Genomic DNA, 57,671 nt, shown 5'->3' on the forward strand with positions numbered 1-57,671 from the left:
CTCCTTCGCCCAGCTGCGGCTGTGGTTCATCGACAAGATCGACGGCGGCTCGGGAACCTACAACATCCCGCTCGTCGTACGGCTGAACGGCTCGCTGGACCGGGAGGCGCTGCAGGCGGCGATCGGCGACGTGGTCGCCCGGCACGAGAGCCTGCGCACCGTCTTCCCCGACCACCGGGGCACCCCGCGCCAGCACATCCTGTCCCCGGCGCAGGCCACGCCCGTCATGGGGGTGACCGAGATCGCCGCCGACCGGCTCGCCGAGGCGATGACCGAACGCGCCGCCGTCGGCTTCGACCTCGCCACCGAGGCACCGATCCGCGCGCATCTGTTCGCCGTGTCCGAGCAGGAACACGCCCTTCTGATGCCGATGCACCACATCGCCGGTGACGGCTGGTCCCTGGTGCCGCTCACCCGCGACCTGCAGACCGCCTACACCGCGCGCTGCCACGGCCGGAGCCCCGAGTGGGCGCCGCTGCCGGTCCAGTACGCCGACTACACCCTGTGGCAGCGCGAGATCCTGGGGGACGAGGACACCCCGGGCTCGGCGATCTCAGGCCAGCTGGCCTTCTGGACGCGGTACCTGCGCGGACTGCCCGAGGAAGTCACCCTGCCCACCGACCGGCCGCGGCCGGCCGTCGCCTCCTACCGGGGCGAGACGCTCCGCTTCGACCTGACACCCGAGCTGCACCAGCAGCTGACACGCTGCTCGCGCGAGCACGACGTCAGCCCGTTCATGGTCGTGCAGACCGCCCTGGCGGCCCTGCTCGGCAAGCTCGGCGCCGGTGACGACATCCCGCTCGGCATCTCGATCGCCGGACGCACCGACGAGGCACTGGACGACCTGGTCGGCTTCCTCGTCAACACCCTCGTCATGCGGACCGACCTGTCCGGCGACCCGAGCTTCGCCGACCTGCTGGGACGGGCGCGCGCGGACGGCCTCGCCGCCTTCGCCAACCAGGACCTGCCCTTCGAGCGGCTCGTCGAGGCCGTCAACCCGGAGCGTTCGGCCGGCCGGCACCCGCTCATCCAGATCGGCCTCGGCTTCCAGAACAACGCGACCCCGAGTCTCGACCTGCCCGGTCTCGACGCCTGGATCGAGCCCGCCGTCACCCACACCGCCAAGCTGGACCTTCTGTTCGACTTCCGCGAGGTGCAGGGCGACGGGGACACCCCTGACCACACCACCTGCGCCGTCGAGTACGCCACCGACCTGTACGACGAAGCGACGATCGAGACGCTCACCAGGAGGCTGATGCGCCTGCTGGACCAGGCCACCGGCCGGCCGGAGAGCCGTCTGAGCGAACTGGACGTGCTGGCCGCCGACGAGCGCCGGCAACTCCTCGTCGACTTCAACGACACCGGGCGCACGGTCGCCGACGGCACGCTGGCCGAGCTCTTCGCCGCCCGCGCCGCGCTCACCCCGGACTCGCCCGCCGTGGTCGCGGGCGAGGAGGAACTGCGCTACGCCGAGCTGGGCCGCCGGGTCAACAAGCTGGCCCGGCACCTGGTCACGCGGGGGATCGGCGCCGAGGACCGGGTCCTGCTGGTCATGCCGAAGTCGCTGGACCTCCTGGTGGCCCAGCTCGCCGTGGTCACGGCCGGCGCCGCCTTCGTACCGGTCGACCCGGGCTACCCGCGGGAGAGGGTCGCCTTCATGGCCGGGGACTGCGCGCCCGCGCTGATGCTCACCACCTCCGCCGTCGCGGACACCGCCGGGGAGGTGGTGCCGGACGTGCCCGTGATCGTCGTGGACCGTCCGGCGGCCGCCGCCCGGATCGCCGCCCGCCCCGACGTGCCGCTGTCGGACGCGGACCGGCGCGAGCCGGCTTCCGCCGACCACCCGGCCTACGTCATCTACACCTCCGGCTCGACCGGCCGCCCCAAGGGCGTCGTGGTCACCCACCGGGGCATCGGCAACCTCGCCGCCGCGCAGAGCGAGCGGTTCGACGTCCGGCCCGGCAGCCGGGTCGTCCAGTACGCGGCCCCGAGCTTCGACGCCGCCGTGTCCGAGACCTGCATCGCCCTGCTGGGCGGCGCCACCCTGGTCCTGCCCGTCGGCGGCGGGCTGCTGCTCGGCGACGAGCTGGCCCGGTTCCTGACCGAGCGGCGCATCAGCCACGCGACGATCCCGCCCATCGCGCTGACCGGCCTCGACCCCGCCGCCGTCCCCGCCGGCATGGTGCTGACCGTGGCGGGCGAGGCGTGCTCGGCGGAGCTGGCCGGCATCTGGTCGGCGGGCCGGCGCATGATCAACGCGTACGGTCCCACCGAGACGACGGTCTGCGCCACGATGAGCGCCCCGCTGTCCGGGGCGGTCACCCCGCCCATCGGCACCCCGATCGCCAACGCCCGCGCCTACGTGCTGGACGCGCGGCTCGCCCCGGTCCCGGTCGGCGTGCTCGGTGAGCTGTACATCGCCGGGGTCAACCTGGCGCGCGGGTACCTCGGCCGCCCCGGACTCTCCTCGGAGCGGTTCGTCGCCGCGCCGTTCGGAGCTCCCGGCGAGCGCATGTACCGCACCGGCGACGTGGTGCGCAGGCGGGCCGACGGGCAGCTCGAGTTCGCCGGCCGGGCCGACGACCAGGTGAAGGTGCGCGGCTTCCGGGTGGAGCTGGGGGAGATCACCGAAGCGCTGACCGAACGGCCGGAGGTCGAGTCCGCCGCCGTCGTGGTCCGCGAGGACCGCCCCGGAGAGCGCAGGCTGGTCGGCTACGTGGTGCCCGCCGCCCAGGACGCCGCCGCCCGCGACACCGGCCTGGAGAGCGACCAGGTCGAGAAGTGGCAGGTCATCAACGACCAGGTGTACGGCGCCTCCGCCCAGGACGGTCCGCCGCTCGGCGAGAACTTCAGCGGCTGGCACAGCAGTTACGACGGGTCGGAGCTGCCCGAGACCGAGATGCGCGCCTGGCGCTCGGCGACCGTCGACCGGATCCTCGAACTGCGGCCCCGCCGGGTCCTGGAGATCGGGGTCGGCGCCGGACTGATCATGGTCCCGGTCGCCCCCCACGTGGACCTGTACTGGGGCACCGACCTGTCCGGCGAGGTGATCGACACGCTGGTCCGGCAGACGGCGCAGATCCCCGAGCTCGCGCAGCGCACCTGCTTCACCGCGACCCCGGCGCACCTGCTGGACGGTCTGCCGGAAGGGGACTTCGACACCGTCGTCATCAACTCGGTGGCGCAGTACTTCCCCGGCGTCGACTACCTGACCGACGTCATCAGGAAGGCGTTCGACCTGCTCGGTGACACCGGCGCGGTCTTCCTCGGCGACCTCCGCGACCTGCGGCTCCTGCGCCGCATGCGGGCGGCCGTCCACCGCACCGGCCACCCCGGCGACGACCCCGAGGCGACCCGGCACGCCGTGGACCGGGCCGTCGAGCGCGAGACCGAACTGCTCGTGGACCCGGCCCTGTTCGGCACTCTGGACGGCGTGCTGGAGGGCTTCGGCGGCGCGGACGTCCGTATCAAGCGCGGCGACTACGCCAACGAGCTCAGCCGCTACCGCTACGACGTCGTCCTGCACAAGCGGCCGGCCGCGCCCGTCCCGCTCGACTCGGTGCCCTCCCTCGCCTGGGAGCGGGCCGGCGGACTCGACGGGCTCGCGGACCGGCTGCGCGAGGAGCGCCCGGCCGCCGTGCGCGTCACCGGCGTCCCGAACGGCAGGCTCGACGCGGACCTGGCCGGCGCGGACGGCGCGGGCGGTACGCCGGTGCAGGCGGGCGTCGACGTGACGGCCCTGCACGAGGCGGGCACCCCGTACGGCTACCGGGCCCTGGTCACCTGGACGGCGGGGGCCGACGACGGCCGGCTGGACGCGGTGTACGTCCCCGCGGAGCCGCAGGACGGCACGGACGCGGTACCCGCCTACCGGGACCTCTACGTGCCGGACGGCCTCCCCGCCCGTTTCGCGAACGACCCGCTCGTCGCCCGCCGGAACGGCGCCCTGGTCGCCGGGCTCCGCTCGGCGCTCGCCGAGCGGCTCCCCGACCACATGGTGCCCGCCGCCCTGGTGCTGCTGGACGCCCTGCCGGTCTCGCTGAACGGCAAGCTCGACCAGAAGGCGCTGCCCGCGCCCGACGCGGCGGGACCCACCTCGGACGCCGCCCCCGCCACACCCGAGGAGCGCACGCTCGCCCGGCTGTTCGCCGAGGTGCTCGGGCTGCCCCGGGCCGGCGCGGACGACGACTTCTTCCGTCAGGGCGGCGACAGCATCGTCTCCATCCAGCTCGTCAGCCGGGCCCGCGCCGAGGGGCTGGCGTTCACCCCGCAGGACGTGTTCGCGCACCGCACCGTGCGGGCCCTGGCCGCGATGGCCGAGCCGGTGCCCGTGGGCGCGGACGCCGCGCCGGCCGCCGCGGGCGAATGGGACATGGACCTGGTCTCGCAGGACGAACTCGACGAGTTCGAGTCGAAGTGGAGCGTCTAGGAATGAGCACGAACGACACGTCGTCGCTGGAAGCCGTACTGCCGCTCACCCCGCTGCAGGAAGGCCTGCTCTTCCACGCCCAGTACGACGAGCAGTCGGGCCCGGACGTCTACGTCATGCAGCTCGGCCTGGACATCGACGGCCCGCTCGACGTGCCCGCCCTGCGCACCGCCGCCCGGTCCCTGCTGGAGCGGCACGGCAACCTGCGCGCCGGGTTCCGGCACGAGGGTCCGCGTGCCCTGCAGTTCGTACCCAAGGCGATCGAACTGCCGTGGCAGGAGGCCGACCTCACCGCCCTCACGGAGCGGGAGCGGGAGGCGGCCCTGCGCGAGGTCACCGAGCGGGACCGCGCCACCCGCTTCGACCTGCGCAACCCGCCCCTGCTGCGGTTCACCGTGATCCGTGCCGCACAGGACAGGCACCGGCTGCTGGTGACCAACCACCACATCCTGCTGGACGGCTGGTCCGCGCCCGTCCTCGTACGCGAGCTGTTCGAGCTGTACGGGGCCGGCGGGGACGCCTCGGCACTGCCGCCCGTGACCCCGTACCGCTACCACCTGGCCTGGCTCGCCAAGCAGGACCGCGAGGGCGCGGTCCGGGCCTGGCGGAGCGCGCTGGACGGGCTCGAAGAGCCGACCCTGCTCGCCGCGATGCCCGACGACCGGTCCACGACCGTGCTGCCCAGCAAGGTCGCTGTCATGCTCGGGCCGAGGACGACGGCCCGGCTGACCGAGCGGACCCGCGAACACGGCATCACGCTGAACACCGTGGTGCAGGCCGCGTGGGGGCTGGTGCTGGCGGGGCTCACCGACCGCCGGGACGTCACCTTCGGCATGACCCTCGCGGGCCGCTCGCCGGAGATCCCCGGTGTGCACACCATGGTCGGCCTCTTCCTCAACACGGTGCCCGTGCGGGTGCGCGTCGAACGCGAGGACACACTGCTCGGACTCTGCGCGCGGCTCCAGGAGGAGCAGCAGCGGCTGATGGCCCACCAGCACCTCGGCCTCGCGGAGATCCAGCGGACCGCCGGGCACGGCGAGCTGTTCGACACCCTCACGGTCCTCGAGAACTTCCCGGTCGACCCGGCCACGCTCACCCTGCCCGGCGGTCTCTCGGTCGCGGGCTTCTTCTCCACGGACGGCGCGCACTACCCGCTCGCCCTCATGGTCATTCCCGGTGACTCGCTCGAACTCCGCTTCACCTACCGGTCCGACGCCTTCGAGAAGGACCGGATCGACAGCTTCGGCAAGCAGCTCACCGCCGTGCTCGAGGCGTTCGCCGCCGAGCCCTCCCGGCGCACCGCGGCCGTCGAGCTGCTGGACCCCGACGAGCGTGCGCGGCTCCTCGGCGCGTGGAACCCGGTTCCCGTCCCGGCGCCCGCCCGCACCCTGCCCGAACTTCTGGCGCTGCGTGCCGCCGAGACACCGGACAAGGAGGCGCTGGTCCGCGGTGACCTGTCGCTGACCTACGCGGAGACGGTCCGCCGGGCGGAGGAGATCGCCGCCTGGCTGCTCGAGCGGGGCGTACGTCCCGAGGAGCCGGTCGGCATCGCGATGGAGCGCTCCGTCGAGTTCGTGCTCGCCGTCCTCGGCGTGCTGCGGGCCGGCGCAGTCTACGTCCCCGTCGACCACCGCTGGCCGGAGTCCCGGCGCGCTGACGTCCTGAAGGACAGCGGCATCTCCCTGCTCCTGGAGCAGGGAGACCTGCCCGGGTCCCACCCGGTGCCGGCCGGCGGGGTGCCGATGCCCCCCGGACCGGAGCGCCTCGCGTACGTCATGTACACCTCGGGCTCGACGGGCCGGCCGAAGGGCGTCGCCGTCACCCACCGGGGGATCGCGGACCTGGCCGCGGACAGCCTCTTCGCGGGCGGCGCACAGGACCGGGTGCTGATGCACTCCGCCCACGCCTTCGACGCGTCCACCTACGAGATGTGGACCCCGCTGCTGAGTGGCGGCACCCTGGTCGTCGGCCCGCCCGGCGAGCTGGACATGGCCACCATCGGGCGGACCGTCGCCGAGGGCCGCGTCACGGCGGCCCTGTTCACCACCGGGCTGTTCCGGCTCATCGCCGCCGAGGCGCCGGAGATCCTCCGGCCGATGCGCGAGGTGTGGGCCGGTGGCGAGGCGGTACCCGCCGCGTCGGTGCGCCAGGTGCTGGAGGCCTGCCCGGACATCACGGTGGTGGACGCCTACGGGCCGACCGAGGTCACCGTCATCGCGGCCGCGCACCCGCTCACCGCCGGCCGTCCCGTCCCGGACCCGGTGCCGATCGGCCGGCCGTTCGACGGCAAGCAGGTCTACGTGCTCGACAGCGCCCTGAACCTCTGTGCGGTGGGGGTCCCGGGTGAGCTGTACGTGTCGGGTGTGGGGCTGGCCCGTGGGTATCTGGGGCGTGCCGGTCTGACGTCGGAGCGGTTCGTGGCGAATCCCTTCGGTGCGCCGGGCTCACGGCTGTACCGGACGGGCGACGTGGTGCGGTGGCGTGCGGACGGCGTGCTGGAGTTCGTCGGCCGCCGCGACAACCAGGTGAAGCTGCGCGGCTTCCGCATCGAACTCGGCGAGATCGAGTCCGTGCTCGCCGGCCACGACGCGGTCGGCCAGGTCGCCGTCATGGTCCGGGAGGACCGGCCCGGCGTCCGGCAGCTCGTGGGCTACGCCGTGCCCGCCGCCGGTGCCGCGCTCGACACGGACGAGCTGCGCGCCTGGGCGGCCGAACGGCTCCCGGAGTACATGATCCCGCGGCCCGTCGTCGCCCTGGACGCCCTGCCGCTGACCACCAACGGCAAGCTCGACGCGAAGGCGCTGCCCGCCCCCGAGTACGTCGTGGAGGAGGCCCGGGGCCCGCGGACGCCGCACGAGGAACTGCTGTGCGGCCTGTTCCAGGAGGTGCTCGGCCTGCCCTCCGTCTCCGTCGACGACAACTTCTTCGAGCTCGGCGGCCACTCCCTCCTCGCCACCCGGCTCGTCAGCAGGGTGCGCGCGGTCCTCGGCGTCGAACTGTCCATCCGGCGCGTCTTCGAGGAACCGACCGTCGCCCGGCTCGCGCTCCGCCTCGTGGACAGCGCTGCCCCGGCCCGGACCCCGCTGCGCCCGGCCGACCGCCCCGAGCGGGTGCCGCTGTCGTTCGCCCAGCGGCGGCTGTGGTTCCTCAACCGGATGGAGGGGCCGAGCGCCACCTACAACATCCCCTTCGCCCTCCGCCTCTCGGGCGACCTGCGGGTGCCCGCCCTGACCCAGGCGCTCGGTGACGTGGTCGCCCGGCACGAGTCGCTGCGCACCGTGTTCCCGGACACCGACGGCGAGCCCTGGCAGCAGATCGTGCCCGTGGGCGTGGCGGCGGTGACCGTCGAGGTCACCGACGTGACGGAGGAGCAGCTGCCCGCCGCCCTCGACGCCGCCGGAGCCACCGGCTTCGACCTCGCCCGTGAACTGCCCCTGCGCGCCCGGCTCTTCCGGATCGCTCCGGACGAGCACGTGCTCTGCGTCGTCGTCCACCACATCGCGGGCGACGGCTGGTCGCAGGCCCCGCTCTCCCGCGACCTCGGCGAGGCCTACCGGGCCCGGCTGGCCGGCGGGGCCCCGGACTGGCGGCCCCTCCCGGTGCAGTACGCGGACTACACGCTGTGGCAGCGCCACCTGCTGGGCGACGACGACGACGAGGCCGGCCTCGCGGCCGGCCAGCGGGCCTACTGGGCCGGACAGCTGGCGGGCGCCCCGCAGGAGCTGGAGCTGCCCGCCGACCGGCCCCGCCCGCCCGTCGCGACCCACCGGGGCGCCCATGTCCCCGTCACCGTCGACACGGAGCTCGCGCAGCGCCTGCGCGGCCTCGCCGCCAAGACGGACACCACGCCGTTCATGGTCTTCCAGGCGGCCCTCGCGGCGCTCCTGTCCCGGCTGGGCGCCGGGACCGACATCCCGATCGGCACACCGGTCGCGGGCCGGACGGACGCGGCGGCCGACGACCTCGTCGGCTTCTTCGTCAACACCCTGGTGCTGCGCACCGACGTGTCCGGCGACCCCAGCTTCGTGGAACTGCTGCACCGGGCCCGCAGGACCGCCCTGGACGCCTACGCGCACCAGGACCTGCCGTTCGAGCGGCTCGTCGACCTCGTCGGCGCGGACCGCTCCCTGGCGCACAACCCGCTCTTCCAGGTGCTGATCGCATACCAGAACAACACCTCGGGCGAGCTGGAACTGCCCGGCCTGCGGGTCAGCGTCCAGGACATGATGCTGCCGGTCGCCAAGGTGGACCTGGAGCTGAGCCTCGCCGAGGGCGCCGACGGCGGCATCTCCGGCATGCTCGGCTACAGCACGGACCTGTTCGACCGGGACAGCGCGGAGCGCCTCGCCGGCCACCTGGTCACCCTGCTGCGCGCCGTCGTGACCGACCCGCGGGTGCCCGTACGCAGCCTGGAGATCCTGCCCGAGGCGCAGCGCGGGCAGTTGCTCACCGACTGGAACGACAGCGACCGGCCGGTGCCCGCCGGTACCGTCCCGGAGCTGTTCGCCCGGCAGGCCGAGGCGGTGCCCGGCCGGCCCGCCGTCGTCGCGGCCGGCGCCACCCTGGACTACGCGGAGCTGGCCCGCCGGGCCAACCGGCTCGCCAGGCTGCTGATCGAGCGGGGCGTCGGACCCGAGGACCGGATCGCGCTCGTCCTGCCCCGGTCGGCGGAACTCACCACCGCGCTGCTGGCCGTCATGACCAGCGGCGGAGCCTACGTACCGGTCGACCCGAACCATCCGGCCGACCGGATCGAGTACATGATCCGCGACAGCGCACCCGCGCTCGTCGTCACCCTCGCCGGCCCGGCGGGCCGGCTGCCGGCCGGGATCGGCGAGCCGCTGGTCCTCGACAGCCCCGGGACCGTCGCGGCACTCGCCGCGCTCTCCGGCGCCGAGGTCACGGACGCGGACCGCCGCTCACCGCTGTCGGCGGACCACCCGGCGTACGTCATCTACACCTCGGGTTCCACCGGGCAGCCCAAGGGCGTCTCGGTCACCCACCGGGGACTGGGCAGCCTCGCCGCATGGCAGGCCGAGTCGCTGGGCGTGACCGCGGAGAGCAGGGTCGGCCAGTTCGCGGCGCCCAGCTTCGACGCCTCCGCCTGGGAGACCGTCATGGCGCTCCTCAACGGCGCCGCGCTCGTCCTGACCCCGGCCGACGGCCCGGTCCTGGGCGAGGCGCTCACCGGCTTCCTGGCCGGGGAGCGGATCACCCACGCCACCCTCACCCCCACCGCCCTGTCCGGAGCGGACCCGCAGCAGGTCCCCGCGGGTCTGACGCTGGTCACGGCCGGCGAGGCCTGCCCCCGTGACCTGGCCGCCCGCTGGTCCCCGGACCACCGGGTGATCAACGCCTACGGGCCGACCGAGACCACCGTGTGCGCCACGGCGAGCGGTTCCGTGGACGGCACCGTCACCCCGCCCATCGGCGGCCCGATCGCCAACACCAGGGTGTACGTCCTGGACGCCGGGCTCGGCCTCTGTGCGGTGGGCGTTCCGGGTGAGCTGTACGTGTCGGGTGCGGGGTTGGCCCGTGGGTATCTGGGGCGTGCCGGTCTGACGTCGGAGCGGTTCGTGGCGAATCCGTTCGGTGCGCCGGGTTCCCGGCTGTACCGGACGGGCGATGTGGTGCGGTGGCGTGCGGACGGCGTGCTGGAGTTCGTCGGCCGCCGCGACGACCAGGTGAAGCTGCGCGGCTTCCGCATCGAACTCGGCGAGATCGAGTCCGTCCTCTCGGGCTGTGCGGGCGTGGACGGCGCGGCCGTCGTCGTACGCGAGGACCGGCCCGGCGTCCGGCAGCTCGTCGGCTACGTCGTCCCCGACGCGGGCACGGAGCTGGACACCGGCGCCGTGCGTGCGTCGGTGGCCGGGCTGCTTCCCGAGTACATGGTCCCGCAGGCGCTCGTCGTGATGGACGCCCTGCCGCTGACCGTGAACGGCAAGCTCGACGTGAAGGCGCTCCCCGCACCCGACGTGGCCCCCGCGGACGGTGGCCGGGGCCCGGCCACCGAGGCCGAACGGGTCGTCGCCGAGGCCTTCGCCTCCGTGCTCGGTCTTCCCGGGGTGGCCGCCGACGCCAACTTCTTCGAGCTGGGCGGCGACAGCATCGTCTCCATCAAGCTCGTCAGCCAGGTGCGCAAGGGCGGACTGGTCATCACGCCCCGGGACGTCTTCGAGCACCGGACGGCCGCCGCACTCGCGGCCGTGGCCCGCACCGTCGGCGAACTCCCGGCGCAGGACCCCGACGCCGGGATCGGCGAGGTGCCGCTCACCCCGATGACGCACTGGCTCCGCGACCACGGCGGCCGCATGGAGCGGTTCCACCAGTCCGTGCTGCTCCAGGTCCCCGCCCGGATGACCCTGCCGACCCTCACCACCGCCCTCGCCGCCGTGCTCGACCACCACGACGCCCTGCGCCTGCGGCTGACGGTGACCGGCGGCGACTGGTCCTACGAGGTCCGGGAGCGCGGCGCGGTGGACGCGGCCGACTGCGTGAGCCGGGCGGACATCACCGGCGCGGACGGCGCGAAGGTACGGGCCGTCATCGCCGAGGAGGCGGAGCGGGCCGTGGCGCAGCTCTCCCCGGTGGACGGCGCCGTGGTGCGGGCCGTGTGGTTCGACGCCGGCCCCGACGCGCCCGGACGCCTCCTGGTCCTCGCCCACCACCTGGCCGTCGACGGGGTGTCGTGGCGGATCCTCGTACCCGATCTCGCCGAGGCCTGGCAGGCGGTCGCCGACTCCGTGGAGCCCGCGCCGCAGCCCGTCGCCACCTCGTGGCGGAGCTGGTCGCAGTGGCTCACCGCCCGCGCGGCCGAGCCCGCCCGTGCCGCCCAGGTCACCTGGTGGGCCGAGCAGCTCGGCGACGGCGACGTGCCCGTGACCGTGGAGACGCGCGACCCGGCCCTGGACACCATGGGCACCCAGGACGCGCTCGTGCTGACCCTGCCCGAGTCGGTCACCGAGCCGCTCCTCACGAAGGTGCCCACCGCCGCGCGGGGCACGGTCGAGGACGTGCTCCTGACCGGATTCGCCCTGGCCGTCGCCGACTGGCGGCGGCGGCGCGGACTCGGTGCCGGCACCGAGGTGCTGGTCGACCTCGAGCGCCACGGCAGGCAGATCCCCGAGGGCGAGGAGCTCGACATCTCCCGCACCGTCGGCTGGTTCACCAGCCTCGCACCGGTGCGCCTGGACCTCGGACCGGTTCCGTGGGGCCGGGTCCTCACCGACCCGGCCGCCCTGCACAAGGCCCTCGACCGGGTCCGGGAGACGCTGCGGCGGATGCCGGACGAGGGCGTGGGGTACGGCCTGCTGCGCCACCTCAACCCGCACACCCGCGACACGCTGGCCGCCCTCGGCACCCCGCAGTTCGGCTTCAACTACCTGGGCCGCACCGAGGTCGCCGGGGGCGACGACGCGACCGCGCCGCAGGACCCCGCCGCCGGTGACTGGACCATGTCCGCCGACGGAGAGGTGCTCCGGCAGCTCGGCGGCGACCCGGAGATGCCGGCCACCCACGCGCTGTCCCTCAACGTCCTGGTCCAGGACGGCCCGGCCGGACCCCGGCTGGTGGCCAACTGGACCTGGCCGCGCCGCCTGCTGGGCGAGGAGGCCGTACGGACGCTGGCCGAGGGATGGTTCCGCGCCCTGACGGCACTCGCGGAGCACGCGGGCGAGGGCGGGCCGGCCGGCCTCGCCCCCTCGGACCTGTCACTGATCGACCTCGAACTCGACGATCTCGGGGTACTGGAAGCTGAGTGGAGGAAGACCCGGTGACCCGCAAGGATCTTTTTGAGGACGTCCTGCCCCTCGCACCGCTGCAGGAAGGCATGTTCTTCCACGCGACGTACGACGAGGACGCCCTGGACGTCTACACGGTGCGGCTGGCCGTCGACTTCGAGGGCCCCTTCGACCTGGACGTCTTCCGCGACGCGGTCACTGCCCTCCTGGTCCGGCGGAGCAACCTGCGGGCCGGCTTCCTGTCGGAGAACCTGAGCAGGCCGGTCCAGGTGGTGCCGCGCGAGTTCGAGACCCCCGTCCTCACGCACGACCTGTCCGGACTCGGTGAGGACGAGCGCCGGGCCCGGCTGGACGAGCTGTCCGCGGCCGAGGAGGCCGTGCGCTTCGACCTCGCCGTCCCGCCGCTGCTGCGGTTCACCGTGGTGCGCCTGGCCGACCGCACCTGGCGGCTGATGTTCAGCTGCCACCACATCCTGCTCGACGGCTGGTCCATGCCCCTCGTCCTCGGTGAGCTCTTCGAGCTGTACGGGCGCGGCGGCGACGCCGCGGGCATGGAGCCCGCGGTGCCGTTCAAGCGGTACCTCGCCTGGCTGCGGAAGCAGGACAAGGAGGAGGGGCTGGCGCGGTGGCGGGAGGCCCTCGACGGGGTCACCGGCCCCACCCTGGTGGCCCCGGGGGCCGGCGGCACGGTCGACGCCCTGCCCAGGCAGTTCACCCTGGACCTGTCGCAGGAGCGGAGCGCGGGGCTGACCGCGCTGGCCCGCCGCCTCGGCATCACCGTCAACACCATGGTGCAGGTCGCCTGGGCGCTCCAGCTGGCCCGGCTCACCGGCACCGAGGACGTCGTGTTCGGTGCCACCGTCTCCGGCCGCCCTCCCGAGATCGAGGGGGTCGAGGGCATCGTCGGCCTCTTCATCAACACCGTGCCGGTGCGCATCCGGCTGGACGCGGCCGAGTCCCTCCAGTCGCTGCTGATGCGGGTCCAGGCCGAACAGTCGGCGCTGCTCGACCACCACTACATCGGGCTCACCGAGGTGCAGCGCGCCGCCGGGCACGGCGAGCTCTTCGACAGCCTGGTCGCGTTCGAGAGCTACCCGGTGGACTCCGACAGCCTGCGGGGCTCGCTCGGTGACCTCACGATCACCGGTACCACCGGGTCCGACGCCACGCACTACCCGCTGACGCTCATCGCCGTACCCGGGCAGCGGCTGCAGCTGCGCCTCGGCTTCCGCGACGGCCTGTTCACCGAAGAGTCCGTCGCCTCGGTCCTCGGTAATCTGGAGGCGGTCCTGGAGACCGTCGCCGGGAACGGCGCGCAGCCGGTGGGCGAGGTGCTGCGGTCGGTGGGCCTGCCCCTCGGCTGGGAGCTCCCCGGCCCCCGCACGGACGGCGGCTCCGCGCCGGCCGCCGGGACCGCAGACGCTCCGGCCGCCGGCGGCCGCGCGCCGCGGACCCCCCACGAGGAGGTGCTCTGCGGCCTGTTCGCCGAGGTCCTCGGTGTTCCGTCGGTCTCCATCGACGACAACTTCTTCGACCTGGGCGGGCATTCGCTGCTCGCCACCCGCCTGGTGAGCCGGATCCGGAGCGTCTTCGAGATCGAGCTGCCGGTGCGCGCCCTCTTCGATGCGCAGTCGGTGGTGGCGTTGGCGGAGCGTGTGGTGGGTTCGTCGGTGGGTGGGCGTGTGGCGTTGGTGCCGATGGTGCGTCCTGATCGGGTGCCGTTGTCGTTCGCTCAGCGGCGGTTGTGGTTCCTGAATCGTATGGAGGGGCCGAGCGGGACGTACAACATTCCGTTGGGTGTGCGGTTGTCGGGTGTGCTGGATGTGGTGGCGTTGCGTGCGGCGCTGGTGGATGTGGTGGGGCGGCACGAGTCGTTGCGGACGGTGTTCCCTGATGTGGGTGGTGAGCCGTGGCAGGAGGTGGTCGCGGCGGGGGATGTGGTGGTGCCGTTCGAGGTGGTCGAGGTGTCGGCCGGTGGTGTGGACGCGGCGTTGGCGGGTGTGGCGTCGGTGGGGTTCGATCTGTCGGTGGATCTGCCGGTGCGGGTGTGGTTGTTCCGGGTGTCGGCGGTCGAGCATGTGTTGTGTGTGGTGGTGCATCACATTGCTGGTGATGGTTGGTCGCAGGCTCCGTTGGCGCGGGATCTGGGTGTGGCGTACCGGGCGCGGGTGGGGGGTGTGGCGCCTGGTTGGGATGCGTTGCCGGTGCAGTATGCGGATTATGCGTTGTGGCAGCGTGAGGTTTTGGGTGATGAGGGTGATGAGGGTTCGGCGATTTCGCGTCAGTTGGGTTATTGGCGTGGGGTGCTGGAGGGGTTGCCGGATGAGTTGAGTCTGCCGGTGGATCGGGTTCGTCCTGTGGTGTCGAGTTATCGGGGCGGGACGGTTTCGGTGGGGTTGGGTGCGCGGTTGCACCGGGATCTGGTGGGGTTGGCGCGTTCGTCGCGTGCGAGTTTGTTCATGGTGTTGCAGGCGGGTGTGTCGGGGTTGTTGTCGCGGTTGGGGGGTGGTGTGGATATTCCTCTGGGGACGGCGATCGCGGGTCGTACGGATGCGGCGTTGGACGAGTTGGTGGGGTTCTTCGTCAATACGCTGGTGTTGCGTGCGGATGTGTCGGGGGATCCGGGGTTCGGTGAGTTGGTCGAGCGGGTCCGGGTGACGGATCTGGCGGCGTATGCGCATCAGGATGTGCCGTTCGAGCAGTTGGTGCATGCGTTGCAGCCGTCGCGGTCGTTGGCGCGGCATCCGTTGTTCCAGGTGATGATCGTGTTGCAGAACAACGCGGTGGCGTCGCTGGATCTGCCGGGTCTGGTGGCGGCGCCGGTGGACGGTGAGGGTGGTGCGGCCAAGTTCGACCTCGGCTTCAACTTCGTCGAGCGCACCGACCTGGACGGTGCCCCGGCCGGCATCGAGGTCACCGTGGACTTCAGCGCGGACCTGTTCGACGAGAGCACGGTCCAGCGCATCGCGGAGCGGCTCGTCCGCCTCCTCACGGCCGGCGCCGCCGAACCCGCGACGCCGCTCAGCCGCATCGACATCCTCGAACAGGACGAGCGCGCACAGCTGCTGACCGGATGGAACGACACCGCACGGGTACTGGAACTGCCCGCGGCGACGGCCTCGGGCCCCGAGCCGGAGACCATCGCCGGGCTGTTCGCGGCCCAGGTCGCCCGGACCCCGGACGCCCTCGCGATCGTGGCCGAGGACGTGCGCCTCAGCTACACGGAGCTGGACGAGCGCTCCGCCGCGCTGGCCGCACTCCTGGTGGCCCGCGGCGTGCGCCGCGGTGACACCGTCGCCGTGGCCGTCCCCCGCTCCGCCGACCTGACCGTCGCCCTCCTGGCCGCGATCAGGGCGGGAGCGGCCTACCTGCCGATCGAGCTGGACTACCCGGCCGAGCGGGTCGCCCACATGCTGGCCGACGCGGCCCCGGCCGTCGTGGTCACCACGAGCGGGGCGCGGGGCGCTCTCCCCGAGGAGAGCACCGGGAAGCTCGTCGTGCTCGACGACCCCGGCACGCGGGAGGAGGCGGCGTCCCTGCGCGGCACCACCGCCCTGCCCGGACCCCTGCCGGACTCCCCGGCCTACGTCATCTACACCTCCGGGTCGACCGGCCTTCCCAAGGGGGTCGTCGTACCGCACCGGGGCATCGTGAACCGCCTGCTGTGGATGCAGGACACCTACCGGATCGGCCCGGACGACCGGGTCCTGCAGAAGACCCCGTCCGGGTTCGACGTATCGGTGTGGGAGTTCTTCTGGCCGCTGGTGGCCGGGGCGGTCCAGGTCGTCGCGAGGCCCGGCGGGCACCGCGACCCGGCCTACCTGGCGCGCCTGATCCAGGACGCGGGCGTGACGACCGCGCACTTCGTGCCGTCCATGCTGGAGGTGTTCCTCACCGAGCCGGAGGCCGCGCACTGCACCGGCCTGCGCCGGGTGCTGTGCAGCGGCGAGGCACTGCCCACCGGACTGCGCGGGCGTTTCCGCGCGCTGCTGCCGGCCGGTCTGCACAACCTCTACGGGCCGACCGAGGCGTCGGTGGACGTGACCGCGTGGGACTGCGCCGAGGACTCCGCCGCCGCGGTGGTCCCGATCGGCAGGCCCGTCTGGAACACCCGGACGTACGTACTGGACCCCGGGCTCGCGCCGGCTCCGGTGGGCAGCAGCGGCGAGCTGTACCTGGGCGGGGTCCAGCTGGCGCACGGCTACCTCGGCCGTGCGGCGCTGACCTCCGAGCGGTTCGTGGCCGACCCCTACGGTCCGCCCGGATCACGGCTCTACCGCACCGGCGACCTGGCCAGGATCAACGCGCACGGCGTGCTGGAGTTCCTCGGCCGTACCGACGACCAGGTGAAGATCCGCGGCCAGCGCGTCGAGCTCGGCGAGATCGAGCACGCCCTCGCCCAGCACCCGCTGGTGGGCAGCGCGGTCGTCACCGTCCGCAGCTCGCCCTCCGGGGTCGCGCTCGCCGCGTACGTCACTCCGGCCGGGCCGGAGGAGCTCCCGGACGCGGCCGCCCTGCGCGACCACCTCACCGGCGTGCTGCCCGGCCACATGGTGCCCCTGCACTACACGGCCATCGACGCCGTCCCGGTCACGCCCAACGGAAAGGTCGACAAGAAGGCGCTGCCCGAGCCCGAACTGCTGGAGCGGGAGGCCGGTCGCGCCCCCCGCGACACGACCGAGACGGTGCTCTGCGAGATCTTCGCGGAACTGCTGGGCCACACCACCGTGAGCATCGACGACAACTTCTTCGAGCTCGGCGGCCACTCGCTGCTCGCCACCCGGCTGATCAGCATGGTCCGTGACCGGCTGGGTGCGGAGATGTCGGTGGTGGCGATCTTCGAGGCCCCCACGGTCGCGGCCTTGGCCGTCCGTCTCACCGAGGCGGACGGGGCAGGACCGCTGAGCCGGCTGCTGCCGCTGCGCTCCGGCGGCACCGGGGCCCCCGTCTTCTGCGTCCACCCGCTCGGCGGGCTCAGCTGGCCCTACGCCGGGCTCGCCGAGCACCTCCCGGTCGGAGTCGGGCTCTACGGACTCCAGTCCGCCGGGCTCGGCGACGACGAGCCGCTGCCCGCGACCGTCGAGGAGATGGCCGCCGACTACGTGGCCCGTATCCGCACCGTGCAGGCCGACGGGCCCTACCGCCTGCTCGGCTGGTCGCTCGGCGGCCGGATCGCGCACGCGATGGCCGGACTCCTGGAGTCGGACGGCCAGGAGGTCGAACTGCTCGCGCTGCTGGACGCCTACCCGCGTACGGAGCCGGAGCCCGCCGCGTCCTTCTCCGAACAGGACTTCCTGCAGGGGATCCTGGCCGCGATCGGCATGGAGGCCGCCGAGCTCGGCGGCCCCGTGGAGTTCGACCGGGTGATGGCCGCGATGCGCGCCTCCGGCAAGGAGCTCGCCGGACTCACCGAGGAGCAGCTGCGCCGCCTGCAGCGGGTCATGGCCAACAGTTTCCGGGTCGAGGCCGGTTCCGTCACCGGCCGCTGCCGGGCGGACGCGGTGATGTTCGCCGCCACCGTCGATCCGGCGGGCGAGCCGGCCGACTGGCTGCACCACCTCGACGGCGACCTGGAGATCCATGCCGTGGCCGCCGCGCACAACGACCTGATGAGGCCGCAGCCGCTCGCCGAGATCGGCGCGGTGCTGGCCAAGAAGCTGGCCCGCACCGGCTCCGCGGACCGTGCGTGACGCCTGCACGGCACCCGTCCCCCAGCAGAAAGAGGTTTTGAGATGGCACGAGCAATGGTTCTCTGCGTTCCGTTCGCCGGAGCGGGCGCGTCGGTCTTCCGCCCGTGGGTCCCGCTCTGCGAGGACCGCTTCGACCTCGCGGCCGTACAGCTGCCGGGCCGCGAGCAGCGTTTCGCGGAGGAGCCCTACCAGGACGTGGCCGTGGCGGTCGAAGGGCTGATGCCCGAGGTGCTGGAGCGGGTCTCGGGCGCGGGCCCGGTCGTGCTCTTCGGCCACAGTCTCGGCGCGGTCCTCTCGTACGAGCTCGCGCACCGGCTGGCCGCGACCGACGGGGTCGACCTGGCCGCGCTCGTGGTCAGCGGCTCGCCCGGTCCCTGGACCCGCCGGGAGAACGGCGCGAGCGGCCTGGACGACGACCAGTTCCTGGAAAGGGTGCGCGAGTTCGCCGGCTACCGGCACGAAGCGCTCGAGGACCCGGAGATGCGCGAGCTGCTGCTCCCCTCGCTGCGGGCGGACGTCGAGATGCACGAGAGCTACCTCGCCCTGTCCGACACGCCGCTGCCCGTGCCGATCACCTCGGTACGCGGCACCACGGACACCCTCGTGAGCCCCGAGCAGGCCCTGGAGTGGAGCAAGGCCACCGACAAGGCCTTCGACCTCGTGGAGGTCGAGGGCGGTCACATGTACCTGGTCGACAACACCGAGGCCCTGATCAGGGTGCTCGCGGACGTCGTCCCCGGATGAGTGCGGCGGGCGAGTCCACCGGCCGCCCCCAACGTTAAGGAGACTTGGTGCGCCTGCAAGGAAAGACCGTCATCGTGACGGGCGCCGCACGCGGTGTCGGCCGTGCCTGTGCGCTCGCGTTCAGCCGGGAGGGCGCCGACCTGGCCCTGCTCGACGTGTGCGGCGACATCGAGGGCGTGCCCTACCCGCTCGGCACGGCCAGCCAGCTCGCGCACACGGCCGAGCTGTGCCGCCGGGAGGGGGCGGCCGTCCTCACGGCGCAGGCCGACATCCGCGACCGTGCCGCCCTGCGGTCGGCCGTGGACCGGACCTGCGAGAGGTTCGGCCGCGTGGACGTCCTCCTCAACAACGCGGGCATCGTCGCGCCGTCGGGGAAGCCGGCCCACGAGGTCGGCGAGGAGGAGTGGCAGGTGATGCTCGACATCAACCTGTCCGGTGCCTGGCGGATGACCTCGATCGTCGGCCCCCTGCTGCTCGCCCAGCGGTCCGGCAGCGTCATCAACGTGGCCTCCACCGCCGGCCTCGTCGGCTACCGGAACTTCGCCGGGTACGCCGCGTCCAAGCACGGGCTCATCGGCCTGACGAAGGCGACCGCCCTCGACTACGCGCCGCTGAAGGTACGGGTCAACGCCCTGTGCCCCGGATCGATCCGGGACGACAGCCGGGCCGAGGGGCGGATGCTCGGGGAGATCGCCAGGGCACTCGATCTCCCGGTCTCCGAGAGCGAGGAGACCTTCGTGCAGTCGCAGCCCATGAACGCGCTGATCGAGCCGGAGGACGTAGCCGGGGCAGCCCTCTGGCTGGCCTCCGACGAGTCCGTTCAGGTGACCGGCTCCGTGCTCACCGTCGACGGTGGCTTCACCGCCCGGTGAAGCACCGCAACCACGTCAAGGGAACCAGTCGTGTCGATCTCTGAACAGGACGCCGTCGCAGCCCTCACCCCGGCCCGGCGTACCGTCGTCCCCTCCCGGGACCGGGCGAGGGAGAGCGGCCGGGAAGCACCCGGCGCGGTGTGCCACGCGCTGAGCGCACGGATCACCGGACCGCTGCGTGCGCACGCGCGGGACGAGCTGGCGGACCGGTTCGCCGCGCGCGCCGCGGAGCTCGTGGCCGGCGGCCCGGCGGCGGGCCTCTTCCCCGGAGCCGCGACGCTGTGGCCGCAGGCGGTGCCGTGCCGCTCCGACTCGTCCGACGCGGCGCGGTGGCGTACCCGGGAGCTGGACCGGCCGCTGGTCGCCCACCGGGACCCGGCGGTCCGCGGGGTGCTCCTGACCTACACCGACGGCGTCGCCGACCTGGTCGTGGTCGCCCACCGGGCGGCTCTCGGCGCCGTCGCCCTGCGCCGGTTCGCCGACGAGGTGCTGGACCGCGCGCCCGCCGCGCCGGACGCCGCCCCCGCGGACGCCCTCCCCGCCCCGGACCCCGTCGCACAGGCCGCCGGACTGGCCGACTGCGAGTTCGGCGACCGGCCGGACTGGGGGCTGGGCCGGCCGCACGGCCCTGACGTCCGGGAGACCCGTACGCTGCCGTTGCCCGCCGGGCACCCCGCCGGCGACCCGGAGAGCTGGGCCGCCGCCCTCGGCCTCGTCCTCGCGCGGTACGAGGGACTCGTCCGGCCGCTCGTCCCGGCGCTGGTCACCGACGCCACCGGCCCGCGGCCCGTCGAGGGCGTCGCGCTCGTGCCCGTCGAGGCCGGCCCGGCGTACACGCTCGGCACGGTGCACAAGGGGGTCCGTACCGCCCTCGCCGCCGGCCCCGCCTGGTACACCGAGGAACTCCGGCGCGCACTCGTGGCCGCCGACGGGGAGTTCGAGGCGTTCCCCGCCGTGGGGACCGTCGCCGTCGGCCTCGGATCCGCGGACGACCCCGGCACGGACACCTACCTGCCGTTCCAGCGCGCCCCGTTCCCGGTGACCGTCTCCGTGACCCGCGACAGCGCCGGTGGCCTGCTGCTGCGCTGCGACCACTCGCCGCGGCTGCTGCACCCCGACATCGCGGACCGGCTCCTGGGACACGTGGCGCGGGTGCACAGGGCGCTCTGCGAGTCGCCCGGCACCCCGGTCGCCGACGTCGCCCTGCTGGACGAGGCCGAGCGGGCCGCCACGGCGGAACTCGGCCGGCCGGCACCCCTGCCGTGGTTCGAGCCGGAGCGGATCGACGTGGCCGTGGCCGCCATCGCGGCGTCCCGTCCGGATGCCGTCGCCGTGTCCTTCGAGTCCACCCGGCTCAGCTACCGCGAGCTCGACGGCCGTGCCGACCGGCTCGCCCACGCGCTGCGCGGGCTCGGAGTCGGCGACGGCGACCGGGTCGGCGTCTGCCTGGAACGGTCCGCCGAACTCGTCGTCACGCTGCTCGCCGTGCTCAAGGCCGGCGCCACCTACGTACCCATGGACCCGGCCTACCCGCAGGAGCGGCTCGCGTACACGACCGCGGACGCGGAACTCGCCGTCGTCGTCACGGACCGTGCCGACTTCCCCGGCGGTGAGGCCGTCCGCGTCATCGGTACGGCGGAGCTGGCCGGGCTGACGCCGGGGACGGTCGACGGCCCGCCGGCCTCGGCGACCGGGCCGCACGACCCCGCGTACGTCATCTACACCTCCGGGTCGACCGGCCGCCCCAAGGGCGTCGTCATCCCGCACGTGAACGTGCTGAGCCTGATGGCCGCCACCCTGGAGGACTTCGCACTCGGTTCCGACGACGTCTGGACGCTGTTCCACTCCAGCGCCTTCGACTTCTCCGTCTGGGAGATCTGGGGCTGCCTGCTCACCGGTGGCCGCCTGGTCGTCGTGCCCTACTGGGTGTCGCGTTCCCCGGAGGAGTTCCACCGGCTGCTCGTCCAGGAGCGGGTCTCCGTCCTCAGCCAGACCCCGTCGGCCTTCGCCCATCTGATGGACGTCGAACGGGACGGCGCCGAACCCGTCCCGGTGCGGCTGGTGGTCTTCGGCGGAGAAGGGCTCGAAGCCCGCATGCTGCTGCCCTGGTTCGACCGGCACCCGGAGACCGGGTGCCGTGTCGTCAACATGTACGGCATCACCGAGACGACCGTGCACGTGACCGCGCAGACCGTCACCCGGTACGAGGCGCTCACCGGATCCAGGTCCGTCGGGCACGCCCTGCCCGGCTGGTGGGTGCGGGTCGCCGACCCGGAGGGCAGGCCGCTGCCCGTCGGTGTCGCCGGCGAGATCTACGTCGGCGGGGCCGGAGTCGCGGCGCACTACCTCAACAAGCCCGACCTCGACGCGCTGCGCTTCCTCACCGACCCCCTCACCGGGGAGCGGATGTACCGCAGCGGCGACAAGGGCAGGCTGCTGCCCGACGGCCGGCTGGAGCACCTCGGCCGGCTGGACAACCAGGTCAAGCTGCGCGGCTTCCGCATCGAGCTCGACGAGATCAGGGCCGTACTGCTGGACGACCCGCAGGTCGGTGCCGCCGCCGTCGTCCTCAACCGCACCGACCCGGACGACCCGGCGACCGCCCAGCTCGACGCCTATGTGGTGACGGCCGGCGACGGCGACACCGCCGGGGTACGGCAGCGGGCCGCACGGTACCTCCCCGCGTACATGGTCCCCTCGACCGTCACCGCGCTGGACAGGATGCCGCTCACGCCGAACGGCAAGCTCGACGCGCGCAAGCTCCCCCGGCCCGCCCACGCGCCGGCGGTGGAGCCCGCTCCGGTGCCCGTCGCCGCCGCGGAAGGCCCGGAGCCCGCCGCACCGCAGGACGAGTTCACCTCGACCCTGCTGGAGGTGTGGCAGGAGGTGCTCGGCGTCGCCGTCGGACCCGACGACAACTTCTTCGACCTCGGCGGCAACTCGCTGCTGGCCATGCGCGTCGGCGCGGCGTTGCGCCGGCGCGGGGCCGCCACGGTCCCCATGCGGGACCTGTACATGTCCCCGACGATCCGTCAGCTGGCCGCCGGGCGCGCGTGAAGCGCGCACCCGCGAGCACGAAGCGTCCCGTTCCGAAAGATGGAAGACACGATGGCTGAATCGCTCCTGCCCGACCTCTTTCAGCAGCAGGCGGCACGCACGCCGCACGCCCCCGCCGTCCGCTCCGGCGGGCAGGAGCTGACCTACGCGGAGCTCAACACCCGTGCGAACCGGCTGGCGCACCACCTGATCGCCTGCGGGGCCGGCCCCGAGCGCCTGGTCGGTGTGCGGCTGCCCAGGTCGGCCGACCTGGTGGTGGCGTTGCTCGGTGTCCTCAAGGCCGGCGCGGCCTACGTACCGATCGACAGCGACTCCCCGGCGGAGCGCACCGCGTTCATCATCGAGGACACCGGACTCGGTCTGGTGCTGGGTGAGCGGGCCGCGCCGCGCGGCGCCGGCGGGAGCCCGGAGACCCTGACGGTCGCCGGGGCGGTCGCCGCGGCGCAGGCGGCCGGTCTTCCGGACCACGACCCCACGGACGCCTGCCGGGCCGCGCCGCTGCGCCCGGACAACCTGGCGTACGTCATCTACACCTCCGGATCGACCGGCCGCCCCAAGGGCGTCACCGTGCAGCACGACACCCTGACGCGCTACCTGGACTTCGCGTGCGCGCAGTACCCGGGACTGGCGGACGGGGCGCTGCTGCACTCCCCGGTGGCCTTCGACCTCACGGTCACCGCCCTGTACGGGCCGCTCCTCCTGGGCGGCTGCGTCCGGGTCGCGGCCCTGGACCGCGAGCCGGCGGCCGGTCCGGAGGAGGAGAGGCCGGGCTTCGTCAAGGCGACCCCCTCGCACCTCCCGCTGCTGGCCGCCCTGCCGGGCTCGCTGTCGCCCACCCGTGAGCTCGTGGTGGGCGGCGAGATGCTGCGCGGGGACGTCGTCGACCAGTGGCGCACCGCGCACCCCGGCGCGGCGGTCGTCAACGAGTACGGTCCCACCGAGGCGACCGTCGGATGCTGTGTGTTCCGCATCGAGCCGGAGGAGGAGACCGCCCCGGGCGCCGTCCCCATCGGCGTGCCCACGCCGGGCACCGAGCTGTACGTGCTGGACGAGCGGCTCGCGGCGGTCGGCAGCGGGACGGCGGGCGAGCTGTACATCGCGGGCGGCCAGGTCGCCCGCGGCTACCTGCGCAGGCCCGGCCTCACCGCCGGACGGTTCGTGGCGAACCCCTTCGGCGGCGGCCGGATGTACCGTACGGGCGACATCGCCCGGGTGCGCCCCGACGGAGTCCTGGAGTACCTGGGCCGCACCGACGACCAGGTGAAGATCAGCGGCTACCGCATCGAGCTCGGCGAGGTCAGCTCGGTGCTCGGCTCCCTTCCCGGAGTGCGGCTCGCCGCCGTGGTCGCACGCGAGGACCGGGCCGGCGACCGGTACCTGGCGGGCTACGCCGTACCGGAGGACGGGGCGGCCGTGGACCCCGCCGGCCTGCGTGCGGCCGTCGCCGAGGTGCTCCCCGCCTACATGGTGCCCGCCCGGATCATGGTGGTCGGCGACCTCCCGCTGACCTCGAACGGGAAGCTCGACCAGGCCGCCCTGCCCGAACCTCCGGCCGACGCCGAGGTGCCGGGCGCCGAACCGGAGAGCCCCGCCGTGACCCGGCTGTGCGAGCTGTTCGCCGAGGTCCTCGACCTGCCGGTGGTCTACCTCGACGACGACTTCTTCGCCCGGGGCGGGAACAGCCTGCGAGCCGTCCGCCTCGCCGGGCGGGCCCGCAAGGAGGGCTGGACCTTCGGACTGCGGGACGTGCTGGACCTGCGCACCCCCCGCGCCCTCGCCGGCCGGGCAGCCGGCGTGGACGCCGGTGCCGCGCGACTCGTCGAGGACGGGGCCGCCCTGTGAGCGCCGGCCGCGTCGTGATCGTCGGCGCATCCCTCGGCGGCAGCCGGGTCGCGGAGGGCCTGCGGCAGGCGGGCCACACCGGTCCGGTCGTGCTCGTCGACCCGGATCCGGACGCCCCCTACGACAGGCCCCCGCTGTCGAAGCAGATCCTCACCGGCGAGTGGACGCCCGACCGGGCGTCGCTCGGCGACCCGGCGCAGTGGCAGGCGGAGCGGCACGTTGCGGCCGCCACCTCCCTGGACCCGGCGAACCGGGTGCTGCGCCTGGACGACGGCACCGAACTCACCTACGACAAGCTGGTCCTGGCGTGCGGAGCGGTCCCCAGGACGCTGCCGGGGATGCCGCGCCGCGGGGTCCACCCGCTGCGGACCCTGGCCGACTCGCTGGAGCTGCGGGCGCGCCTGGACGGCCTGAGCGGCTCCGGGCACGTGGTGGTCGTCGGCGGCGGCTTCGTCGGCGCCGAGGTGGCCTCCGCCGCCCGCTCGCGCGGGATCGGCGTCACGATGGTCGAGGCGCTGCCCGCCCCGCTGTCCGGACTGCTCGGCGAGGAGGTCGCCGCCGAACTGGCGCGGCTGCACACCGACAACGGCGTACGGCTGCTGTGCGGCACCTCGGTCGCCGCGCTGACCGGCGCGCCCGAGGTCACCGGGGTGGAGCTCACCGACGGGACCGTACTGAAGGCGGACGCGGTCGTCGTGGGGGTCGGCGTACGCCCGGCCACGGACTGGCTGGCCGGCTCCGGCATCCCGCTGGACGACGGGGGCGGGATCCTGAGCGACGAGTTCTGCGCCGTCGACGCCGGGCGGACGGTGTACGCGGTCGGGGACGCGGCCCGGTGCCGCGACCCCCGGCTCGGCCGGCATCTGCGGGTCGAGCACTGGACCAACACGGTGGAGCAGGCGGCCGTCGTCGTCCGCAACCTCCTGGAGCCCGTCCCGGTGGCCTGCGGGCACGAGTTCTTCGTCTGGTCCGACCAGTACGGGGGCAAGATCGCCCTGCTCGGACGCCCGGACCCCGGCGCGGAGGTGACCGTGGTGCACGCCGACGGGCCGCGCCGGCGGTTCGCCGTGGCCTACCACCACGGTCCGCGGCTGTACGCCGCGCTGACGGTGAACTGGCCCAAGGCCCTTCTCGCGGCCCGGCGTTCGGCGGGTACGCCGGACGGTGCCCACGACACCGTCGCCGCTTGGAAGTCTTTGTAGTCGCAGCTTGCTGTAAAGGCCCTGTCGTCCCCCGGTGCTCCTCCGGCACGATCGGACCACGTCGAACCGACGTCCGACCGACACGGCCGACGGCTTTCCGCGCAGGAACGCGTACACCTCCCGCAGGCGTGCGCGCCTCTCCTCCGGGACGCCCGGACGGACCGCCGAGCACGGACCGTCCGGCGGTCGGACGAGGTCGGCGGCTTCTGCGGGCGATCGCCGGCCGGCTGTCAGGCACGGGCCGTTCGCCCCGCCGTCCCTGTGGTGTTCCCCATCCTTCGAAGGGCTTTCCGGTGCTCCGAAACAGCGATGTCGAGCCGCTCGTGCTCCGACAGCGAGGTGTGCCCGCGCAGGCGGACCACCGAGCCCTGCTGTTGCACGGTCTCGGCAGCGGCGAGAACTGCTGGGACGCCTTCGTCGCGCACCGGCCGCCGGGACTCGACCTGTGGACGGCAGGGCTGCCGTGGCGGGCCGGCGGCCCGTACGCGGTGACCGAGCGGGACGAGAAGGCATGGGTCGGCGAGGCGGTCGACCGGGTCCCGGGCGGCCCCGGGGTGGTGATCGCGCACTCCTACGCCACGATCCTGCTGCTCGCCCTGCTGTCCGACACCGTCGCCGCCGGGGTGGACCCGCGGGAGCGGTTCGGGATCAGCGGCGTGGTACTCGTCTCGCCGTTCTTCCGTGAGGACCCGGCCGACTTCACCTGGACCCAGCTGCCGAGGACGCTCGACGCCATGCGCCGCAGCGCCGACGAGTACATCCGGCTCACGGCCCGCGACCGCCTGCAACCGGACGTGCGGGCCGACATGGCGGAACTCGCCTGTGCACGGCTCGGCCCCTACTGGGCCGTCCGCTACCTCGACGCCTACCTGCGCACGCCGTTCCTGGCCACCGACCTGATCGACCTGCCCGTGCACATCGTCATCGGCACCGGCGACACGGTCGCACCGCCGGCCGAGGGCGAGGCCCTCGCCCGTGCGCTGGGCCGCGCCTCGGTCGACCGGATCGAGGACTGCGGCCACTCGCCGATGACCGAGCGCCCCGAGCGGTTCGCGCTCGCTGTCCAGCAATTCCTCACCACCCTGCCGGCCGGGCACCCCCCGGCGGCGGTCAACTGAGTACGGGAGCACACGATGACCACCCTGTCCGACGTCGCGCTCAAGAAGCTGCTGAACGAACCGAGTTCGGTCACCATGCGGCCGCCCTACGAGGGCGGCAACATCAACACCGCCATCGGCTTCAAGTGCGTCAACTACCTGCTCGAGGCCGCCGTCCTCGACCACTTCCGGGCCGTCGGCCTCGGCGCCCAGGAGCTGTTCCTCGTCCACGGCGTCAACTTCGACGTGGCCGGCCTCGACACCCGGCTGCACACGGTGCTCATGCTCGACGACGACGTCCTGCTGGAAGTGACGCCGAAGACGAAGGACACCGACACCGCGATGGTCTTCGCGGTCACCGCGACCGTCGAGCGCGACGGTGCGCCGAAGAAGGCCGTCAGCTCCAAGCTGCGGGTCCTGCTGCGCCGCGACACCAACGTCGACGACCCGCAGCCGCTCCCCGCCGAGCTGCGCCGCTTCGTCGTCGACCGGCTCGCCACCGAGAAGCCCATGGCGCTCGCCGCGACCCCGTCCGACGACTTCGCCGGCGCCCTGCACCGCGGTGAGAACAGTGACACCGACCCCGTGCTCGCCGAGATCATCGGTGACGACAACGCGGTCGGCTGGAAGTGGCGGGTCCCGTACTACTACTGCCACTTCACCGAGCGCATGCAGATGTCGGGCTACCTGCGGCAGATGGAGGAGGCGAAGCACGTCTTCGTCGCCTCGCGCGGCATCAGTATCAAGCGGATGCTCGACGAGCGCGGCTGGATCCCCGTCGTGACCCAGTGCAAGATCCACTTCACGGACGAGACGGTCATGGAGGAGGACCTCTACACCGTCTACACCGTGGAGTCCGTCTTCAAGGACATGCTCTACACCTCCCGCGTGGACTTCTACGTCGTGCGGAACGGCGAGCTCGTCCGGACCGCCACCGGCTCGATCACCCACGGCTACTGCCACAAGGAGTCGCCGGACGCCGAGTGGCAGATGACCGTCTTCGACGACGAGGTCCTGCGCGCCCTGCGCGGCGAGTGACCGAGACGCCCCCCGTCCCGGACATCGACGCCCCGGACGACCGAGCCCCGGAGGAACCCCATGGCTAAACGCCCACCGCGTTGGTACTTCTCCCTGCGCAGCCCGTACTCCTGGTTCGCCTACCGCGATCTCATGGCCACCCACCCGGAGGTCCTCGACGCCATCGAGTGGCTGCCGTTCTGGGAGCCGGACGAGGAGACCGCGAGGCTGCTGGCCGAGGAGGGGGTCACCCTTCCGATCGTCGCCATGAGCCGGGCGAAGAACTTCTACATCCTGCAGGACACCCGCAGGCTCGCCACCGAGCGCGGACTGGCCGAGATCACCTGGCCCATCGACCGCGAGCCGTGCTGGGAGGTCTCCCACCTCGCCTGGATAGCGGCCGAGGACGAGGGGCGGGGCAAGGACTTCGTGGCGGCGGCGTACCGCGCCCGCTGGCAGGAGGGCAAGAACATCTCCGAGCCCGAGGTGATCGCGGACATCGCGCGGGAGCTGGGCCTGGACGCCGTACGGCTGTCCACCGCGGCCCAGGACGCCGACCTGCGCAAGCGGGGCGCGGCCCTGCTCGCGGAGTCGGCGCACGACGGCCTGTTCGGTGTGCCGTTCTTCATCACCGGCCGGGACAAGTTCTGGGGCGTCGACCGCGTCGCGCCGTTCGTCCAGGCCCTGCGCGGCTCCGGGCTGCCCGTCGCGGGGAAGACCGGCGTCCCGGACCCGGCGAGCCACGCCGACCTGCTGGCGGCCGGCGGCGACGCGGGCCACGCCGGCGGCTGCGGCTGATACCGGCCGGTGGCCGCGGCACGGAACGCGGCCACCGGCCTCAGAGCCTCCCGGGTGACCCGACGGGCTCTCAGGCGAAGTACCGAAGAAGCATCCGCGGAACGCGACGAGGAGACGACTGTGGACAGCAACCCCGACGACACCGCCACCGGCGGCGCCGCACGCCGTCCGGCCGGCGGCGGCAGCTGGGACGCCGTCGTGGTCGGTGCCGGCCTGGGCGGTCTGACCACCGCCGCCTACCTTGCGGCCGCCGGCCGGCGCGTCCTCGTGCTGGAGCAGTTCTCGGTGGTGGGCGGGAACAGCCACGTCTTCCGCAGGAAGCGCCGCTACGAGTTCGACGTCGGGGTCCACTACCTCGGCGACTGCGCGCCCGGCGGAGTCATCCCGTCCATCCTGGGCGGACTCGGCCTCGGTGACCGGACCGAGTTCCTGGAGATGGACCGCGGCGGCTTCGACCTCATCCGGGTGCCGGGCGCCTCCGTGGACATGCCGGCCGGCTGGTCCGAGTACCGGAATCGGCTCGTCGCCGCGATGCCGGACGAGGCGGAGGGGCTGCGCACCTTCACCGGGATCTGCGAGGCCGTGGGCGAGGAGCAGCGCTCGGCACTGTTCGAGTCGCACACCTGGTCGCCCGCGGACATCGCGAACGGCACCGTCGCCGTCCGGGAGTGGGGCAGGCGCACGCTGGACGACCTGTTCCAGCACTGCGGCCTCTCGCCGAAGGCGCGTACGGTGCTCGCGGCACAGGCCCCCAACTACGGTCTGACGCCACGTCAGGCGACCGTCGCCCGGCACACCAGCGTCACCGACCACTACCTCCGCGGCGCCTACTACCCGGCCGGCGGTGGCCAGACGCTGGCCGCCGGCCTGGTCGAGGTCATCGAGGCGCACGGGGGAGAGGTCCGCACCCGCGCCCGGGTGCGGCGCATCCTGGTGGAGGACCGCAAGGTCACGGGCGTCGGTCTGGACGGCGGCGAGACGATCACCGCCGGTCTGGTGGTGTCCAACGCGGACTACCGCCGCACGGTCCTCGACCTGGTCGGCGCCGAGCACTTCTCGAAGTCCCTCGCCAACCGGACCAGGAACGCCAGCATGGGCATGCCCTGGCTGGTGCTCTACCTGGGCCTCGACACGGACCTGCGCGACCGGCCGAACGCCAACCTGTGGTGGTACGACACCGACGACATCGACGGCTACTTCGACCGGGCCCGCACCGGTGACATAGGCGAAGTCCCCTTCCTCTTCTGCTCGTTCGCCTCGCTGAAGGACCCGGGCAACGGCGCCCTGTGCCCACCGGGCCACGCCAACCTCCAGGTCATGACGCTCTGCCCGCCCGACTACGAGTGGTGGGGCGCCGCCGACGGGATCGAGGGTGACAGCACCTCCTACCGGCGCGACGCGCAGTACCTGCGCCGCAAGCGGGAACTCACCGAGGCGACCCTCCGCGCGGCGGAGAAGGCGATCGGCCCGCTGCGGGGCCACATCACGCACCTGGAGGCGGCGACCCCGCTGACCCACGAGCGGTACACCCTCTCCTCCGGCGGCACCCCCTTCGGCATGGCCGAATGGGGCGGTACGGCCCGGCCGGGCACGGCGACCCACATCGCCGGCCTGCACGTGGTCGGTGCCAGTACCCAGGCGGGCAACGGTGTCGCGGGCGTCATGCTCGGCGGCATCTCGTGCGCCTCCGACATTCTCGGCCGTCCGCTGCTCGCGCTCGGCCGGCAGGGAGTGGTGTCCGGAGACCCGGACCTGCTCCCCGACCGGCCGGAGGGCTGGGACCCGAGGGAGGTCTGCCGGGGCTCTTCCCGGCGGGCCCGCCCGGGACCCGGCACAGCGGCCCGGGAACCGGCCGGCACCCCCGGCTGAGATCCGGCGGTACGCGGGCGACCGCCCGCTCACCGCCGAGCGGTAACCGATGAACACCCCTGCATCACGTCAAGCATTCACCATCCCTGAAGAACTGAGAGTGATTCCCATGAGCGCGACCATCGTCGAGCAGCAGGCCCGCATCAAGGAGATCGTCTGCGACATCCTCGAGCTCGAGGAGGACGAGGTGACCAACGAGGGTCTCTTCAAGGAGGAGTACGGCGCGGACTCGCTGCGCGCCATCGAGATCCTCGCGGGCCTCGAGAAGGAGTTCAAGATCACGATCGACCAGTCCGAGCTGGAGCGGATGGTCAACCTCGACGGCGTCTACGCCGTGGTCCAGGAGTCGATCGACGCGAAGTAGAGCGGTCCCGTCACCCCTGGCGGACCGGCGCCCGCGCCGGACGCGACGTACCGCACCGCACGGCGACGCCCGCACACGCGGGCGACGTACCGCACCGCACGGCGGGGGAACGCCCGCACGTCCGGGCGTTCCGGCAGCGCGGAGCGGAGCCGCGACGGTCGTCGGACCCCCGCCAGGGCCGTACGGGACCGGTGGGCGGGCCGCCGGCCGCGGGCGGGCGCGGGGGAGCGGGCGTACCGCCGGCTCCCCCGCCGCCCCGGCACACCACCCGGCCCGACCGTCCGGTGCTTCCCCCCGCCCCCCTTTCCGTGGCGACCCGTGGTGACCCCGCGGGGTCCCCGCGGTGAACCAGGCCGTACCGAGGGAGATAGATGTCTGACAGCCTTTCTGACGCGATGCGTGACGACGCGGCGTCCCGGGTCGTGCTGACCGGGTTCGGCGTGTTCTCCAGCATCGGTGTCGGAGCCGATGAGTTCGCCGAGGGCCTGCGTGCGGGCCGCAGCGGCGCCAAGCCGATCACCCTGTTCGACACCGAGGGTTTCGCCCACGCCAACGGGTGCGAGATCACGGGGGCCGAGCCGGAGCGCTGGATCCACAACCTGCCCGTGGAGACCCTGGGCCGGGCGACGACGTTCTCCGTCGCCGCCGCCCGCATGGCCGTCGAGGCCGCCGGGGTCGACCTCGAGGAGCTGCGCGCCCAGCGCGGCATGATCTCGATCGGCACCACCGACGGTGAGTCCTACGACCTCGACCAGCTGGTCGGGACGGAGGTCGCCTCCGGACCCGCCGCCATGGACCCCACCGTCGCCCGCCGGGTCTCACCGAACCGGCTGTCCATCGCCGCGGCCCAGGAACTGGGGCTGTCGAACGTCGACGCGGTGACCATCGCCACCGCCTGCTCGGCCGGCAACTACGCCATCGGCCAGGGCTTCGACGCCATCCGCTCCGGCGCGGTCGACTACGCGCTCTGCGGCGGCGCGGACGCCATGTGCCGTAAGACGTTCACCGGTTTCTACCGGCTCGGCACCATAGCCCCCGACGTCTGCCGCCCCTTCGACTCCGAGCGCAAGGGCATCCTGACCGGTGAGGGTGCGGGCGTGCTGATGCTGGAGAGCCTCGCCTCCGCACAGGCGCGCGGTGCCCGCATCTACGCCGAGGTGCTCGGCTACGGGATGAACTGCGACGCCTACCACCAGGTCGCCCCCAACCAGGCGAGCGTCGCCCGGTGCATGGAGATCGCCCTGGAGAACGCCGGTGTGAAGGAGTCGGAGGTCGACCTGATCTCCGCCCACGGCACCGGGACCAAGGCCAACGACGTGACCGAGTCCCGCGCGATCCACGACGTGTTCGGCGACACACCGCCGCGCACCGTGTCGCTGAAGTCGATGCTCGGCCACACCATGGGCGCCGCCAGCGCGCTGGCCGCGATCGCCTGCGCCCTGTCCGCGTACCACGGCTTCATCCCGCCGACCATCAACCACCGTGAGACCGACCCCGAGTGCGAGATCGACTGCGTGCCCAACGAGTCGGTCGAGGCGGACCTGCGCATCGTGCAGAACAACGGGCTCGCCTTCGGCGGCAACAACGCGATCGTGATCCTCGGCAAGTACCAGGACGGTGAGCGGTGAGGCTGCCCATCACCGGAATCGGCGCCGTCGCGAGCATCGGCCGGGACGCGGACGAGATCTTCCGGAACCTCTGCGCCGGGCAAGGCGGTCTCGGGCCGATGCGCGGTTTCGACCACGACCTGTACACCGGCACGCAGCTCTTCGAGATCGACGACCGGCCCGAGCCGGGAGTGGACCGCACGCTGCGCGCCACCGGATTCCTGCTCGACGCCGTCGGTCAGGCGGCCAGGGACGCCGGCCTCGGCGACGACCTGTCGGACTGCCCGGTGCTCGTGGGCACCGGCCTGCGCGAACTGCGCTCCGCCGAGCTGTGGTGGCGCGACGGGGTGTCCTTCGGCCCCGAGCGGCTCCACTTCGGCACCGCCCTGCGCGAACGGTTCGGCACCCCCGACACGCACACCTTCTCCAACGCGTGCTCCGCCTCGCTGTACGCCCTGGCCCTGGGTGCGGACATGCTGGCGCTCGGCGAGGCCGACACCGTGATCGTCGCGGGGGTCGACTCGATCACCGAGAGCATGTTCGGCCTGGCCGACCGCGTCCAGCCGGAGCCGCCCGGCGCGCTGCGGACCCTGGACGTCAACCGCAAGGGCACGATCCTGGGCGACGGCGCGGCCGCCGTCGTGCTGCGCCGCGAGGACCTCCCCCCGTCGGACGGCGCGCTGTGGGGCATGCTCCGCGGCGTCGGGATGACCTGCGACGCCAAGCACCCCACCGCCCCCGACCAGAAGTACGTCGCCGAGGCGATCCGTCAGGCGCACGCGCACGCGGGCACCAAGCCCGCCGACGTCGACCTGCTGATGCTCCACGGCACCGGAACGCCCCTCAACGACCTGGTCGAGGCGTCCGCGTACGCCGAGGTCTTCGGCCCGGACGCGGGCGTACCGGTGGTGACCGGCATCAAGCCGATGACCGGCCACACCAGCGGTTCGGCGGGCGTGCTGAGCCTGGTCACCGCCCTGCAGGTGATGGCGACGGGCAAGGTCCCGCCGCTGATCGGACTGGAGCAGCCGATCGAGGAGGCCGCAGGCCTCCGGCTGGTCCGCGGCCAGGAGGCCGAGCACCAGGTCTCGCTGGCGCAGGTACACGGGTTCGGATTCGGCGGGATCAACGCCGTGGCGATTGTCGAGGCACCATGAGCATCTTTGTCACAGGCGTCGGGGTCGCCCTGCCCGGTGCCGACACGGCGGCCGCGCTGGCGGCCGCCGTGTCCCCCGTGGGCTCCGTGGACCCCGCTGCGGTCCTCGGGAAGAAGGGCCTGCGCTACAAGGACCGCGCGACCCAGCTCGGACTCGTCGCGGGCCTGCGTGTGCTGACCGACGCGGGGCTCTGGCGCGACGGAGTGCTGAACGTCGACGGCAACCGGGTGGCGGTCCTCGTGAGCTCCAACCTGGGCAACGTGGACACGGCCTGCCGTGTGGCCAGAACCATCGCCGACGAGGGCACCCGCGGGCTGAGCCCGATGGACACCCCGAACGCCTCCAGCAACATCATCGCCTCCGAGGTCGCGATCAGGTTCGGGCTGCACGGTCCCAACCTGATGGTGTGCAACGGGCCGGGCTCCGGCCTCGACGCGCTGCGCTGGGGCGCCGCCCTGCTGCGCTCCGGCCGTGCCGACCAGGCGGTCGTGATCGGCGTGGAGCCCGACAACGAGATCGTGCGCGAACTCGTCGGCGGACCGGTCGCCGACGGCGGTGCGGCCCTCGTGCTGGAACGCTCCGAGGCCGCGGAGGCCCGCGGGGCCACGGTCCACGCGGAGATCGGCGGACATGTCCGGGTGGCCGGCCCAGCCGCCGGGTACGAACGGCTCGCCGCCGGTGAACCCGCGCCGCTGACCGGCTGGTTCGCCTCCGGCGCCGCGGCCGAGGTGCTGCCCGCCGAACTGCCGGGCCACGACCTCTCCGCGATCTGGGGCGAACTGTCCGGGGCGCTGGGCCTCGTGCAGGCCGCGGCGGCGATCGGCGGCTTCGCAGCCGGTGCGCGCGGCCCGGTGTGCCTGGTCGCGGGCAGCGACGACGACGACGGCAGCGCCGCGCTGGTACTGCGGCCGCCCGCCCCGGCGGCTCCCCGGCCGGCCGCGGTCTGAACGAGATATCGGCCCCATGGACTCTGAGCAGGACGGAATGACCATGACCTTTTCGGCGAGCGCGACCGCGACCCTCAGCAGGCCGGTGATCACCGCGTGGTCCGCGGTGTCGCCGTACGGCATCGGCAAGGACGAGTTCGCGGCCGGCGTGCTGGCCAGGAAGAGCGCCACGTCCGCACTGGACCCCGACGCGTGGGCGGCGCCGGACGACCGGGCCTGCCTGGTCCCCGGCTTCGAACTCCGCGACGTCCTCGGCAAGAAGGGCACCCGGTCCATGGACCGGGTGACCGGACTGGCCGTCACCGCGGTCCGGGACCTGCTGCGGGACTGCGAGGGCAAGCGCAAGGGCGGCGACGAGGAGACCGCCCTGGTGCTCGGCACCACCACCGGCAGTGCCCAGAGCATGATGGACTTCACCCGCGCCTCCCTGGTCGGTGACCGCCCCTTTTACGTCGACCCCTCGCTCATGCCGAACGCGGTGATGAACTGCGCCGCCGGCCAGTGCGCCATCTGGCACCGGCTCAAGGGCCCGAACACCACGATCGCCGGGGGCCGGGTCGCCGGACTCTCCGCGCTGAGCTACGCGGCCGGACTCCTGCGGACGGGCCGCGCCGAGACCGTACTGTGCGGCGCGGCCGAGGAGTTCTCGAACGCGCGGGCGTGGCTGGACCACCACCGGCGGAACGAGGACGCGGCCGGTGCGCTGCTCGGCGAGGGATGCGCCATGTTCATGCTCGAGTCCGCGTCGGACGTCGGGCAGGGCGACGCACTCGCCGAGGTACTGGCCGTGGAGTCGCGGGTGTACTTCGACACGGGGCTGCGCGCGGTGCTCGACGCATGCCTCGACGGAGTGCTGACGCGGGCGGGTGTCGAGGCGAAGGACGTGTGGGCGGTGTCGGCCTCCGGACTCGCGGGCCACGCCGGTGACGAGGAGCGCGGCGCGCTCACCGCCCGTTTCGGCGCGGACGCCCTGGACCGTGCGCCGTCCCTGGACGGTGCCGGAGACACCTCCGCGGCCTCCGCCGCCTTCCAGATCGGCTCCCTGCTGAGCACGGCCGGCCGGGGGGAGAGGCCCGCGGGCAGTCTCGCGGTCGTCTCCTCGGTGGACGACGACGGCATCGTCGCCTGCGCCGTGCTCCGCCTCCTCGCCGACTGACCGGACAATCTGCGCGCAACCGGAAGGAAGAGCATGACAATCGACGCGGTGGCCCGGCTCGATCGAGAAGAGCTGCGGACGTTGCTGGCCGAGACCATCGACGCCGACGTGTCCGACGTGGGGGACGACACGGACTTCGTGGAGTCGCTCGGGGTCGATTCGCTGATGGCCCTCGAGGTCGTCGTCGTACTCGAACGCAAGTACGGCATCAAGTTCGCCGAGCAGGAGATGCGCACGGTGCGGACGCTGAACAGCGCCTACGACGAGGTGCTGCGCAAGCTGACGGAGCGTCCGTGACCACCGCGGTCCTGGCCCGCCCGGAGACGGTGCGGGAGCCGGCCCACGACCCCGGTACGGGGAAGTGGTCGGCCCGGTACTCGGTGGCGATCGGCGCGGACGAACCCGTCTTCGCCGGACACTACCCGGACTTCCCGATCCTCCCCGGCGTGTGCGTGCTGGAGTGCGTGCGCACCGCCGCGGAGGACTCCGTACCGCCCGAGGCGGCCGGACTCCGGCTCGCCGCGGTCGAGTCCGGCCGCTTCCTGGCCGCCGTCCACCCGGGCGACGTCCTGGACATCGAGCTCGTCTGGGAGGCGCGCGACGCCGGCTGGCGCTGCAGCGCGAAGGTGGCGACCGGCCGGGGCCCGGCGGCCTCCGCCCGCCTCCACTACCGGCGCGAGGCGGCGGCGTGATCGGCCCCGCGGGGATACGCGCCGCGCTGCCCCACCGCTACCCGATGCTCCTCGTCGACCGGATCCTCTCGGCCGGCGCCGACGAGATCCGGTCCGTCAAGGCGGTCACGCTCAACGAACCGTGGTACGGACGGCTCGGGGCGGAGCCCGCGGAGGCGGACTTCGCCTACCCGGACTTCCTGCTGCTCGAGTCCTGGACCCAGACCGCCGGCCTGCTGGCCACGCGGTCGGACGAGGGATCCGCCGCCGGCCGGACCATGCTGTTCGGCTCGCTGCGGGACGTGCAGTTCCACCGGCAGGTGTTCCCCGGCGACGTGCTCGAGCACCACGTACGGCTGCAGCGCGCGGTGAACGACACGCTGGTCCTCGAAGGCGTCAGCAGGGCCGGCGACCGGCCGGTGCTGACCATCGGCTCCGTCACCGTGGCCTTCCGCCCGCAAGAACAACTCGACCCCGAACACGCCGCCCGGAACAGCGCCCCGCTGACCGGCAGCCGGCCAGGAGACACGTCATGACAGACGACAACGGAGCCCGCGTAGCCCTGGTGAGCGGGGGGTCGCGCGGCATCGGCCGGGCCGTCGTCCTGCGGCTCGCCGCCGAGGGCCACGACGTCAGCTTCTGCTACCAGTCCAACGAGCAGGCCGCCCTGGCGCTGGAGAAGGAGGCGGGCGAGCTCGGCGTGCGCACCCTGGCGGTACGGGTCGACGTCACCGACGCCGCGTCCGTCAAGGAGTGGGTGGCCAGGACGGAGGCCGAACTCGGCGCCGTGGAGGTGGTGGTCTGCTCCGCCGGCATCACCCGCGACAACCCGCTGCTGCTGATGTCCGACGAGGACTGGCACAGCGTCCTGGACACCAATCTCGACGGCGTCTACCACGTGAACCGCGCGGTGATCTTCGAGATGATGAAGCGGAAGTCCGGCACGATCATCAACGTGTCCTCCGTCGCCGGCGTCTACGGCAACGCGACGCAGTCGAACTACTCCGCGTCCAAGGCGGGCATCATCGGCTTCACCAAGGCGCTCGCCAAGGAGGTCGGCCGCTACGGCATCCGTGCCAACGCGGTGGCGCCCGGTTTCATCGAGACCGACATGACCGCCGAACTCACCGACAAGGTGAAGAAGGACGCGGCCAAGCAGATTCCGCTGCGCCGCTTCGGCCAGGCCGAGGAGGTCGCCGACCTCGTCGCCTTCCTCGCGGGCGACCGCGCCGGCTACATCACCGGATCGGTCCTCCAGATCGACGGCGGCATCACCATATGAGCCCCGGCCGGGTGTGACGTGACGGCGATCGGACACCCTCCCGGCCGTGCGGGCGCGGCCGCGCCCGCCGTCCGGGAGCACGCCGCACCGGACGAACCGCGCGGCGCGGTACCGGACGGCCTGGACGGCGCCGTGCCGGACGGCCGGACCGCCTACCTGCGGCTGCGGGAGCTGGCGGATCTGCACGGCGCCGCCTACCGGATGATCGCGCACGCGCCGGAGGGCCGTACCGAGGCCGCCAGCGAGCTGCGCGGGCACGCCCTCGCGCAGAGCGCCAAGTCCCTCGTCGTCGCGGCCCGTCCGACCAAGCGGACCTGCCGGTACGTCCTGGCCGTCGTGCCCGGTGACCGGCGCGTGGACCTCGGCAGGATCGCGGAGCTCGCGGGGGGCCGCAAGGCCGGCTTCGCGGCCCGCGACACCGCGGAGCGGCTGGCCGGATCGGTCAGTGGCTCCATCATCCCCTTCTCCTTCCACCCCGAGCTCGAGCTGATCGTCGACGAGGACCTGCTCCGTCACGACGTGCTGTACTTCAACGCCGCCCGGCTCGACCTGTCGATGGCACTGTCCACCGACGACTACGTGCGCATGGCCCGCCCGCGCACGGCCCGGATCAGCGAGGCCCCGGCCGGCTGACCCCCGGAGTGCCGGGCACATCCGGGTTTCCGCAACCTGCAGCGCCCCGGTTCCGGCCGCTCCACGGTTTTACGATCGCCACCCGGCGGCGGTGGCTTTTCCGAGCACACATCCGAACCGGGGCCAGCCATCGGGCCACCGGAAACAGCAACGGAGGCCGAGCACGTGGCCAAACCCATGATTCAGGCAGTCGACGTAGTGAAGTCGTTCGGTGACGTGAAGGCGCTGAACGGTGTCAGCCTCTCGGTTCCCGAGGGATCGATCCACGGTCTGCTCGGCCACAACGGCGCCGGCAAGACCACCCTGGTGCACATCCTGTCGACCCTGCTGGAGCCGACCGGCGGCACCGCGCGTGTCTGCGGCTACGACGTGACCGCCGAAGCGGAGGAGGTCCGCCGCTGCATCGGTCTGACCGGGCAGTTCGCCTCGGTCGACGAGCAGCTCAACGGGCGGGAGAACCTCGCTCTGGTCGCGCGCCTGCTGGGCGCGAGCCGACGCCAGGCCCTCGCCCGCGCCAACGAACTGCTGGAACTCTTCGAGCTGACCGACGCGGCGACGCGTCCGGTGCTCCAGTACTCGGGAGGTATGCGCAGGCGCCTGGACATCGCGGCCAGCCTCGTCGGCGGGCCCCGGGTCATCTTCCTCGACGAACCGACGACCGGGCTCGACCCCAACGCCCGGATCGGTGTGTGGGAGACCATCGAGCGGCTCGCCAAGGACGGCACCTCCGTGCTCCTCACCACCCAGTACCTCGAGGAGGCCGACCGTCTCTGCGAGCAGATCACCGTGCTCTCCGCGGGAAGCGTGGTCGCCGACGGCAACCCGGCCGAGCTCAAGGCCGAGGTCGGTGAGCGCCTGGTGACGGTGACACTGGCGACGCGGTCCGACATGGAGGCGGCGGTGCGCGCCCTGGAGGCGGCCGGCATCCGGGCGACGCCGCAGGAGTCGGGGACGGCGCTCAGCGCCCCGGTGGCGGCAGCCGCGGACCTCGCCGTCGTCGTACGCATCCTGAGTGACGCGCACACCGAGATCGCCGAACTCGCTTTCTCCGAACCGACTCTGGACGACGTCTACCTGAAGCTCACCCACGAGCCCACCAGGACGCCGGTGCCCGCGTGACCGTCCCGAACCCCCTCACCGAAGAAGGAGCGTCCCGATGACGGTCATCGACGCCGAAGCCACACCCCGCCCGACCACCCGGCCGACTCTGAGCGTGTCCGAGGAGTGGGGCGGCAGCAACCTGCTGACCCAGACCCTCGCCCTCACGGGCCGTTCCGTACGGCCCTACCTGCAACCCGGCGTGCTCATCGTGACGTTCATCGAGCCGCTGGTCATGCTGCTGATGTTCGGCGGTGTGCTGCGCGCCCTCGGCGACACCGTCGCCCCCCAGGGGAGCGACCTGTCGTACATCGCCGGGCTGGCCCCCGCGATCATGATCATCACCTCGGTCGCGGCCGGTGCCCAGGCCGGGAACGGGCTCATCAACGATCTGCGCAACGACGTGATCACGCGCTTCCACACGATGCCGATCTCCCGGTTCAGCGTGCTGCTCGCCCGGAGCCTCGCGGACGCCGCGCGGTCCCTCTACCAGCTGATCGCCGTGGCCGTCCTGGCCGCCCTGATCTTCGGGTTCAACCCGCCCGGCGGGATCCTCGGCGTCGTCGGCTCGATCCTCCTGAGCCTGTTCGTCGGCTGGTCCATGAGCTGGATCTTCATCGCGCTGGCCGCCGTCCTGCGCAACGGTGACGTCCTGCGCATGATCACCACCCTGTGCACCTTCCCGCTGCTCTTCGCCTCCAACGCCTTCGTCTCCCCGGAGTCGATGCCGGTCTGGCTGCGGGTGGTCGCCGAGGCGAACCCCATCTCGTACGCCAACGACGCGATGCGCAGCATGGTCGCCGGGCAGGCCTCGCTCACCGAGCTGCTCACCACCGTGGGCGTCTCCTGCGTCCTGGTGGCCGTGTGCGCGCCGATCGCGAACCGCTCTTTCAAGGTGCTGTGACCCACGGACGCGTCACCCCCTGACCCGTACCGGACCGCCCGCGGCCGGGAGGCGCACACCGCGCCTCCCGGCCGATGTGCGTCCCGGCGCCTGGCGGGTGACCTCCGACCGGATGGCCACGCCCCGGCGCGCACGCCTCCGGCGCCGTGGAACCGCACGCACCACGCACGTCCGCTCTCCGGTCGGAGGACACCCCGTAGCCTCTCAGTGCCGGCCCCGGGAGATGGAGAAGACCACCCGCAGCACCAGGATGAAGCTGACCACCAGCAGGTTGTAGCCGATCAGCTGGCTCAGCGAGACGGACCCGATGACCGTCGGCTTGCCGTCGATGCTCAGCAGCACCGCGCCGACCAGCGCGATGACCCCGCCGAGGAACGTCAGCAGCACGTCGTGGACGAGACCGCGCACGAAGCGCCGGTCCCGTTCGTCCGCCAGCAGCCGTATGCGGACCCCCAGCCGGCCTCCCTCCACCGCGCTGCTGATCCTGTCCACCCGCCGCGGCAGCCGGCGCAGCACCGAGGTGAGCGAGAGCGCCTCCTCGATCAGTGATTCCTTGACCCGCTCGTAGCTCAGCTGCTCGCGGACCCGCGCGGCGGCGAACGTACGCGCCTGCGCGACGATGTCGAAGTCCGCCACGAGCCGTTCGACGGTGCCCTCCACGGTGGCCAGGGCACGGAAGGTCGCGGCCACCTCCGGCGGGACGGTCAGGCCGTGCTGGGCGACGAGCAGGAACAGCTCGGAGAACATGTCGCGGTGCGGGGTGCTCCCGGGGCTCAGGTACCGCGCCATGAACCGCCCCAGCGCCCGCTCCAGCTGCCTCTCGTCGAGCTGCTCCGGACGGTCGACGACCTCCAGGAGCGCGTCGCTGAGCGCCGCGGGATCGTTGCGGTGCAGGGCGAGCAGCAGGTCCTGCAGCGCGGAGCGCATCCTCCGGTCCAGCCGGCCCACCGAACCGAAGTCGAGCAGCCCGAGCTCGCCACTGCTCAGCAGGAGGACGTTCCCGGGGTGCGGGTCGGCGTGGAACACCCCGCCCAGGATGATCTGTTCGAGGATGCAGTCGAGCAGCTGCTCGGCGAGCTTCGTACCGTCCAGACCGCGTTCGGCGATCGTCTCCCTGGCGGAACTGAGGGGCACGCCGTGCAGCCGCTCCAGGGTCAGCACCCGCCTGCTGCTGTGCTCGTCGTACACGCGCGGTGTGCGGATGGCGCAGACGGATCCCGACGCCTCGGCCGCGGCGGTGATCGCCGCCATGTTGCGGGCCTCGGTCCGGAAGTCCAGCTCCTCGTGGAGCGAGACGGCGAAACCGTTCATCAGCTCACCGAGGCCCATGCTCCTCGCCCAGCTCGTGTGCTCCTCCAGCTTGCGGCTGAGCCGGAACAATATGTCCAGATCGCGCTCCACGACCTGCCCGGCGCCGGGACGCTGGACCTTCACCGCGACCTCCTGGCCGTCCGCCAGCCGGGCCCGGTGCACCTGGGCCATCGATCCGGCCGCCAGCGGCTCCCTGTCGAACTCGGCGAACACGGACTCCGGTTCGCGGCCCAGCTCCTCGGTGAGCAACTCCCGTACCCGGTCCCAGGGCTCCGCGGCGGCCTGGTGGTGAAGGCGGGAGAACTCCTCGACGTACTCGGCGGGGAGCAGGTCGTACCGGGTGGAGAGCATCTGGCCGAGCTTGACGAACGTCGCGCCCGCCTCCTCCAGGGCCCGCCGCACCTGCTGCGCGGAGTGGCGGCGTCCGGCGGCCGTCCCCTTGGCGGAGCCGGCCCGGGAGAGGCCGCGCAGCGAGGGGGAGAGGCCGTTCCGCATGGCTATGGCGCTGAGTTCCGCGTAGCGGCGCGTGCGTACCACGCGGCGGCGCAGCACCCCCGGCAGCCGTACGAGGTCGGACAGCGTGCTGCTGGGCAGCATGACCTCCGAGACGGCCAGGAAGATCATCGTCACCAGGATTCCGCAGCCCACCTGCACCGACGTCATGGCCGGTCGATGGCTGCTGGGTCCCATGGCCGAGATGATCTGCATCGTGGCCAGCACACCCACGGTGCCGGCGAGCGCGGCACGTATGGTGCCGATCCTGATGCCGAGCAGGCGCCGGGCACCCATGGAGAGGCCGACCAGGGTGAACACGAAGAGGACGGGTATCAAGATCAGGAACGCTGTGTGCTGCATGGGGGGAGCCTTTCCCGGACCGGAGTCCATGTGGGGTGCGGGTGCGGGCCGTTCAGTCGTCGGACCGGGCCTGCCGGCTGGTGGGCTGTGCCGCTCTCCCGGCGCCGGCGGCCATTGTCCGCGGCTCCGGCGAAACCTCTCCACCCGGCCCCGGTACAGGAAACCGCAGATGTGGACGGGGCGGCGTCGCTGGCAACAACGTGCAGATGCCGTCACCCGGGAACCGGACGGGCACCTGCCCGTACGCGCCGTCCCGAGCCGGCCGTCCGGGACGCCGGACCGGAGCCGGCGAGGAGGCCCGCACCCGGCCCGTGCCCCGTGGGCCACCGGCCCCCGCGCCGACAAGGGGTTCTTCTCCCCTTCCCCGGAACGGGGTTCTCCGCCCCGGGTACGGCGGTGGGGACGCCGCTCGGCGCATGACCGGTTGTGCCGTCTACCCGGGCGTGAGCGAGGGGAACCCGCGTGGCCGTGGCACCAAGCTGTCGAAATCGGTTCTCGAACATACGGACTGTGCTGGAGGCGGCCTAAGTTGACCACGTCAAGGGGGCGCGGTTCTGCCCGGAGGAAGCAACTGCCGAGAGGTTGACGTGGCTGATACGGGGATCGGTTTGGATGTGCGGTCGGAGCTTGTCTACCGCACGCTTCTCCAGCGTGCGGCGTGGCGGACCCGGGACCTGGCACACACGCTCGCGTGGCCGGCGGACCAGGTGACGAGAGTGCTCGACGCGCTGCGCGCCGACGGTCTCGCGAGTGCCTCGGGAGAGGACGGGACGGCGTACCGGGCCGTCGAGCCGTGCATAGCCCTGCCGACACTGCTGGCTTCGCGGATGCGTGAGGGCCGCTCGCCGCAGCCCTGCCCGGTACGGATCGGCCGGTTCATCGCCCTGCACGAGCAGGCGGAACGTTTCGGGGACGCCGGCGAGGGGGGCGAGAACCGTCACGACGCGTCCGTCATGATCGAGCGGCTGGTCGCCAAGGTCGAGCGCGAGGTCGTCTTCCTCGTCCCGCATTACAGTCAGGGCGGCTTCGAGTTCTCCCGTCCCGTCGTGGACATGGCGCTGCGGCGCGGCGCGAAGCTCCGGGCGGTGTGGGCGTCTTCGGTGATCAAGGCGCCGGGCGCCATGGCCCACGCCCAGTGGCTGACCCAGGAGGGCGCCGCGCTGCGCTCGGTGGGCACCCTTCCGCCGCGCGCGGTGATCATGGACAACGCGGTCGCCGTGGTCGTCGACGAGAACGGAGCGATCCGTGTCGTACGGTCCCCGGCGGAACTGGAGCGGCTGAGCGCCCTCGCCGAGCGGTTCTGGGAGCGCGGGGCGACCGTACGGCAGACGGGGCGGCAGCCCGTCGCGCCGACCCGCCGCCCCCGCTCGGAGATCGTGCTGCGCCTCCTGTCCGAAGGCCTCACGGACGATGCGATCGCCCGGCGGCTGGGGTGCAGCGTCCGCACCGTACGCAACGACGTGGCCTCCGCCATGGAGGCACTTGACGCGCGTAGCCGCTTCCAGGCCGGGGCCCGCGCCATGCAGGTCGGCCTGATCTGACCGCCCGTCCGCAGCGGGCGATGCGCCGCCTCCCCGGCGCGGGCGCTCCGCTGCCGGGCCGTGGGCCCCGGACGGCGTCCGCGCACGGCCGCACGGTCCCGTAGGTCCTGTCACGGCCGCTTCGGCGGCCCGGCCCCTCACCGGCACCGCCCCCCGGCCTTCCGCCCGGGCGGCCGAGGGATGTCCCGGGCCCCGGCTCTCGCACCCGCACCGCAGGGTGGTCCGCCGGCAGCTCCCGGACCGGCCTCCTCCCACCGGCTCACCCCGTGTCACGCAGTTCCCTCGCGGCACGGAACCGTCCGCACCCGTACGAGGGTCCGCCGGCCGCCCGGCTCCGCGTCCGCCGCGGAGCCGCCCCCGGCACGGCCGGCCCGCCCGCTTCCCGGCGGGGCGGACGACCGGCGACCGTGGCCCGGAGCACGGGCGCGGCCCCGACACCCTGCCGAGCCCGGCGCCCCACGCCATACACAGTGGCCATGGAGCGCCGCCGTACCACCGCCTACGCTCGCCGCATGACCCCTCATGCCCCGTACGCCGACCCCGCCGCCGGTGCGGCCGTGAAGGCCGCCGACCGCGCGCACGTGTTCCACTCCTGGTCCGCCCAGGGCCTGATCGACCCGCTCGCCGTGGCCGGCGCCGAGGGGGCCCACTTCTGGGACTACGACGGCAACCGCTACCTCGACTTCACCAGCGGTCTCGTCTTCACCAACATCGGCTACCAGCACCCCACCGTCGTCGCCGCCGTCCAGGAACAGGCGGGCAGGCTCATCACCTTCGCCCCCGCGTTCGCCGTCGAGGCGCGCTCCGAGGCCGCACGCCTCATCGCCGAGCGCACCCCGGGCGACCTGGACAAGATCTTCTTCACCAACGGCGGTGCCGAGGCCGTCGAGAACGCCGTCCGTATGGCCCGGCTGCACACCGGACGTACCAAGGTGCTCTCCGCCTACCGCTCGTACCACGGCGCCACCTCCACCGCGATCAACCTCACCGGGGACCCGCGCCGCTGGGCCAACGACAACGGCTCGGCGGGCGTCGTCCGCTTCTGGACGCCGTTCCTCTACCGCTCGCCGTTCCACGCGACGACCGAGGCCGAGGAGTGCGCCCGCGCACTCCAGCACCTGGAGGACACCCTCGCCTTCGAGGGGCCGTCGACCGTCGCCGCCGTCGTCCTGGAGACCGTCCCGGGCACGGCCGGCATCATGAACCCGCCGCCCGGCTACCTGGCGGGCGTGCGCGAGATCTGCGACCGGTACGGGATCGTCTTCGTCCTCGACGAGGTGATGGCCGGTTTCGGCCGTACCGGGAAGTGGTTCGCCGCCGACCACCACGGTGTCGTACCCGACCTCATGACCTTCGCGAAGGGCGTCAACTCCGGCTACGTACCGCTCGGGGGCGTCGCCATCAACGCCGAGATCGCCGCGACCTTCGAGACCCGCCCGTACCCCGGCGGGCTCACCTACTCCGGGCACCCGCTGGCCTGTGCCGCCGCCGTCGCCACGATCGGGGTGATGGAGGACGAGGGGATCGTCCGGAGCGCCGCCCGTCTCGGGGAGCACGTCCTCGGTCCCGGGCTGCGGGAGCTCGCCGAGCGCCACCCGTCCGTCGGCGAGGTCCGGGGCCTCGGCGCCTTCTGGGCGCTGGAACTGGTCCGCGACCGGGAGACCCGTGAACCGCTGGTCCCCTACAACGCGACCGGCGAGGCCAACGCCCCGATGGCCGCCTTCACGGCCGCGTGCAGGAAGAACGGCCTGTGGCCCTTCGTGAACATGAACCGCACCCATGTGGTCCCCGCCTGCAACATCACCGAGGCGGAGGCCAAGGAGGGCCTGGCCGCCCTGGACGCGGCACTCTCGGTCGCCGACGAACACACCGTGTAGCAGCCGCCGTCGCCCGGGACGGGCCCGGCACGACGCCCCCACCCGTGCCCGGAACCGGGCACACCCCCTGGCTTAAGGTGGCCCGAGCCGAGAACGGGAGGGGGCGTCATGGGCGCGAGCGGAGGCGTGACCCGCAACACGCTGCGGCAGCAGATCGCCGGCGCGCTGCGCGACGAGGTGCTCGCGGGGCGGCTCCGGCCGCGGGTGGAATTCACCGTGAAGCAGATCGCCGAGCAGTACGGGGTGTCCGCGACCCCCGTACGCGAGGCGCTCTTCGACCTCTCCGCACAGGGGCTGCTCGAATCGGACCAGCACCGCGGCTTCCGGGTCCGCGAGTTCACCGTCGCCGACTACCGGTCGATGGTGGAGGCGCGTGCCCTGGTCATCGACGGTGTGTTCCGGCGGATCTTCGACGGGACGGGCCGGGCGGCCGAGCTGGTGGGCGCCCACCGCGCCGCCCTGGTCTCCGTGCGCCGCCGGGCCGCGGAGGCCGCCCGCGCGGCGCGCGGCGGCGACCTCGACATCCTCATCGGCTACGACCTGCGCTTCTGGCGGGAGCTCGGCGCGGTGGCCGGAAACGCCTACCTCACCGACTTCCTGCACCGTCTCCGCGTGCAGGCGTGGGTGTTCTCCGTTCCGTACCTGCGTGGGGACGCCGACGTGCGGGACTGGCTGTGGAGCGGCCACCAGGAGCTGGTCGAGGCGATCACGGCCGCCGACGGCGACGCGGTACGCGCGGTGCTCGACGCCTACTCCGCGCACGGCTTCGACTGGGCGGACCGGCTGGCCGCCGGCAACCCCCCGCACCCCGGCCACGGTGGCTGAGTCCTCCGGCGGCCGGTCACGGCCCGCCCGGCGGCCCGCCGTCCCGACCGCGCCCTGTGCGCGGGGTCCCGGTCGCATTACGCTGTCCCGACCACCGCGTAACCCGTTGGAGAGCGAGACTTCGTGGCCTGTGACCTGTGGCTGGTCCCCCTCGTCGATGTGCTGTGCCACAGCCCCGACAACCCGTTCGCCGAAGAGATCGCCGTCTACGACAAGGCGCTGGGTGACGCGGGGCTGCCCCCCGTCCCCGTCTACGCCTACATGCCCGGCCTCACGGGGGACGTCGCCCCGGTCGCCGGATTCGACTACGACGCCCTGCACCTCCTGCGCCGCGCCTACCTGCTCCAGCTGAGCGGGCTCGCCGTCACGCCCGTGGACGAGCTGGGCGGGGACTACGAGCAGTTGCTGGAGATGTTCGAGCAGAGCGCCCAGCAGTCGCACCTGGTCTGGCACTACGACCACGCCGGGGCGTACGTCCCGCTCGACTTCCCCGTCCCGCTCTCCACCGACCGGTTGCTGGAGGGCGGCGGACCGCTGGGTTCCTCGCACGGTCTGCTGCGGGAGCTGGAGTTCGTCGGGCCGGCCCTCGGCATCGACCCGGCCAACCCGCCGGCCGCCCCGCACCCGCCCGCGGGTCCGACCGAGTTGGAGGAGCGGTCCGACACGATGCCGTACGACGACAGCCCGTTCGCCCGCGAGCGGCACGTCTGGCTGGGCCTGCACGCGGCCGCCACCCGCAGCCTCGCCCAGGGCTCGATGATCGTCTTCAGCTGACCGGCGAGCGGCGAGCGGCGACGGGCCGTGGGACCACCGGCCGTGCGGTTCACCGGTGTGCGGTGGCGGGCCGAACGGTCACGAACCGGGCGTCCACGGGCCGCCCGTCACGGGCAGCCGGTGGACGGCGGTTCCGCCCGGCTCGTCGCCGGGCGGAACCGCCGGCCCACGCTCCACTCACCGGGGCGGCTCCGGCGGCCGCTGCCGCGGCATGTTCGGCCGCGCCACCGCGGGCATGGTGAGCCGGCCGGGATGGGCCCCGTGCTCCTGACGGCCGCCGACCGCTCCCGAGACCAGCGACTGCATCCCCATCGGCGCGGGGCCGGCACGGAACTCCACCATCCAGTCGGCGGTCTCCATGCGGACGAGCTCGGTGACGTCCTCGGAGAACCGGCGCAGCACGCCCAGGCAGCGCTCCGCGGCCTCGCTGGCCGTGCCCTCCGTCGGCCCGAGCATCTCCCGTACGCACTCGGAGGCCCAGTCGAACTGGAGCGCCTGGAGGCGCCGCTGCACGGCCTGCGCCGTCGCAAGGTTCCTTATCCAGCCGGAGGTCAGTCCGAAGTACCGGTCACAGGCCATGCACGCCGCCCCGAGCAGCAGCGCCAGATAGCCCCAGCCGGCCGACCCGGCGAGGTCCCCGGTCAGGTCGAGCAGCGGGAGGGCCACCCCGGCGACCACGCCGATCGCCGTACCGAGCCGCAGCAGCCGGGCCGTGCGCCGCTTGCGGACACGGTCCCGCAGGTACCAGTCGGCGGTGCGCAGGGCACCCTCCTCGACCCAGCGGTACAGCTCGTCGAGCCGTTCGGCCGGTTCGCCCCAGTCGCCGAGCGGGAAGGCGCGACCGGTCAGGTCCTGCGGGTCCGTACCGTAGCGCGAACCGGACCGCTCCGTTCCGGTATCCGCGCCGGATCCCGCGCCGGACTCCTTGCGGGGCGGCCCCTCGGGCTGCATCTCCGGCTGACTCACCGGGGCACTCCTCTGCACTCTGCGTTCGGCGCGTATCGACGCGGCTCGGCACGGATCTCGGACACGGGCGGGGCGGAACCGGCATATGACCCGGGCCCCGTCCGCGTAACTCTGCGTTACCTGCGGTGGGCGTGTGCGTACGGTTACGCACCTTCTTCCTACCGCCGAATGGTGGGCGGTGGGGTCGGAATCGCGGGATTGCCGCGTGCACACGGCCTCTGGTCAGGTATAGGAGCACGGCAGACGCTTTCCGGATCTCACCCGAAAGAGTTGGTCCCCACGGGTGGAGCGTGGCGTCCGGCGACCACGTAGGCTCGGCATACCGAAACAATCCGTCGTCGATGTGCCAGGAGTGACCGTGATTCCCGGTGGTGGTCAGCCCAACATGCAGCAGCTGCTCCAGCAGGCCCAGAAGATGCAGCAGGACCTCGCCGAGGCCCAGGAGGAGCTCGCCAGGACCGAGGTCGACGGGCAGGCGGGCGGTGGCCTGGTGAAGGCCACCGTCACCGGCTCCGGCGAGCTGCGGTCCCTCGTGATCGACCCCAAGGCGGTGGACCCGGAGGACACCGAGACGCTCGCCGACCTCGTGGTGGCCGCGGTCCAGGCGGCCAACGAGAACGCCCAGCAGCTCCAGCAGCAGAAGCTGGGCCCGCTCGCCCAGGGGCTGGGCGGCATGTCGGGCCTCCCGTTCTGACCCCTACAGCTACCCGCTCGTACCCGCTACGGTACGAGCGGGGACAAGGAAAGGCGTTCCGTTGTACGAAGGCGTGGTTCAGGAGCTCATCGACGAACTGGGCAGGCTGCCCGGCGTCGGCCCCAAGAGCGCGCAGCGGATCGCCTTCCACGTCCTGCAGGCCGAGCCCACCGACGTACGCCGCCTCGCGCACGCGCTCCTCGAGGTCAAGGACAAGGTCCGCTTCTGCGAGACCTGCGGCAACGTCGCCCAGCAGGAGCAGTGCGGGATCTGCCGGGACGCGCGCCGGGACCGGACGGTCATCTGCGTGGTCGAGGAGCCCAAGGACGTCGTCGCCATCGAGCGGACCCGCGAGTTCCGGGGCCGCTACCACGTACTCGGCGGCGCGATCAGCCCGATCGAGGGTGTGGGCCCCGACGACCTGCGCGTCAGGGAACTGCTGGCCCGCCTCGCGGACGGCTCCGTCACGGAGCTGATCCTGGCGACGGACCCCAATCTGGAGGGCGAGGCCACCGCGACCTACCTCGCGCGCATGGTCAAGCCGATGGGCCTGCGGGTGACCCGGCTGGCCAGCGGCCTCCCGGTGGGCGGGGACCTGGAGTACGCGGACGAGGTCACCCTCGGCCGCGCGTTCGAGGGGAGGCGGCTCCTCGATGTGTGACCCGACGGAGTGCGGCCGGGGGGTTTCCGGGCCCCCGGCGCGTGACCGGGAGGCGTGCGGTCCGGCGGGGCGGGACCCGGCAGCTGATCTCCGCTTTATGTTCGGCGACGTTATGTTCTACCCACCGTTCGCGACCGTGCCCACGGGAGGTCCCCTCGATGTCTGACGCCACGCTGAACTCCGTCACGCAGGACCCGGACGACTTCGCCGTCCAGATCGCGGACCAGATCAAGACGTTCATCGTCGCGGTCAGCGAGGTGTCCAAGGCCGAGGAGCCGGAGGAGGCCGTACCCGTCCTGCTCCTCCAGGTCTCCCAGCTCCTGCTGGCCGGCGGCAGGCTCGGCGCGTACGAGGACATCCTCCCGGACGAGCGCTACGAGCCCGACCTGGGCGCCGAACCGGACGCCGACGGCCTGCGCGAGCGCTTCGCCGAGCTCCTGGAACCGATCGACGTCTACTCCGAGGTCTTCGATCCGTACGAGCCCCGCAAGCCCCCGGTCCCGCACCGCATCTCCGACGACCTCGCCGACCTCGTCACGGACCTGAGCCACGGCCTGGCCCACTACGAGGCGGACCGCACGGCGGAAGCCATGTGGTGGTGGCAGTTCTCCTACTTCTCCAACTGGGGCTCCACGGCGTCGGCGGCGCTGCGCGCCCTCCAGTCCCTGATCGCCCACATCAGGCTCAACCAGCCCCTCCAGGAGCTCGACGGCCTGGACACGGACCAGGACCCCGGAGACGTCGACCTGGCCGAGGAGGCGGGACGTGTGATGGCCGAGGAGATCGCGGGCCCGCTGGGCCTGCGGCCGGTCCTCTGAAGGCCTGACCCGCGGGCCCACCGGTCCGGCCTCCGGGGCGCCCGCCGCGGCCTGCCGCGCTGTGGGCTGGGACACAAAAGGGAGTGCCCGGCGGGGGACCGGGCAGGCACCACGGTACGAGCAGGCCGGAGCGACACGCCGGACCATGTGGTGGGCGGGACATCTCACCATCTGGTATAGACGGGTCGATTCCGGGCTGCTCGTTAGACTGAGCCGACCGCACCAACAGTGAGCGAGGAGCGCACGTGGGCCTTGTCGTGCAGAAGTACGGAGGCTCCTCCGTAGCCGATGCCGAGGGCATCAAGCGCGTCGCCAAGCGAATCGTCGATGCCAAGAAGAACGGCAACCAGGTGGTTGTCGTGGTGTCAGCGATGGGCGACACGACGGACGAGCTGATCGATCTTGCCGAGCAGGTATCCCCGATGCCTGCCGGGCGTGAGTTCGACATGCTGCTGACCGCGGGTGAGCGGATCTCCATGGCGCTGCTGGCCATGGCGATCAAGAACCTGGGCCACGAGGCCCAGTCGTTCACGGGCAGCCAGGCCGGTGTCATCACCGACTCGGTCCACAACAAAGCGCGCATCATCGATGTGACGCCCGGCCGCATCCGGACCTCGATCGACGAGGGCAACATCGCCATCGTCGCCGGGTTCCAGGGCGTGAGCCAGGAGGGCAAGAACATCACCACCCTCGGCCGCGGCGGGTCCGACACCACCGCCGTCGCGCTGGCGGCCGCGCTCGACGCCGAGGTCTGCGAGATCTACACCGACGTGGACGGTGTCTTCACCGCCGACCCCCGGGTCGTCAGCAAGGCCCGGAAGATCGACTGGATCTCCTTCGAGGACATGCTGGAGCTGGCCGCGTCCGGCTCCAAGGTGCTGCTGCACCGCTGCGTGGAGTACGCACGCCGATACAACATCCCGATCCACGTCCGCTCGTCCTTCTCCGGACTGCGCGGCACCTGGGTCAGCAACGAGCCGCAAGGGGACCAGCAGGTGGAGCACGCCATCATCTCCGGAGTCGCCCACGACGTCTCCGAGGCCAAGGTCACGGTCGTCGGCGTGCCCGACAAGCCGGGCGAGGCCGCCGCCATCTTCCGTGCGATCGCGGACGCCGAGATCAACATGGACATGGTCGTGCAGAACGTCTCCGCCGCCTCGACCGGTCTCACCGACATCACCTTCACGCTCCCCAAGTCGGAGGGGCGCAAGGCGATCGACGCCCTGGAGCGCAACCGCGCCGGTATCGGCTTCGAGTCGCTGCGCTACGACGACCAGATCGCCAAGATCTCCCTGGTCGGCGCGGGCATGAAGACCAACCCCGGTGTCACGGCGGGCTTCTTCGAGGCGCTGTCCGACGTCGGTGTGAACATCGAGCTGATCTCGACGTCCGAGATCCGCATCTCGGTCGTCACCCGTGTCGACGACGTCAACGAGGCCGTGCGCGCCGTGCACACCGCCTTCGGCCTCGACAGCGACTCCGACGAGGCCGTCGTCTACGGAGGCACCGGCCGATGACGCGGCGCCGCCCTTCGCTCGCGGTCGTCGGAGCGACCGGGGCGATCGGCGGCGTCATGCTCCAGATCCTCTCGCAGCACGCGGACGTCTGGGGCGAGGTCAGGCTGATCGCCTCCCCGGGTGCGGCCGGCGGCAAGCTGGCCGTGCGCGGGGAGGAGACCGAGGTCCTCGCGCTCGAACAGGACGTGTTCGACGGAGTGGACGTGGCCCTGTTCCTGGTGCCGGACGAGGTGTCCGCGCAGTGGGGGCCGGTCGCCGCCGCGGCGGGCGCCGTGGTCGTGGACGACTCGGCGGCGTTCCGGCTGGACGAGGACGTGCCCCTGGTCGTCCCCGAGGTCAACCCCCATGCCGCGCGGCTCAGGCCCCGCGGCATCGTCGCTTCCCCGGGCAGCACCACGCTGTCGCTGATCGTCGCGGTCGGAGCCCTGCACGCGGAGTTCGGGCTCCGGGAGCTGATCGTCTCCTCCTACCAGGCGGTGAGTGCCGAGGGCCGTGAAGGCGTCGCCGCGCTCCGCGAGCAGCTCTCGGTGGTCGCCGGCACGGAGCTGGGCACGTGTCCCGGGGACATACGGCGGGCACTGGGCGGTGACGGCGGCGACAGGAGCCCGTTCGCCGCGCCCGTGGCGCTCAACGTCGTGCCCTGGGCCGGCCAGGACGCCGGGGACGGTTGGTCGTCCGAGGAACTGGCGATCCGGGCGGAGTGCCGGAAGATCCTGGGCCTGCCCGCCCTGAAGGTCACGGCGACCTGCGTCTACGTACCCGTCGTCGCGACGCACTCCGTGTCCGTGCACGCCCGCTTCGAGAACGAGGTGGCGGTGGACCGCGCGCACGAGGTCCTGGCGACCGCGCCCGGGGTGGTGCTCTTCGACAGACCGGCGGCCGGTGAGTTCCCCACACCGTCCGATGTGGTGGGCACCGATCCGACGTGGGTGGGGCGGGTACGGCAGTCGATGGACGACCCGAACGCCGTCGAGATGTTCATCTGCGGAGATAATCTGCGAAAAGGCGCAGCTCTCAATGTCGCGCAGATCGCGGAAACCGTGGCCCGTGAATTTCCGGAGATTTGATCGAACCTGTTTTGTAGGATCTGTGAGCGCTCGGTGAGCAACTGGCAGGTCTGCACCTCTTGAGCGGGGGCGTCGTCGTATCCGACGATGATCTCCTGACCTCCTGCAACCGCTCGTCGGATGCTGCGCGTCTATGCCGTCACTTCTTGCGTGGCCGGTTGCGTTATCGGGGTATTCGGGGAAGAGCAGGTACGAATGAGGGCATGTCGCACAGCATCCGACGAGGTGCCGTACGCGTACAACCCTGACGGGGGGCAGCGTGTCCAACTGGCGTGGCAGAGGTTCTCGACATCACAGTGGCGGGCCCGTTGCGAGGCGCTTCGGTGCGCCCGCTCCGGCGGCCCCGCGCGGCCGGTGGCATGCCGGTGATCGCGCCCGTGCCGGCTGCGCGGTCCACGCGGCTGCCCTCGCAGCGCGAGGGCGCTGAGGGCGCCGTGGTGGCAGGAACCACGGTCGACCATCTCACCGAGACCTACCGTGCCCACTACCGTTCGCTGCTGGGCCTCGCGGCACTGCTGCTGGACGACACCGCGTCCTGCGAGGACGTGGTGCAGGAGGCGTTCATCCGGGTCCACTCGGCGCGCAACCGGGTGCGCGACCCGGAGAAGACCCTCGCCTACCTCCGCCAGACCGTGGTCAACCTCTCCCGGTCAGCGCTGCGCCGCCGCATCCTCGGCCTGAAACTGCTCTCCAAGCCGATGCCCGACATGGCGAGCGCCGAGGAAGGGGCGTACGACCAACTGGAGCGGGACGCGCTGATCAAGGCGATGAAGGGGCTCCAGCGCCGCCAGCGCGAGGTCCTGGTGCTGCGGTACTTCTCGGACATGACGGAGGTTCAGGTCGCCGAGACGCTCGGGATATCGCTCGGTTCGGTGAAGGCGTACGGCTCCCGGGGTATCGCTGCGCTGCGCGTCGTCATGGAGGCGCAGGCATGAGCGGGGCCGAGCACAGGCACGACGATGACCGGACTGGAAACGGAACTGTGAACCACGGGCCGGACAGCACACCGAACACCGATCCGGCGCAGGACAGTCCTGCACGCGTGCAGGACGGTGCACGTGAGCCGGACGGCGCACGCGAGCCGGACGGCGCACGCGAGCAGGGTGCCGGCGTGGCCGACGGCGCGGAGGCCGCTCCCTCGGCCACGGCCGGTGCGGACGACGCCGCAGCCGCCGCCGGTGACAAGGGAGTTGCCGGTGACGCAACCGGTGGCGCGGCAGCGGGCCGAGGGACCACCGGGCAGCTCGGGACCGGGTCGGCCGCCCGCGCACCGGGCGGTGGCGGCTCCCCGCTGACGGCACTCCTCGGCGGCGGGGCGGGCGGCGGGACGGGCGGCCGAGCGGGCGCCTTCCGCATGGACGGCTGGGACGGCGGAGACTGCGGGGACCGTGCAGAGGGCGGCGCGGACTCCGACGAGGTCGCGCTGCGCCGCATGCTGCGCGGCGCCGTCCAGGGGCTCGAGCCCCGCGACGGCACGCTCGAACATCTGCACCGTGCGGTGCCGGCGCGGCGCGCCCGGCGCCGCCAGGCGGTGGTGGGTGCCGCGGCGGCCGCGCTGCTGATCGGCACGGCGGTTCCGGCGTTCGTGCATGTGGCGACCTCGAACGGGTCGGCGACCGCCGACCCCGCCATCGCCGGCCACGAACAGCAGGCCCAGGGCGGCAACGGCGAGAACACCGGCGTCGATGCCGCGGGCGAGAAGCCGGCCGGCCCCGCCGACCCCGGCAACGAGGGCGGGGAGGACGAAGCCGGTACCTCCGCGGCTCCGTCGGATGATCCTGGATCCGAGCCACGGGGCAGCGGTCCCGCCGGTACCGAGGACCAGCCGGACGTCTCCACGGCGGACACGCCGCCGTGCGAGCCCGGCCAGCTCGGTGTCGCGTCCGCCGAATCCCGGACGGCCGATGCGAACGGCACGGTGTACGGCACCTTCCGGATCGCCAACGTCTCCGGCAAGGAGTGCGCGGTCACCAGTAACGGCACAGTCGGTATCAGGACGACGGGTGCTGCCGACCGGCAGAAGATCACCGTGGTCCAGCACACCGCCGGGGACCCGGCGGCAGGGCTGCCCGATCCGTCGCTGGAGCCGGGAACGGTCCTCCTGAAACCCGCGATGGCGTACGAGGTGCAGTTCGCCTGGGTACCGTCGGACACCTGCCCGACCACCGGCGGTTCGCCGAGCCCGACGCCCACCGTCGGAGACGCCGGCGGGGGAACCGGCGGAGGCGTCGGCGCGGGCGACGGCAGCGCGGGGAACCCCGCGGGCTCCACGGACACGGCACCGCAGTTCGGCAGCGCGGACGAGGACCCGGCGGACGGCAGCGTGGCGGTCACGCACGTCCCCGAGGCCGGGGCGCCGACGGCGGAGACCACGATCACACACGCCTGCTCCGGCACGGTCTACCGCACGGGCGTGCTGCCCGCCGCGTGACGGCGGCCGACATCCGGCACGAGACCGCACCGGGTCCGGTCGTCGTCCACAGCTGCGGCCACCTCCGTGACACCCCGGCCTGCCTCCACCGGAGCGAGGGCCGGGTCACGCCGTCGGACGTCGGTCGTCAGTCGGCGTCGGCCGCGAGTCCCAGTTCCACGTCCCGCGCGGCCTCCGCCTCGCGGCGCACGAGCCGGAACCACATGAAGAGCACGAAGCCGGCGAAGACGAACCACTCGCCCGTGTAGCCGAGGTTCTGGAACGCCTTGAGGTCCAGCCCGCTGCCCTGGGCCGCCGTGGCGGGCACCGGCCGCAGTCCTCCCGTCGCGCCCGCCTCCGGCTCCGGCAGGGTGATCCAGGCGTCGTACACGTCGTACGGGACGAGATTGACCAGTGACGCGGCGCTGATCATCCCGAGCTGGCCCTCGGGCAGCCCGCCCCGGAGGTCGACGCCGTCGCTGCTGGTGTTCTCCGAGGCCTGCAGATCGCCGGTCACCGTGACCGTGCCGGCCGGCGCAGCGGGCACCTTCGTGCCCCCCGGAGTGCCGGGCAGCCAGCCCCGTACCACCGGCAGCGCCTTACCGCTGTCCGTACGCAGCAGATCCAGCACGTAGAAGCCGCTGCGGTTGTCCAACTCACGCCCCGGCACCAGGAACTGGTCGGAGTACGTCCCCGTGGCCACGGCAGGGCGGCCGGACGTCTCCGTGGTCACAGGCAGCAGTTCGTCGAGCGGCTCGGCGGCCCGGGCGGCCGGGTCGGGCCGCTTCTCGGCCTCCTCGTGCGACTGCACGCGGTCCTCGAAGCGGCCGAGCTGCCACGTGCCCATGAACACGCAGAACGGGATCGCCAGCACGACGAAGAGGTTGATCCCCCACCATCGCGGGGTCAGCAGGAACCGGTACACCCCTCCACGGTACGGTTCCCCGCTCCGCATGCCCGGAGCGGGGTGCCCCATTTATCCACGCCTTACGGCCGGCCGGCCCGCGGGAGCACCCCGCTCGCCCCCAGGGTTGTCCCCCGTGCCGGCAGTGACGGCACGGCACCCGCCCTGCCGGCAGGTGTCAGGCGGCCTGTCCCCGTATCGCCGTGTGCCGGCGGGGCGGCCGCCGCCCGTTCCGCCACCGCGTGTCAGCCCGCGGCCTCCGCCCGTTCCGCCGTCGTGTGTCAGCCCGCCGCCTCCGCCCGTTCCGCCGTCGTGTGTCAGCCCGCGGCCTCCGCCCGTCCCAGGTGCCTCAGCGCGAAGTCCAGCTCCAGCCGGACCTGCTTGATCCTTTCCTCGACGACGAGCGAGCCGTGACCCGCGTCGTACCGGTACACCTCGTGGACGGCACCGCGTGCGGCGAGCCGGTCCACGTAGTTCTCCACCTGACGGATCGGGCAGCGCGGGTCGTTGACGCCGGCCGAGATGTACACGGGGGCACGCACGTCGTCCACGTAGGTCAGCGGTGACGACGCGGCGAAACGCTCCGGCACCTCCTCCGGCGTGCCACCCAGCAGCGTACGGTCCATGGCCTTGAGCGCCTCCATCTCGTCGTGGTACGCCGTGACGTAGTCGGCGACCGGGACCGCGGCCAGCCCGAGCGCCCAGGAGTCCGGCTGCGTGCCCAGTCCGAGCAGAGTCAGATACCCGCCCCAGGAGCCACCCGCCAGAATCAGCCGGGCCGGGTCCGCGAGGCCCGAGGAGACCGCCCACTCCCGCACCGCCGCGATGTCCTCGAGCTCGATCAGCCCCACCCGGTGCTTGAGCGCGTCCGTCCACGCGCGGCCGTAACCGGTCGAGCCGCGGTAATTGACCCGTACCACGGCGAAGCCGTGGTCCACCCAGGCGGCGGGACCGGACGCGAAGGCGTCGCTGTCGTGCCAGGTGGGCCCACCGTGTATCTCGAACACCGTCGGGAACGGGCCGTCACCCGTGGCCGGGGTCTGCACCAGGGCGTGGATCCGGCCACCGGGCCCTTCCACCCAGGCGTCCCGCACCGGCACCGAGGCGGGCGCCTTCGCTCCCGGCGGGTCGAGGACGGCGGCACCCGACGTCGACCGCACGGCGGGTGGCTGCGCCGCCGACGACCACAGGAACTCCACCGTGCCGTCGGGGCGGGCCGTGGCACCCGACACCGTGCCGCCGGGGGTCTCCACCCGGACCGGTACCGGCGCACCCG

39 protein-coding genes (2 of these 39 running past the window's edge) are annotated in these 57,671 nt (G+C 72.8%); 35 read left to right on the forward strand and 4 right to left on the reverse strand.

Features of this window, described 5'->3' with window-relative positions:
- The 24 genes from BA175_RS15400 to BA175_RS15515 all read left to right on the forward strand — a co-directional run.
- Positions 1-4,429: the 3' portion of a non-ribosomal peptide synthetase gene (locus BA175_RS15400; protein ID WP_069171831.1), read on the forward strand. 3,269 nt of this gene lie to the left of the window's left edge; 4,429 of the gene's 7,698 nt are visible here — the last part of the coding sequence; its start codon lies beyond the left edge, outside the window; its stop codon occupies positions 4,427-4,429.
- Between the two features lie 2 nt (positions 4,430-4,431).
- A complete protein-coding gene (locus BA175_RS15405) occupies positions 4,432-12,204 on the forward strand; it encodes a non-ribosomal peptide synthetase (protein ID WP_069171832.1) in 7,773 nt (2,590 codons plus the stop codon).
- The gene (locus BA175_RS15410; protein WP_069172138.1) at positions 12,201-17,858 is read left to right on the forward strand and encodes a non-ribosomal peptide synthetase; all 5,658 of its coding nucleotides are present in this window, start codon (positions 12,201-12,203) and stop codon (positions 17,856-17,858) included. The genes BA175_RS15405 and BA175_RS15410 overlap by 4 nt, the downstream gene beginning before the upstream one ends.
- Positions 17,859-17,900: 42 nt before the next feature.
- A complete protein-coding gene (locus BA175_RS15415) occupies positions 17,901-18,602 on the forward strand; it encodes a thioesterase II family protein (RefSeq protein WP_069171833.1) in 702 nt (233 codons plus the stop codon).
- Between the two features lie 47 nt (positions 18,603-18,649).
- On the forward strand, positions 18,650-19,474 hold the full coding sequence (locus tag BA175_RS15420; RefSeq protein ID WP_069171834.1) for an SDR family oxidoreductase: 825 nt from the start codon (positions 18,650-18,652) through the stop codon (positions 19,472-19,474).
- Between the two features lie 30 nt (positions 19,475-19,504).
- Complete coding sequence (locus BA175_RS15425; protein WP_069171835.1) at positions 19,505-22,531, forward strand: amino acid adenylation domain-containing protein; 3,027 nt, start codon at positions 19,505-19,507, stop codon at positions 22,529-22,531.
- 51 nt (positions 22,532-22,582) lie between these two features.
- Positions 22,583-24,373: a non-ribosomal peptide synthetase gene (locus BA175_RS15430; protein ID WP_069171836.1), complete on the forward strand. Its 1,791-nt coding sequence runs from the start codon at positions 22,583-22,585 to the stop codon at positions 24,371-24,373.
- A complete protein-coding gene (locus tag BA175_RS15435) occupies positions 24,370-25,575 on the forward strand; it encodes an NAD(P)/FAD-dependent oxidoreductase (protein WP_069171837.1) in 1,206 nt (401 codons plus the stop codon). Before BA175_RS15430 ends, BA175_RS15435 begins: the two co-directional genes overlap by 4 nt.
- A gap of 293 nt (positions 25,576-25,868) precedes the next feature.
- Positions 25,869-26,693 carry an alpha/beta fold hydrolase gene (locus BA175_RS31165; RefSeq protein ID WP_175420828.1) on the forward strand — a complete coding sequence of 275 codons (825 nt, stop codon included), beginning with the start codon at positions 25,869-25,871 and terminating at the stop codon, positions 26,691-26,693.
- Positions 26,694-26,708: 15 nt separating this feature from the next.
- On the forward strand, positions 26,709-27,710 hold the full coding sequence (locus BA175_RS15445) for a hypothetical protein (protein ID WP_069171838.1): 1,002 nt from the start codon (positions 26,709-26,711) through the stop codon (positions 27,708-27,710).
- Between the two features lie 60 nt (positions 27,711-27,770).
- The gene (locus BA175_RS15450) at positions 27,771-28,487 is read left to right on the forward strand and encodes a 2-hydroxychromene-2-carboxylate isomerase (RefSeq protein ID WP_069171839.1); all 717 of its coding nucleotides are present in this window, start codon (positions 27,771-27,773) and stop codon (positions 28,485-28,487) included.
- 120 nt (positions 28,488-28,607) lie between these two features.
- Positions 28,608-30,356, forward strand: a complete 1,749-nt coding sequence (locus tag BA175_RS15455) for a phytoene desaturase family protein (protein ID WP_079159578.1) — start codon at positions 28,608-28,610, stop codon at positions 30,354-30,356.
- Positions 30,357-30,465: 109 nt separating this feature from the next.
- The gene (locus BA175_RS15460) at positions 30,466-30,720 is read left to right on the forward strand and encodes an acyl carrier protein (protein WP_069171840.1); all 255 of its coding nucleotides are present in this window, start codon (positions 30,466-30,468) and stop codon (positions 30,718-30,720) included.
- 371 nt (positions 30,721-31,091) lie between these two features.
- Positions 31,092-32,348 (forward strand): beta-ketoacyl-[acyl-carrier-protein] synthase family protein, encoded by a 1,257-nt coding sequence (locus BA175_RS15465; protein ID WP_069171841.1) that lies wholly within the window; start codon positions 31,092-31,094, stop codon positions 32,346-32,348.
- On the forward strand, positions 32,345-33,484 hold the full coding sequence (locus tag BA175_RS15470; RefSeq protein WP_069171842.1) for a beta-ketoacyl synthase N-terminal-like domain-containing protein: 1,140 nt from the start codon (positions 32,345-32,347) through the stop codon (positions 33,482-33,484). The genes BA175_RS15465 and BA175_RS15470 overlap by 4 nt, the downstream gene beginning before the upstream one ends.
- The gene (locus BA175_RS15475) at positions 33,481-34,431 is read left to right on the forward strand and encodes a beta-ketoacyl synthase N-terminal-like domain-containing protein (protein WP_069171843.1); all 951 of its coding nucleotides are present in this window, start codon (positions 33,481-33,483) and stop codon (positions 34,429-34,431) included. The genes BA175_RS15470 and BA175_RS15475 overlap by 4 nt, the downstream gene beginning before the upstream one ends.
- 16 nt (positions 34,432-34,447) lie before the next feature.
- The gene (locus BA175_RS15480) at positions 34,448-35,587 is read left to right on the forward strand and encodes a beta-ketoacyl synthase N-terminal-like domain-containing protein (protein ID WP_254667878.1); all 1,140 of its coding nucleotides are present in this window, start codon (positions 34,448-34,450) and stop codon (positions 35,585-35,587) included.
- Positions 35,588-35,620: 33 nt separating this feature from the next.
- Entirely contained in the window at positions 35,621-35,884 is a 264-nt protein-coding gene (locus BA175_RS15485) for an acyl carrier protein (RefSeq protein WP_069171844.1), read from the forward strand.
- Positions 35,881-36,279: a 3-hydroxyacyl-ACP dehydratase FabZ family protein gene (locus tag BA175_RS15490; protein WP_069171845.1), complete on the forward strand. Its 399-nt coding sequence runs from the start codon at positions 35,881-35,883 to the stop codon at positions 36,277-36,279. The genes BA175_RS15485 and BA175_RS15490 overlap by 4 nt, the downstream gene beginning before the upstream one ends.
- Positions 36,276-36,794: a 3-hydroxyacyl-ACP dehydratase FabZ family protein gene (locus tag BA175_RS15495; RefSeq protein WP_079159580.1), complete on the forward strand. Its 519-nt coding sequence runs from the start codon at positions 36,276-36,278 to the stop codon at positions 36,792-36,794. The genes BA175_RS15490 and BA175_RS15495 overlap by 4 nt, the downstream gene beginning before the upstream one ends.
- Complete coding sequence (gene fabG, locus BA175_RS15500; RefSeq protein WP_069171846.1) at positions 36,791-37,540, forward strand: 3-oxoacyl-[acyl-carrier-protein] reductase; 750 nt, start codon at positions 36,791-36,793, stop codon at positions 37,538-37,540. The genes BA175_RS15495 and fabG overlap by 4 nt, the downstream gene beginning before the upstream one ends.
- A 201-nt stretch (positions 37,541-37,741) precedes the next feature.
- Entirely contained in the window at positions 37,742-38,173 is a 432-nt protein-coding gene (locus tag BA175_RS15505; RefSeq protein ID WP_069172143.1) for a YbaK/EbsC family protein, read from the forward strand.
- A gap of 177 nt (positions 38,174-38,350) precedes the next feature.
- A complete protein-coding gene (locus tag BA175_RS15510) occupies positions 38,351-39,292 on the forward strand; it encodes an ATP-binding cassette domain-containing protein (protein ID WP_069171847.1) in 942 nt (313 codons plus the stop codon).
- Positions 39,293-39,329: 37 nt separating this feature from the next.
- Entirely contained in the window at positions 39,330-40,175 is an 846-nt protein-coding gene (locus BA175_RS15515) for an ABC transporter permease (RefSeq protein ID WP_079159582.1), read from the forward strand.
- A 204-nt stretch (positions 40,176-40,379) separates the two neighbouring features.
- On the opposite strand, the gene BA175_RS15520 is transcribed toward BA175_RS15515, so the two are convergent.
- Positions 40,380-42,341 (reverse strand): ABC1 kinase family protein, encoded by a 1,962-nt coding sequence (locus BA175_RS15520; protein WP_069171848.1) that lies wholly within the window; start codon positions 42,339-42,341, stop codon positions 40,380-40,382.
- 614 nt (positions 42,342-42,955) lie between these two features.
- Here BA175_RS15520 and BA175_RS15525 point away from each other — a divergent pair.
- The 4 genes from BA175_RS15525 (at position 42,956) to BA175_RS15540 (ending at position 47,358) form a co-directional block, all read left to right on the forward strand.
- Positions 42,956-43,882: a helix-turn-helix transcriptional regulator gene (locus BA175_RS15525; protein ID WP_069171849.1), complete on the forward strand. Its 927-nt coding sequence runs from the start codon at positions 42,956-42,958 to the stop codon at positions 43,880-43,882.
- Between the two features lie 512 nt (positions 43,883-44,394).
- Positions 44,395-45,759: an aspartate aminotransferase family protein gene (locus tag BA175_RS15530; protein WP_069171850.1), complete on the forward strand. Its 1,365-nt coding sequence runs from the start codon at positions 44,395-44,397 to the stop codon at positions 45,757-45,759.
- Positions 45,760-45,867: 108 nt separating this feature from the next.
- Entirely contained in the window at positions 45,868-46,584 is a 717-nt protein-coding gene (locus BA175_RS15535; protein WP_069171851.1) for a GntR family transcriptional regulator, read from the forward strand.
- Positions 46,585-46,707: 123 nt separating this feature from the next.
- On the forward strand, positions 46,708-47,358 hold the full coding sequence (locus BA175_RS15540; RefSeq protein ID WP_069171852.1) for a hypothetical protein: 651 nt from the start codon (positions 46,708-46,710) through the stop codon (positions 47,356-47,358).
- A gap of 177 nt (positions 47,359-47,535) precedes the next feature.
- Here BA175_RS15540 and BA175_RS15545 read toward each other — a convergent pair whose 3' ends face one another.
- The gene (locus BA175_RS15545; RefSeq protein WP_069171853.1) at positions 47,536-48,324 is read right to left on the reverse strand and encodes an SLATT domain-containing protein; all 789 of its coding nucleotides are present in this window, start codon (positions 48,322-48,324) and stop codon (positions 47,536-47,538) included.
- A gap of 358 nt (positions 48,325-48,682) precedes the next feature.
- Between BA175_RS15545 and BA175_RS15550 the strand changes: the two genes are divergently transcribed.
- The 7 genes from BA175_RS15550 to BA175_RS15580 all read left to right on the forward strand — a co-directional run bounded on the left by BA175_RS15550 (position 48,683) and on the right by BA175_RS15580 (position 55,512).
- Positions 48,683-49,018 (forward strand): YbaB/EbfC family nucleoid-associated protein, encoded by a 336-nt coding sequence (locus tag BA175_RS15550; protein ID WP_079159583.1) that lies wholly within the window; start codon positions 48,683-48,685, stop codon positions 49,016-49,018.
- A gap of 61 nt (positions 49,019-49,079) precedes the next feature.
- Positions 49,080-49,679 carry a recombination mediator RecR gene (gene recR, locus BA175_RS15555; protein ID WP_069171855.1) on the forward strand — a complete coding sequence of 200 codons (600 nt, stop codon included), beginning with the start codon at positions 49,080-49,082 and terminating at the stop codon, positions 49,677-49,679.
- 158 nt (positions 49,680-49,837) lie between these two features.
- A complete protein-coding gene (locus BA175_RS15560) occupies positions 49,838-50,497 on the forward strand; it encodes a DUF5063 domain-containing protein (protein WP_069171856.1) in 660 nt (219 codons plus the stop codon).
- Positions 50,498-50,742: 245 nt separating this feature from the next.
- Entirely contained in the window at positions 50,743-52,014 is a 1,272-nt protein-coding gene (locus tag BA175_RS15565; protein WP_069171857.1) for an aspartate kinase, read from the forward strand.
- Entirely contained in the window at positions 52,011-53,081 is a 1,071-nt protein-coding gene (locus BA175_RS15570) for an aspartate-semialdehyde dehydrogenase (RefSeq protein WP_069171858.1), read from the forward strand. Before BA175_RS15565 ends, BA175_RS15570 begins: the two co-directional genes overlap by 4 nt.
- A gap of 359 nt (positions 53,082-53,440) precedes the next feature.
- Positions 53,441-54,016 (forward strand): SigE family RNA polymerase sigma factor, encoded by a 576-nt coding sequence (locus BA175_RS15575; RefSeq protein WP_069171859.1) that lies wholly within the window; start codon positions 53,441-53,443, stop codon positions 54,014-54,016.
- A gap of 107 nt (positions 54,017-54,123) precedes the next feature.
- Complete coding sequence (locus tag BA175_RS15580; protein WP_438947330.1) at positions 54,124-55,512, forward strand: hypothetical protein; 1,389 nt, start codon at positions 54,124-54,126, stop codon at positions 55,510-55,512.
- 127 nt (positions 55,513-55,639) lie between these two features.
- On the opposite strand, the gene BA175_RS15585 is transcribed toward BA175_RS15580, so the two are convergent.
- A complete protein-coding gene (locus tag BA175_RS15585; RefSeq protein ID WP_069171861.1) occupies positions 55,640-56,416 on the reverse strand; it encodes an SURF1 family protein in 777 nt (258 codons plus the stop codon).
- Positions 56,417-56,712: 296 nt separating this feature from the next.
- Positions 56,713-57,671, reverse strand: the 3' portion of a protein-coding gene (locus BA175_RS15590; RefSeq protein WP_069171862.1) for a S9 family peptidase. The gene runs 907 nt beyond the window's last position; the window shows 959 of its 1,866 coding nt (coding positions 908-1,866); the start codon falls outside the window, past its right edge; its stop codon occupies positions 56,713-56,715.

The sequence above is a fragment of the Streptomyces griseus genome, assembly GCF_001715295.1.
GTDB lineage: Bacteria > Actinomycetota > Actinomycetes > Streptomycetales > Streptomycetaceae > Streptomyces > Streptomyces griseus_G.

Bases quoted from the DNA above. Each gene is read 5' to 3' on its own strand.
- BA175_RS15405 (WP_069171832.1), top strand. From the start codon at position 4,432: ATGAGCACGAACGACACGTCGTCGCTGGAAGCCGTACTGCCGCTCACC.
- BA175_RS15415 (WP_069171833.1), top strand. From the start codon at position 17,901: ATGGCACGAGCAATGGTTCTCTGCGTTCCGTTCGCCGGAGCGGGCGCG.
- BA175_RS15430 (WP_069171836.1), top strand. From the start codon at position 22,583: ATGGCTGAATCGCTCCTGCCCGACCTCTTTCAGCAGCAGGCGGCACGC.
- BA175_RS15445 (WP_069171838.1), top strand. From the start codon at position 26,709: ATGACCACCCTGTCCGACGTCGCGCTCAAGAAGCTGCTGAACGAACCG.
- BA175_RS15450 (WP_069171839.1), top strand. From the start codon at position 27,771: ATGGCTAAACGCCCACCGCGTTGGTACTTCTCCCTGCGCAGCCCGTAC.
- BA175_RS15460 (WP_069171840.1), top strand. From the start codon at position 30,466: ATGAGCGCGACCATCGTCGAGCAGCAGGCCCGCATCAAGGAGATCGTC.
- BA175_RS15465 (WP_069171841.1), top strand. From the start codon at position 31,092: ATGTCTGACAGCCTTTCTGACGCGATGCGTGACGACGCGGCGTCCCGG.
- BA175_RS15475 (WP_069171843.1), top strand. From the start codon at position 33,481: ATGAGCATCTTTGTCACAGGCGTCGGGGTCGCCCTGCCCGGTGCCGAC.
- BA175_RS15480 (WP_254667878.1), top strand. From the start codon at position 34,448: ATGGACTCTGAGCAGGACGGAATGACCATGACCTTTTCGGCGAGCGCG.
- BA175_RS15485 (WP_069171844.1), top strand. From the start codon at position 35,621: ATGACAATCGACGCGGTGGCCCGGCTCGATCGAGAAGAGCTGCGGACG.
- fabG (WP_069171846.1), top strand. From the start codon at position 36,791: ATGACAGACGACAACGGAGCCCGCGTAGCCCTGGTGAGCGGGGGGTCG.
- BA175_RS15505 (WP_069172143.1), top strand. From the start codon at position 37,742: ATGATCGCGCACGCGCCGGAGGGCCGTACCGAGGCCGCCAGCGAGCTG.
- BA175_RS15510 (WP_069171847.1), top strand. From the start codon at position 38,351: ATGATTCAGGCAGTCGACGTAGTGAAGTCGTTCGGTGACGTGAAGGCG.
- BA175_RS15515 (WP_079159582.1), top strand. From the start codon at position 39,330: ATGACGGTCATCGACGCCGAAGCCACACCCCGCCCGACCACCCGGCCG.
- BA175_RS15520 (WP_069171848.1), bottom strand. From the start codon at position 42,341: ATGCAGCACACAGCGTTCCTGATCTTGATACCCGTCCTCTTCGTGTTC.
- BA175_RS15530 (WP_069171850.1), top strand. From the start codon at position 44,395: ATGACCCCTCATGCCCCGTACGCCGACCCCGCCGCCGGTGCGGCCGTG.
- BA175_RS15535 (WP_069171851.1), top strand. From the start codon at position 45,868: ATGGGCGCGAGCGGAGGCGTGACCCGCAACACGCTGCGGCAGCAGATC.
- BA175_RS15560 (WP_069171856.1), top strand. From the start codon at position 49,838: ATGTCTGACGCCACGCTGAACTCCGTCACGCAGGACCCGGACGACTTC.
- BA175_RS15570 (WP_069171858.1), top strand. From the start codon at position 52,011: ATGACGCGGCGCCGCCCTTCGCTCGCGGTCGTCGGAGCGACCGGGGCG.
- BA175_RS15575 (WP_069171859.1), top strand. From the start codon at position 53,441: ATGCCGGTGATCGCGCCCGTGCCGGCTGCGCGGTCCACGCGGCTGCCC.